Origin of the sequence: Paraburkholderia sp. BR14320, assembly GCF_040948665.1 — a bacterium.
Lineage (GTDB): Bacteria > Pseudomonadota > Gammaproteobacteria > Burkholderiales > Burkholderiaceae > Paraburkholderia > Paraburkholderia youngii.
In genome coordinates this window covers 111,762-164,080 of record NZ_JBFPKG010000013.1, presented here as the reverse complement: position 1 = coordinate 164,080, position 52,319 = coordinate 111,762, and the positions used below count along the sequence as shown (strand labels likewise).

Sequence of the window (52,319 nt, the reverse complement as noted above, 5' to 3'; positions counted from 1 at the left end):
AAGGCGCAGGCCTTCGACAACCTCGACGCGCTCGTGAAGGCGGTAGTCCACGCCGCGCGTCCCGGCGACCAGATTCTGGTGATGAGCAATGGCGGCTTCGGCGGCGTACATCAGAAGCTGCTCGACGGTCTTTCGACGCGAGGCGCGTCGTGATTCTCTACCTGCACGGTTTCCGTTCGTCGCCGAATTCGTTCAAGGCGCGTCTGCTCGCGACGCGTCTGGCAGAACTCGGCCGCGCCGACGAGTGGTGTTGCCCGATGCTGCCGGTGTCGCCGTTCGAAACGGTGGCGCTTGCCGAATCGCTGGTCGCCGCCGCACGTGCGAACGGCGATGCACGGCAGGTGACGGTGATCGGCAGTTCGCTCGGCGGCTACTTCGCCACCCATCTGGCCGAGAAGCACGGCTGGCCGGCCGTGCTGCTGAACCCGGCGGTCGTGCCGCAGCGCGACCTGAGCGCGTATCTCGGCGAGCAGCCGTTGTGGCATGGCGGCGGCAGCATCGTCGTCAAGCCGCATCATCTGGATGAATTGCGCGCGCTCGGCGTGGCGTCGATCACGCGGCCCGAACGCTATTATTTGATGGCAGCCACCGGCGACGAAGTGCTCGACTATCGCGAAATGCTCGCGCACTATCCAGGCGCGCGCACCACGCTGATCGAAGGCAGCGACCACGCGATCAGCGAGTTCGCGCAGTATCTCGACGACGTGCTGGCCTTCTGCGACGGCGAACACGTCGAGCCGCCGGCGCCACGCGCGGCGGCCTGACGGCGCGCAAGGGCGGCGGCACCGATCCCCGCAAGGACATCGGCCGGAAAGACACACCGACCGCCACCGCAGGTCGCAAGATTCAACCCGCTGGCACGCGCAGTGCGCGCCGCGGATTCACTATCACGAACAGGTTGCCGTGCCGCTCATGCAGTGATCGATCGCCACAGGGCGTCGGGCGCGCCGGCAGATGCAAGTCAGAACGAGAGTATTGAGTGAACGTTTTCTTCGAGGAATCGGGCAGTTTCAAGGCCGGCAGCGTGCTGTCGCGTCAGGGGGACGCGTTTCAGGTCGAGTTGCCGGGCGGCCGGCGCGCGAAGGTGCGCGCGAAAGACGTGCTGATCGAGTTCGAAAAGCCCACCGCGGCCGAACTGATGCAGCAGGCCGACACGTTGGCGCAGGAGATCGATCTGGACTTCCTGTGGGAATGCGCGCCGGACGATGAATTCCCGTTCGCGACGCTGGGCGCCGAGTACTTCGGCGCGAGCTTCGGCGCGATCGAGCGCGCGGCGCTGGTGCTGCGCATGCACGGCTCGCCGGTGTACTTCCGCCGCAAGGGCCGCGGCATGTACCAGCGCGCGCCGCAAGAGCAGCTGAAGATGGCGCTCGCGGGCCTCGAGCGCAAGCGCCAGCAGGCGCTCGTGCAGGCGCAGTACGAGGAAGAACTGAAGGCAGGCCGTCTGCCGGAAGCGTTCGCGGGCGGCAAGGGCCTCGCGCTCCTGACTAAGCCCGACAAGAACACGATCGAGTACAAGGCGCTCGAGGGCGCCGCGGCCGCGCGCGGCATCTCGCAGGCGCGGCTGATGCTCGAATGCGGCGCGATAGCGTCGCCGCGCGCGCTGCACGAAGCGAAATTCCTGTCCGAGTACTTTCCGCACGGCACCGGCTTCCCGACCGTTGCGGCCGCGAACGTGCCCGACGATCTGCCGCAGGCCGACGTCGAAGCGTTCTCGATCGACGACATCACCACGACCGAAATCGACGACGCATTCTCGGTCGAGCATCTGGCCGACGGCCGCGTGCGGATCGGCGTGCACATCGCCGCGCCGGCGCTCGGCATTCAGCGCGGCGACGACGTCGATGCGATCGCGCGTGCGCGTTTGTCGACGGTCTACATGCCCGGCGACAAGATCACGATGCTGCCCGACAGCGTCGTCGACACCTTCACGCTCGCCGAGGGAGGGTATCGGCCGGCGCTGTCGCTGTATGTGATCGTCAATCGCGAGACGCAGGAGATCGTCGCGAGCGAAACGCGCGCCGAGCGCGTGTTCGTGAAGAACAACCTGCGTCACAACACGCTCGACGAAGTCGTCACCGAGCAGGCGCTCGCCGAGGGCACCGGCGAGTATCCGCACAAGGACGATATCGCCGTGCTGTGGCCGTTCGCGCAAGCACTGTTCGAAAAGCGCCAGACCGCGCGCGCCGGCTACGGCCTGCGCCGTGAAGTGCAGCGCAATACCGACTTCAATTTCTACGTCGACGGCGAGCACATCACGATCACGCCGCGCCGGCGCGGCTCGCCGCTCGACACGATCGTCGCCGAGCTGGCGATTCTCGCGAACTCGTCGTGGGGCGCGTTCCTGCATGATCACGGCGTGCCGGGCATCTATCGCACGCAGCGCGCGTTCGGCGCGCCAAGCGGCCCGAAGCGCACGCGCATGCAGACCAACGCGGCGCCGCACGAAGGGCTCGGGGTCTCGCAATACGCGTGGAGCACGTCGCCGCTGCGCCGCTACGTCGACCTCGTGAACCAGTGGCAGCTGATCGCGTGCGTGCAGCATGGCGTGACCGCGAAGCTCGCCGCGCCGTTCAAGCCGAAGGACGCCGATCTGTTCGCGGTCGTGCAGGGCTTCGACGACACCTACACCGCGTACGCCGACTACCAGCGCCGCATGGAGTACTTCTGGTGTCTGCGCTGGCTCACGCAGGAAAACCGCAAGCAGGTGGTCGCGTCGGTCGTGAAGGGCGATCTCGTGCGTCTCGAGGAAATTCCGCTGCTGCTGCACGTGCCGGGTCTCGGCGTGCATGCGCGCGGCACGCGTTTGCAGCTGGAAGTGATGTCGATCGATGAACTGACGATCGAAGCGTCGGTGCGTCTGTTGCACGTGCTCGATGCGCCGACTGTAACGAGCGGCGCCGAAGCCGAAGAAGGCGAGGACGAGGGCGACGAAGAGTTGCTCGACGCAGCGGACGACAGCGCCGAAAGCGAAGCGGAGGCGCAAGCCGAAGCCGACGGCGGCAATCCGAACGACAACCCCGGCGCCGACGAATCCGCGGCAAGCGGCAACGGCAACGACGACGCCGCATCGAACACCGCCGACAACGACCAACACATCACGGAGCCGGGACGATGAGCGGCAACCCAACGCGCGACCGCTACGCGGTCATCGGCAATCCGGTCGGACATAGCAAGTCGCCGTTCATCCACGGCCGCTTCGCCGCGCAAACCGGCGAGCCGGTCGAGTACGGTCATCTACTCGCGCCAGTCGACGCGTTCGTGCCGCATGTGCGCGCGTTCATCGAAGCGGGTGGGCGTGGCCTGAACGTGACGGTGCCGTTCAAGCTCGACGCGCATGCGTTCGCGAACACGCTGTCGCCTCGCGCCGCGGCGGCCGGCGCGGTAAACACGCTGAGGGTCGACGCCGGCGGCATCTACGGCGACAACACGGATGGCTTCGGCCTCGTGCGCGACATCGAGGTGAATCTCGGTGTGTCGCTGAAAGGCGCGCGCATCCTGCTGCTCGGCGCGGGCGGGGCCGCGCGCGGTGTGGTGCTGCCGATGCTCGACCGCGCGCCGCATACGCTGACGATCGTCAACCGCACGGCACAGAAGGCCGAGGCGCTGGTCGACCAGTTCGCTCAGGCTGCCGGCGACGCGCGCTGCCGTCTGAGCGGCGGCAGCGCCCGCGCGATCGAAGCGGGGCAGTACGACGTGATCGTCAACGCGACCGCGGGCAGCCTCGATGCGTCGCTGCCCGAGTGCGACGACCGCGCGTTCGGCAACGGCACGCTCGCTTACGACATGATGTACAGCGCGCATCCGACCGTCTTCATGCAGCACGCGGCGAAGCTCGGCGCGCGCGGCGCCGATGGCCTCGGCATGCTGGTCGAGCAGGCCGCCGAATCGTTCTATGTGTGGCGCGGTGTGCGCCCCGACGGCGCGCCGGTGCTCGCCGAGTTGCGCGCGCTGCTGACGGCGCCGTCGCCCGCATAACGTTAGCGCGCGGATAGCACGCACCATGACAGCGACGCGGCGCGCCAACGGTTCGCGCGGCCAGGCCGGCCCGCTGCGCTGGCTCGCCTGGCTGATCGCGGTCGTGGTCATCGCCTGGCTCGCGACGCAGGCGTACTACTTCGCGCAGATCGCGATCTGGAACGTCGTCAATCCGCGCTCGACCGCGTTCATGCGCTCGGACGCGTGGCGTCTGTCGCAGGACCGGCCGGATCTGTCGGTGCAGCGCACGTGGGTGCCGTACGAGCAGATTTCGCGCAACCTGAAGCGCGCGATCATCGCGTCCGAAGACGCGAACTTCGTCAACAACAAAGGCTACGAAACCGACGCGATGCTGCAGGCATGGGAGCGCAACAAGGCGCAAGGCCGGATCGTGCGCGGCGGCTCGACGATCTCGCAGCAGCTTGCGCGCAACCTGTTCCTGTCGCGCGAGAAAAGCTATATCCGCAAGGGCCAGGAGCTGATCATCACGTGGATGCTCGAAACGCTGATGGACAAGCAGCGCATCTTCGAGATCTATCTGAACTCGGTCGAATGGGGCAACGGCGTGTACGGCGCGGAGGCGGCCGCGCAGTACTACTTCAAGACCTCGGCGAGCAAGCTCACGGCCGCGCAGTCGGCGCGGCTCGCGGTGATGCTGCCGCGCCCCAAATATTTCGATGAACACAGGAATTCGGCGTATCTCACGCAACGCGCGCGAGTCATCGCGCGGCGGATGGGCGCGGCAGAATTGCCGGATTGAAAAGCGCTGTCGATCCCCTGGTTTTCAGTTCCGAAGCCCGCCTCGCGGGCTTTTTTGCGTCTTTTCGCGGAGGCGCTGCGTTCCGCTAAACAGCTGATTGCCAACTAAAATCTCACTATCTGGACTCAACATTCACATATTGGTGATTCTCAAAAGTCGCCCTACAATCCAAGCCAACATGCATCGCAAGTAGGCGCTCCAGCGCGCTGAAACAGCGAACCGCGACACAAAAAACCGGAGACGAGGCCAACATGTCTGGCAGCCAACCACAGCAGCCGCGCGAGCGCGGCGCCGCACGCGTTCCCGCCCTGTTCTCCGGCCCCGCGCGCTAAGCGCAGAAACCATCCGAAAGCGAATCGCCATGAACAAAGCGATGCCTACTCACGGGGCTAGCCCGACCGAGGCGGCGCCGGGGTCGAACGGCGCGCCGGACCGCGCCGCGAATCCCGCGCCGCGCGAGGCTTCAGCCGTCACCGCCAATGTCGCCGCCAGTGCGTCCGCAACCGCAAGGGCGTCGCGCCCGGTGCAGCGCGCGGCGACCGTCGACGGACTCGGGCTGCCGGTCACGCTGCTGGAAATCACGCCGCAGCAGGCCGGCACACAGACACTGTTGCGCGGCCTCGCGATTCTCGAGGCGGCGGCGGCCGGCGTGCGCGATCTGCGCAGCTTCGGCGCCGCGCTCGGCACCACCCGCAGCACCACGCATCGACTGGTCAGCAGCCTCGTGCAGGCGCGCTATCTGCGCCAGGTGCAGGGCGGCTATCTGCTCGGGCCGAAGCTGATCGAGCTCGGCACGATCGCGCTCGAACAGATGCCGCTGACGGCCGTCGCGCGTCCGCACTTGCAGTCGCTGGCCGAGCAGACGCTCGACACGATCCACCTCGGCGTGCGCGACGGCGACGACGTGCTGTACATCGACAAGATCCCCGGCACGCGCGGCCTCGAAATGCGCTCTCGGGTCGGCCATCGGATGCCGCTCGCGTCGACCGGCATCGGCAAGGCGATGATGCTCGACCTCGCGCCGGACGCATGGCAGTCGCTGTTCGAGGCGTCGCGCCGCGCGCTCGCGGGCGTCAGCTTCAAGCCCGACAACCGCCCCGACGCGCCGACCTTCCTGCAGCGCATGACGAACTACGCGGCCGGCGGCTACACGTTCGATCTCGAAGAGAACGAAGCGTCGATCCGTTGCGTCGCGGCGCCGGTGCGCGATGCGTCGGGCGCGATCGTCGCGGCGTTGTCGGTGGCGAGCACGATTCCGTATATGCCGCTCGAACGGATGGACGAACTGATTCCGGTCGTGCAGCGCGAGGCGCGCGCGATTTCGGAAGAACTCGGTTGGCGCGCACCGCAACCGGCCACGCGCAGGATCAAGCGATGAAACAAGCGGGCACCGCCACGCTGGCGAACCACCAGGCGCCCGCCGGGCCCACATCGGGCGTGCAGCCGGACGCGACCGATGGCACGGATACCGCCGCCGTCGATTTCACGCATGCCGCGCTGATCGCGCTCGACTGGGGCACGACGTCGCTGCGCGCGTATCTGTTCGACGTGCACGGTCGCGTGCTGGCGACGCGCGCATCGTCGGCCGGCATTATGAATCTGCCGCGCAGCGCGGCCGAGGGCGGCTTCGACGCGGCGTTCGACGACGCCTGCGGCGCGTGGCTCGAGCATGGGCGCGGCGTGCCGGTGATCGCGGCGGGGATGGTGGGCAGCGCGCAGGGCTGGCTCGAAGCGCCGTATGTCGAGACGCCCGCGAACGCCGATGCGCTGGTGGCCGGCATCGTCCGGGTGCAGACCGCGCGCGGCGCGACGCTGCATATCGTGCCGGGCGTGCTGCAACGCGGCGAATTGCCGAACGTGATGCGCGGCGAGGAGACGCAGATTTTCGGCGCGCTCAGCGCGGATGCGAACGGCGCGCAAGGCACAAGCGCCGTCGACAGCAGCGCTCGCTCACTGATCGGCCTGCCCGGCACGCACGCGAAATGGGCGGTCGTGCAGGCGGAGCGCATCGAGCGTTTTCACACCTTCATGACTGGCGAAGTATTCGCCGCGCTGCGCGAGCACACGATTCTCGGCCGTACGATGGTCACGCCCGATCGGCCGGATACCGAAGCATTTTTGCGCGGTGTGAACATCGCGCGCGAGAAAGGTCAGGCGGGCGTGCTCGCGACCGTATTCAGCACGCGCACGCTCGGCTTGACCGGCGCGCTGTCGAGCGACGCACAGCCCGACTATCTGTCGGGCCTGCTGATCGGACACGAACTCGCCGGCCTCGAAGCGGTGCTCGCTCAGCAAGGCAGCTCGCTCGCGCAGCAGAGTCTGCGGCTGATCGGCAACGACGCGCTATGCGAGCGCTACCGCCTCGCGCTCGCGCAATTCGGCTGTCTGCGCGCGGAACCGGTCAGACACGCGACCGAACGCGGCCTGTGGCGCGTTGCGGTAGCAGCGGGGCTCGTGCAGCCGTCCGCGCAAGCGGCGCGCGCGGGCTGACCGGCGGCAGAGCCTTTACGACGCTCACGAAACAAGGAACCGACATGCAACCACATATCAATCTGCCCGGACCCTACATGCCGCACGCGGGTCTGATCGCCGCGTTCGAAGTCTGTCCGCTGATCGCGATCATGCGTGGCGTCACGCCCGCCGACGCGGCCGATCACGGTCAAGCGCTGTACGAAGCGGGTTTTCGCATCGTCGAAGTACCGCTCAATTCGCCGCAGCCGTTCGACAGCATCTCCGCGATCCGCAAGGTGCTGCCGGCCGACGCGATCGTCGGCGCGGGCACGGTGCTGCATCCGCTGTACGTCGACGACGTGAAGTCGGCGGGCGGCGAGCTCATCGTGATGCCGCACAGCGATCCGGATGTCGTGATCGCCGCGAAGGCGCGCGGCCTCGCCTGCGCGCCTGGCGTCGCGACGCCGACCGAAGCGTTCATCGCGCTGAAGAACGGCGCGGACGTGCTGAAGATGTTCCCCGCCGAGCAGCTCGGCTGCCAGGTCGTCAAGGCATGGCGCGCGGTGATCGCCGCGCAGGTGCCGCTCGTGCCGGTCGGGGGCATCAACCCGGACAACATGGGGCCGTTCCTGAGCGCCGGTGCCAACGGTTTCGGCCTCGGCTCGGCGCTGTACAAGCCGGGCCAAAGCGCGGCGGTGACCGCGTCGCATGCGAAGGCGTTCATCAACGGTCTGCGGATCGCTCGCGCAGGAGCGAAGAAATGAACCGGCTCGCCGGCAAAGCCGCTCTCGTGACCGGCGCCGGGCGCGGCATCGGCGCGGCGATCGCGCTCGCATTCGCGCGCGAGGGCGCGGCGGTCGTGCTGGCGGAACTCGATCTCGACACGGCGCAGCGCACGGCGGCGCGGATCGAAGCGGAAGTCGGCGCGGGCGCGCGCGTGCTCGCGGTGCAGACCGACGTGACCCATCCCGCGTCGCTGCGGCATGCGGTGAGCGAAGGCGAGCGCGCGTTCGGTGCGCTCGACATCCTCGTCAACAACGCGGGCATCAACGTGTTTTGCGATCCGCTGACGATGACGGACGCCGACTGGCGGCGCTGCTTCGCGGTCGATCTCGACGGCGTGTGGAATGGCTGTCGCGCGGTGCTGCCGGGGATGGTCGAACGCGGCGCGGGCAGCATCGTGAACATCGCGTCGACCCACGCGTTCAAGATCATTCCGGGCTGCTTCCCTTATCCGGTCGCGAAGCATGGCGTGATCGGCCTCACGCGCGCGCTCGGCATCGAGTACGCGCCGTGCAACGTGCGCGTGAACGCGATCGCACCGGGCTACATCGAGACGCAGCTGACGCACGACTGGTGGAACGAGCAGCCCGATCCGGCCGCCGCGCAGCAGGCGACGCTCGATCTGCAGCCGATGAAGCGCATCGGGCGCCCGGAGGAAGTGGCGATGACCGCGGTGTTCCTCGCATCGGACGAGGCGCCGTTCATCAACGCGAGCTGCATCACCGTCGATGGCGGCCGCTCGGCGCTGTATCACGACTGAATTCGCATCGCGAAGAGACGCACAGAACACCGGACGACGCGCTGGCCGCGTGTGTCAGGACCGGTATTAGAAGACGCGGCCGATTACCTTCTCGTTATCAATTAGTCAGGAGACACGCATCATGAAACGCAGAATTTTCCTCACGCTGGCAGCGGCGGCGACGGGTGTGCTCTTCAACGCGCCGGTCGTACAGGCTGCCGATACGGTCAAGATCGGCTTCCTCGTGAAGCAGCCGGAAGAGCCGTGGTTCCAGGACGAATGGAAGTTCGCCGAGATCGCCGCCAAGGAGAAGGGCTTCACGCTCGTGAAGATCGGCGCGCCGTCGGGCGAGAAGGTGATGAGCGCAATCGATAACCTCGCCGCGCAGAAGGCGCAGGGCTTCGTGATCTGCACGCCCGACGTCAAGCTCGGGCCGGGCATCGTCGCGAAGGCGAAAGCCGACGGCCTGAAGATGATGACGGTCGACGACCGCCTCGTCGACGGCGCGGGCAAGCCGATCGAAGCGGTGCCGCATATGGGCATCTCGGCGTATAACATCGGCAAGCAGGTCGGCGACGGCATCGCGGCTGAAATCAAGAAGCGCGGCTGGGACATGAAGGACGTCGGCGCGATCGACGTGACCTATGAACAGCTGCCGACCGCGCATGACCGCACCACCGGCGCGACCGACGCGCTGGTCGCCGCGGGCTTCCCGAAAGCGAACGTGATCACCGCGCCGCAAGCGAAGACCGACACGGAAAACGCTTTCAACGCCGCCAACATCGCGCTGACCAAGAACCCGCAGTTCAAGCACTGGGTCGCTTACGCGCTGAACGACGAAGGCGTGCTCGGCGCGGTGCGCGCGGCGGAAGGCCGTGGCTTCAAGGCCGACAACATGATCGGTATCGGCATCGGCGGCTCGGAATCCGCGCTGAACGAGTTCAAGAAGCCGCAGCCGACGGGCTTCTTCGGCACCGTGATCATCAGCCCGAAGCGCCACGGCGAGGAAACCTCGGAACTGATGTACTCGTGGATCACCCAGGGCAAGGAGCCGCCGCTGCTCACGCTGACGACCGGCATGCTGGCGACGCGCGACAACGTCGGCGAAGTGCGCGAGAAGATGGGCCTCGCGTCGAAGTAATCGCGGGTCTTGCGGTGACATGAAGTACACCGCCGGCGCGCCGCTTTCTCCGCCTGTTGCGGAGGGCGGCGCGCGTACGGTCTACATGAGGGATGAGGAGGCGAAGTGTCAGCGACGCTACGTTTTGACAATATCGGCAAGGTTTTTCCAGGCGTGCGTGCGCTCGACGGTGTTTCCTTCGACGTCAACGTCGGCCAGGTGCACGGCCTGATGGGCGAAAACGGCGCGGGAAAATCGACGCTGCTGAAAATTCTCGGCGGCGAGTATCAGCCCGATTCGGGCCGCATGATGATCGACGACAAGGAGGTGCGCTTTCCGAGCGCGGCCGCGTCGATCGGTGCCGGCATCGCGGTGATTCACCAGGAACTGCAGTACGTACCGGACCTCACGGTCGCGGAAAATCTGCTGCTCGGCCAGCTGCCCAATGCGCTCGGCTGGGTCAACAAGCGCGAGGCGAAGCGCTTCGTGCGCGAGCGGCTCGAAGCGATGGGCGTCGCGCTCGATCCGAACGCGAAACTGCGCAAGCTGTCGATCGCGCAGCGGCAGATGGTCGAAATCTGCAAGGCGCTGATGCGCAATGCGCGGGTGATCGCGCTCGACGAGCCGACCAGTTCGCTGTCGCATCGCGAGACCGAGGTGCTGTTCAAGCTGGTGCGCGATCTGCGCGCCGACAACCGCGCGATGATCTACATCTCGCATCGGATGGACGAGATCTACGAGCTGTGCGACGCGTGCACGATCTTCCGCGACGGCCGCAAGGTCGCGTCGCATCCGACGCTCGAAGGCGTATCGCGCGACACGATCGTGAGCGAGATGGTCGGGCGCGAAATTTCGGACATCTATAGCTATACGGCGCGGCCGCTCGGCGAAGTGCGCTTCGCGGCGAAGGCGATCGAAGGTCATCCGCTCGCGCAGCCGGCCAGCTTCGAGGTGCGGCGCGGCGAAATCGTCGGCTTCTTCGGACTCGTCGGCGCGGGCCGCAGCGAGCTGATGCATCTGGTGTACGGCGCCGAGCATCGCAAGGGCGGCGAACTCGTGCTCGACGGCAAGCCGATCAAGGTGCGCAGCGCGGGCGAGGCGATCAAACACGGCATCGTGCTGTGCCCCGAGGATCGCAAGGAAGAAGGCATCGTCGCGATGGCGAGCGTCGCGGAGAACATCAACATCAGCTGCCGCCGTCACTATCTGCGCGCGGGCGTGTTTCTCGATCGCAAGAAAGAGGCGCAGACGGCGGACCGTTTCATCAAGCTGCTGAAGATCAAGACGCCGCATCGCCGGCAGAAGATCCGCTTCCTGTCGGGCGGCAACCAGCAGAAGGCGATTCTGTCGCGCTGGCTCGCCGAGCCAGATCTGAAGGTCGTGATTCTCGACGAACCGACGCGCGGCATCGACGTCGGCGCGAAGCACGAGATCTATAACGTGATCTATCAGCTCGCGGAGCGCGGCTGCGCGATCGTGATGATTTCGTCGGAGTTGCCCGAAGTGCTCGGCGTGTCCGACCGGATCGTCGTGATGCGCCAGGGCCGCATTTCCGGCGAGCTCGCGCGCAAGGATGCGACCGAGCAGTCGGTGCTGAGCCTCGCGCTGCCGCAAAGCTCGACCGCGCTACCTGGTGACTCGAACACGAACGCCAACGCAGCCAACCAGAGCGGCTCGCGCGCGGCCTGAACCTTATCCGGACGAGAGTCCGCAACCCGTGGGGAACGGGGAGGAGTATTGAACATGCAAGCCAGAGAAAACCTCGCGCAGCAGGCCGCCAAGAGCGCGGCCGACGCGCTGATTCCGCAGACCAGCGACAAGGCCAAGTGGTGGCAGCAGATCACCGAGTACAGCCTGATCGTGATTTTCATCGTGATGTTCGTCACGATGTCGCTGACCGTCGATCATTTCTTCTCGATCGAGAACATGCTCGGCCTCGCTCTGTCGATCTCGCAGATCGGCATGGTCGCGTGCACGATGATGTTCTGCCTCGCGTCGCGCGACTTCGACCTGTCGGTCGGCTCGACCGTCGCATTCGCCGGCGTGCTGTGCGCGATGGTGCTCAACGCGACCAACAGCACGGTCATCGCGATCATCGCGGCGGTCGCGGCGGGCGCGGTGATCGGTTTCGTCAACGGCGCGGTGATCGCTTATCTGCGCATCAACGCGCTGATTACCACGCTCGCGACGATGGAAATCGTCCGCGGCCTCGGTTTCATCGTGTCGCATGGTCAGGCGGTCGGCGTGTCGTCGGATACCTTCATCGCATTGGGCGGCCTGACGTTCTTCGGCGTCTCGCTGCCGATCTGGGTCACGCTGATCTGCTTCATCGTGTTCGGCGTGATGCTGAACCAGACCGTGTACGGCCGCAATACGCTCGCGATCGGCGGTAATCCGGAAGCGTCGCGGCTCGCCGGTATCAACGTCGAGCGCACGCGCGTCTACATCTTCCTGATCCAGGGCGCCGTCACCGCGCTCGCCGGCGTGATTCTCGCGTCGCGTATCACGTCGGGTCAGCCGAATGCCGCCGAAGGCTTCGAGCTGAACGTGATCTCCGCGTGCGTGCTCGGCGGCGTGTCGCTGCTGGGCGGCCGCGCGACGATCTCGGGCGTCGTGATCGGCGTGCTGATCATGGGCACGGTCGAGAACGTGATGAACCTGTTGAACATCGACGCGTTCTACCAGTACCTGGTGCGCGGCGCGATCCTGCTCGCGGCCGTGTTGCTCGACCAGTTGAAGAACCGCGGCTCGCGCGACTGAGTCGCTTTCACCCCATCCCAAGCTCATAAAGGAATCGAACGATGTCGTCTCCGGCCAATGCAAACGTCAGTCTCGCTGACACCGCGTACGCGCGCTATCCGAGCCTCGTCGACCGTACGGTGCTGATCACGGGCGGCGCGACCGGCATCGGCGCATCGTTCGTCGAGCACTTCGCGGCGCAGGGCGCGCGCGTCGCGTTCTTCGATATCGACGCGAGCGCCGGCGAAGCCCTCGCCGACCAGCTCGGCGATTCGAAGCACAAGCCGCTGTTTCTCCCCTGCGACCTGACCGATGTCGACGCGCTGCAAAAAGCGATCGCCGATGTGAAGGCGGCGCTGGGTCCGATCCAGGTGCTGATCAACAACGCGGCGAACGACAAGCGCCATCAGATTGCCGACGTCACGCGCGAGTCGTTCGACGCGGGCATCGCCGTCAATATCCGCCACCAGTTCTTCGCGGCGCAGGCCGTGATGGAGGACATGAAGGCCGCGCGCAGCGGCTCGATCATCAACCTCGGCTCGATCAGCTGGATGCTGAAGAACGGCGGCTATCCGGTGTACGTGATGTCGAAGTCGGCGGTGCAGGGGCTCACGCGCGGGCTCGCGCGCGACCTCGGCCACTTCAATATCCGCGTCAACACGCTGGTGCCGGGCTGGGTGATGACCGAGAAGCAGCTGCGCCTGTGGCTCGACGACAACGGCCGCCGGCAGATCAAGGAAGGCCAGTGCATCGACGCCGAGCTGATGCCGGCCGACCTCGCGCGCATGGCGCTGTTCCTCGCTGCCGACGACAGTCGCATGATCACCGCGCAGGACATCGTCGTGGACGGAGGCTGGGCGTGAGCGGCAACCCGCGCGTGCAGCGGGCCACGCTGCTGCTCGACGCGCAGTGCGAACTCGGCGAAGGCGCGACCTGGTGCGCCCGCAGCGGCCGTTTCTACTGGACCGATATCGAGGGCGCGCGGCTGTGGCGCTACGATCCGGCCGACGGCAGCAGCGATTCGTTCGACATGCCCGAGCGGCTCGCCACCTTCGCGTTGTGCGAAAACCCGCGCTACGTGCTGCTCGGGCTCGCATCGCATCTCGCGTTTTTCGATCTGCAGACCGGCACTACGCAGCGGATCGTCGACGTCGAACCCGGCATGAACACGCGCGTGAACGATGGCCGCTGTGATCGGCAAGGGCGCTTCGTGTTCGGCACCAAGGACGAAAGCGGGCAACGGCAGAGGGTCGCCGGCTTTTATCGGTTGAATCACGATCTATCGCTCGAACGCTTACCGTTGCCAGCGCCGGCAATTTCGAACAGCATCGCATTCAGTCCCGACGGCGCGACGATGTACTACTGCGATTCGCCGACGCGTGAAATCCGCGCGTGCGACTATCGCGCGGACGGCAGCATCGCGAACGATCGCGTGTTCACGCGTCTAACCGATGCGAACGGCATCCCCGACGGCTCGACCGTCGACAGCGACGGCGGCCTGTGGAACGCGCAGTGGGGCGGCGCGCGCGTGGTGCGCTACGGTCGCGATGGTGTGGAAACCGAGCGCATCGACGTGCCGACCACGCAGCCGAGCTGCGTCGCGATCGGCGGTGCCGCGCTCGGCGAGGCCGCGGGCAGCACCCAGGGCGAGAGGGCGCTCGACACGCTGTACATCACGAGCGCCTACGCCGAACTCGATGCGACGGCGCGCGCGGCCGATACGCTCGCGGGCGACCTGTTCGTCGCGACGCTCGCACGGCGCGGTGTTGCGGAACCGCTGTTCCAGGGCGCGCCGATCTAGCGCAGAATGACGCAGCCCCGGCCGCGAGCCGGGGCCGCGATCCTGAAGGTGAAGCAGAAGTCGATGTAGCAGTTTCGGTCTGCTAGCGATACGCCCGCGACCGGCCGGCAACGAATCGGCAGCATGCAGTTCGGACTCGAGGCGAATTGCTCATAAAAAATCGCCCGCAACTCCCGTCAACCCTGACGGCAACGTCCCACGCCTCTCGATGGAGCCAGATATGACTGTTGCGAATCTCGTTTCAGCCTCATCCCCAACCTCTCAAACGCGACGCTCGCGACTTGCCGCGGCGGCCAATCCGGTGCTGGCGGGCCCGAGCACGTCGGCGGTCGCGCTCGGCGAAGGCAGTGCCGGCGATGTCGCGTGCATCACGCTCGCCAACTCGCAATTGCGTCTCGATGTCGCGCCGACGCTCGGCGGCGGCGTGACCCGCTTCGACTGGCGCGACGACGGCGCGCTGACGCCGATCTTCCGGCGCTGCAGTGAAGTCGGTGTCGATACGGAACCGAACCAGCTTGCCTGCTATCCGCTGTTGCCGTACTCGAACCGCATCGGCGGCGGTCATTTCAGCGTGGGCGGGCGGCGCGTCGAGGTGCCGCGCAACCGCGCCGATGAACCGCTGCCGATTCACGGCGACGGCTGGCTCGCGCAATGGCAGGTGCTCGACACGGGCCGCGAGCACGTGCGCCTCGCGCTCGACCGCAGCGACGGCAAGCCGTACGCGTTCCGCGCGACGCAAACCTATACGCTTGACGGCCCGACGCTCGTCGTCGCGCTCGAAATCGAAAACACCGGCCGCGAGACGCTGCCGTTCGGGCTCGGCGTGCATCCGTTCTTCGTGCGCGATGAGGACACCGAGTTGTCGGCGGCGGCCGGCGGCTTGTGGCTGTCGGGCGACGACTGGCTGCCGGTGCGTCACGTGCCGGCGCCGCCCGCGTGGCAGTTCGGCGTCGCGTATCCGCTGCCGGAGACGATCGTCAATCACGCGTTCACCGGCTGGAGCGGCCAGGCGGCGGTGGTGTGGCCGAAGCGCCGGCTGTCGCTGAACATCGCCGCCGATACCGACTACTACGTGCTGTACACACCGCCCGGGGAAGACTTCTTCTGCTTCGAGCCGGTCGATCATCCGATCAATGCGATGAACCTGGCCGGCGGCGCGAGCGAAAACGGCATGACGCTGCTCAAGCGCGGCGAGCGGTTGACGCGCACGTTCCGCTTCACGGTCGAGCGGACTGGCCTGCGCTCGATGCCGGGTGCACGTGGCGCGCGGCGCAGGCAGTAGCCACAGTCAATGAGGTGCGGGCCGCGCGCTGACCGCCATCGACGGATGGCGATCGTCGGACGGGTAAAATACGCGCCTCCTCCGATTACCGGCTCGCCGCGAGACTCACCATGTCCAATTTCATCCAGACACTCAACGACGCCTGGCAGCGCACGAACTCGCTGCTGTGCGTTGGGCTTGATCCCGAGCCCAGCAAATTTCCGGGCGCGCTCGCGGGCCGCGCCGACGCGATCTTCGAGTTCTGCCGCACGATCGTCGATGCAACCGCGTCGTATGCGTCGTCGTTCAAGCCGCAGATCGCTTACTTTGCCGCGCATCGCGCGGAAGACCAGCTCGAGCAGCTGATCGCTCACATTCACGCGAACCATCCGGGCCTGCCGGTGATTCTCGACGCCAAGCGCGGCGATATCGGCAGCACCGCCGAGCAGTACGCGCGCGAGGCGTTCGAGCGCTACCAGGCCGACGCGGTGACGGTCAATCCGTACATGGGTTTCGATTCGATCGAGCCGTATCTCGAGCACGCCGGCAAGGGCGTGATCGTGCTGTGCCGCACGTCGAACGCGGGCGGCTCGGACTTGCAGTTTCTCGAGACGGGCGGCCGGCCGCTGTACCAGGTTGTCGCGCAACTGGCCGCGCAGAAGTGGAATGCGAGCGGCCAACTGGGGCTCGTGGTCGGCGCGACGTTTCCGAAGGAAATCGAAGTGGTGCGCGGGATCGTCGGCGACATGCCGCTGCTGATTCCGGGCATTGGTGCGCAAGGCGGCGACGTGCAGGCCACCGTGAGCGCCGGACGTACCGCGAACGGCACCGGCATGCTGATCAACTCTTCGCGCGCGATCATCTACGCGGGCAAGGGCGACGACTTCGCGCAAGCGGCCGCGCAGGCAGCGAAGGACACCCGCGACCGGATCAACGCGTTTCGTTGAATCGAGGAGCGGCGCGTCAGCGCGCCGGTCCCAGTCGCCCGATCAACTCCGCATGGCGCGGATGCCGCGCCTTCAGCGCATCGACCTCCGCGAGTTCGAACTCGCTGAATTCGAAACCCGGCGCGACCGTGCAGCCGACCAGCGCGAACGACGCCGGATCGGCGCACTCGGCCGCGAACCACATACCGGCGGGCACGACGGCCTGATACACCGTATCGGGATGCGTGAGCGGATTGCCGAGCCGGTGCGTGACGAGCGCACCGTCGGCCTCGCCTTCATCGAGCACATGGACCAGCAGCGGCTCGCCGGCGTAGAAATGCCAGACTTCGTCGGATCGGATCCGATGCCACGCCGAATGCGCGCCGTCGCACAGCATGTAATAGATCGCGGTCGATGCCGCACGGGTGTTCTCAGTCTCGCTTGCGTCGCCGGCGCGCAGCACGCGCGCGGCGGAGCGATAGGTCTCCGCGAAAAAGCCGCCTTCGGGATGGGGCTTCAGGTCGAAGCGGCGGATCAGTTCATCTGCGATCGCGCGCGAATCCGGCATTGTCCGCCTCCTCAGTGACAGTTAGACGCCGCTCAATGCTCGCGTTCGTCGAGTAGCGCCAGCAGGCCGCGCAGCGCGTGTGCGGCCGCCTGCACGCGGATCTGCTCGCGATCGCCCTTGAAAATCTTCGTTTCCACCGACGTATGCAGCCGATTGGTCCAGCCGAACGACACCATGCCGACCGGCTTGGTTTCGGTGCCGCCACCGGGCCCAGCGACGCCCGTGATCGACAGCGACACCTGCGCGCGGCTGTTGCGCAGCGCGCCTTCAGCCATCGCCCGGGCGACCGGTTCGCTGACCGCGCCGTGCTTTTCGATCAGGTCGGCCGGCACGCCGATCATTTCACTCTTCGCCTGGTTCGAATACGTGACGAAGCCGCGTTCGAACCAGCCGCTGCTGCCGGAGATGTCGGTGATCGCGGTCGCGACCATGCCGCCCGTGCAGGACTCGGCGGTCACGAGCATCAGGCGCTCGTCGCGCAGACGGTTGCTCACGCGGATCGCAAGCTGGTGAACGACGGAATCGGTAGGCATGGCGTCAGTCAATCCGGAAAACGAAGCCGGCCGTGAGGCGCGGCGAACGGCAGGGGCCGGGTGGCGACCAGAAGAGCCGAACGGTGCTCAGGTAGCATTCGGGCAGCGCTCAAACCGACATCCGCCACAGTGCAATCACGAGCAACGTAAAGAACGCGGCGATCAGGTCGTCGAACATGATGCCAAAGCCGCCTTTCAGCCGACGGTCGAAGTAGCCGATCGGCGGCGGCTTCACCATGTCGAAGAAGCGGAAGATCACGAATGCCCAAACCTGAGCGGCGAGCGTGGCAGGCGTGACCATCAGCAGCACGAGCCAGAACGCGACGATTTCATCCCACACGACCGCCGACGGATCCTCGACGCCAAGCCGCTTCGCGGTAAAGCCGCACAGCGCGATGCCGGCGAGAAAGCCGACGCCGATCAGCACGCCCCATTCGATAACGGTCAGATAGCGGCTCAGTACCGCGAAGGACGCCCATCCGAACAGCGTGCCGATCGTCCCCGGCGCGACGGGCGACAGCCCGCTGCCGAAGCCGAGCGACAGGATGTGGACTGGATGCGACAGCATGAAGCGCGCGGTCGCGCGGCGTGGCTGAGCGGGCTTCGGCGCGCGCGGTTCTGGTGCTTGCGGCGGCTCGCTGCCGAGGAAGTCGTCGGCGGGGCCGAGCGGGGGGTCATTCTGCATGAAAGTGATCGAAACCTTGCAGCGTCAGAGTGAGCGGCGCGCCGGCGGCGTTGCGCCACGCGATGGCCGGGCGGTCGGTGGCCGCCTCCAGTGCGCTTATTGTACCGATGCGAGTGACCGGCACAGCGGCCTTGTGCGCGGCGGCCTCGACCGCGGCGCGCGCGGCAGCGGGCGCGGTGAAGCACAGCTCGTAGTCGTCGCCACCGGCTAGCATGCAGCGCTGCTGGACGTCGGGTGGCAGTCGGCGCAACGCGGCCGAGCGCGGCACCGCGTCGACGTCGACGCTTGCACTCACCGACGAGCGCTCCAGGATATGCAGCAGATCGCCGGCGAGTCCGTCCGACAGGTCGAGCGCCGCGTGTGCGATGCCGCGCAGCGCGAGGCCGAGCGCAATGCGCGGCTCGGGGCGTTCGAGTGCCAGGCGGAACGTCGCGGCGTCGTTCGGATCGGCGGACCATTCGCCCCGCTGCACGCCGAGGCCGGCGCGCGCGTCGCCGAGCGTGCCGGAAATCCAGATGTCGTCACCGGGTTGCGCGGCATCACGGCGCAATGCTGTTTGCGGCGGCACGCTGCCGAACACGGTAATGCACAGATTGAGCGGCCCGCCGGTCGTATCGCCGCCGATCAGCTCGCAGCCGTAGCGCTCGGCCAGCGCGAACAGGCCTTCGCTGAATCCGGATAGCCACGCTTCGTCGGCCTGCGGCAGCGCGAAGGCGAGCGTGAATGCCTGCGGCTGCGCGCCCATCGCCGCGAGGTCTGACAGGTTGACCGCGAGCGCCTTGTGACCGAGCGCTTCGGCATCGATATCGGCGAAGAAGTGACGGCCTTCCACCAGCATGTCCGTCGAGATCGCCAGCATTTCGCCGGCAGGCGGTGCCAGCAACGCGCAGTCGTCGCCGATGCCGAGCGTGCCGCCTTCGGTAGTGGAGGGCCGCGCTTGGGCGGCGCGGCGGGCGAAGAAGCGGTCGATCAGCGAAAACTCGGAAAGCATGATGGCGGGCGATGAGCGGAGAACGAGTGGAGAAATAGCGCAGGTCAGGAGATTCGAGCGTAATGCCCGGTCGCAAGCAACGGGCGAGCGGTGCAACGGGCAACGCGCTTTCACGCTGTTTCAGTCGCGGCAGTTGTACCCGTATTGAAGGAATTGCGTGGGCAATTGGGGCTACAATGCCGTCGAACGTCTATTCTAATCTGCCCTCCGAAGCCCGCCTTATGTCGAATCCCGTCAATACCAAACTCCGCGAAGCAGCCCTCGATTACCACGAGTTTCCGACTCCCGGCAAGATCGCGATCGCCCCGACCAAGCAGATGATCAACCAGCGCGACCTCGCGTTGGCATATTCGCCTGGAGTCGCATTTGCGTGCGAGGAAATCGTCGAGAGCCCGCTGAACGCCGCGCGCTTCACCGCGCGCAGCAACCTCGTCGGCGTCGTCACGAACGGTACCGCGGTGCTGGGTCTCGGCAACATCGGCCCGCTCGCGTCGAAGCCGGTCATGGAAGGCAAGGCCGTCCTGTTCAAGAAGTTCGCCGGCATCGACGTGTTCGATATCGAGATCAACGAGACCGATCCGCACAAGCTGGTCGACGTGATCGCCGCGCTCGAGCCGACCTTCGGCGGCATCAACCTCGAAGACATCAAGGCGCCGGACTGCTTCATCGTCGAACGCGAATGCCGCAAGCGCATGAAGATTCCGGTCTTCCATGACGACCAGCACGGCACCGCGATCGTCGTCGCGGCGGCGGTCACCAACGGCCTGAAGGTCGTCGGCAAGGACATCAAGGAAGTGAAGCTGGTCTCGTCCGGCGCTGGCGCGGCGGCGCTCGCCTGTCTGGACCTGCTGGTCGACCTCGGCCTGCCGCTCGAAAACATCACCGTGACCGACCTCGCGGGCGTCGTCTACAAGGGCCGCACCGAACTGATGGACCCGGACAAGGAGCGTTTCGCGCGTGAAACCAGCGCGCGCTCGCTCGCCGAGGTGATCGACGGCGCGGACGTGTTCCTCGGCCTGTCGGCTGGCGGCGTGCTCAAGCAGGACATGGTCAAGAAGATGGCCGCCAAGCCGCTGATCCTCGCGCTCGCGAACCCGACGCCGGAAATCCTGCCGGAACTCGCGCTCGAAGTGCGCCCGGACGCGGTGCTGTGCACGGGCCGCACCGACTACCCGAACCAGGTCAACAACGTGCTGGTGTTCCCGTTCCTGTTCCGCGGCGCGCTCGACGCCGGCGCGACGACGGTCACGCGCGAAATGGAAATCGCCGCCGTCAACGCGATCGCCGAACTGGCGCGCCAGGAACAGAGCGACATCGTCGCGACCGCGTACGGCATCCAGGATCTGTCGTTCGGACCGGAATACCTGATTCCGAAGCCCTTCGATCCGCGTCTGATAGTGAAGGTCGCCCCTGCAGTGGCGAAGGCCGCGATGGACTGTGGCGTCGCCGAGCGTCCGATCGAGGATATGGACGCGTACGCGCAGCATCTGCAGCAATTCGTCTACCACAGCGGCACGACGATGAAGCCGATCTTCCAGCTCGCGCGCAGCGTCGAGCCGGAGAAGAAGCGCATCGTGTTCGCGGAAGGCGAAGAGGAACGTGTACTTCGCGCGATTCAGATCGTCGTCGACGAAAAGCTCGCCAAGCCGATTTTGATCGGCCGGCCGGCCGTAATCGAACAGCGGATCGCTCGTTACGGCCTGCGGCTCGTCGCCGGGCAGGATTACACGGTCGTCAACACCGATCATGACGAACGTTACCGTGAGTTCTGGCAGGAATACGCGAAGATGATGTCGCGCAAGGGCATCACCACGCAGATGGCCAAGCTTGAGATGCGCCGCCGCACCACGCTGATCGGTTCGATGATGGTCAGGAAAGGCGAGGCGGACGGCATGATCTGCGGCACGGTCAGCACGACGCACCGCCATATCCACTTCATCGACCAGGTGATCGGCAAGAAGCCGGGCGCGAAGGTGTATGCGGCGATGAATGGGCTGGTGTTGCCGAACCGGCAGATTTTCCTCGTCGATACGCACGTGAATGTCGATCCGACGCCGGAGGAACTGGCCGAGATCACGATCATGGCGGCCGAGGAAGTGCGTCGCTTTGGTATCGAGCCGAAGGTCGCGCTGGTGTCGCATTCGAACTTCGGTTCGAGCAACGCGCCGAGCGCGCAGAAGATGCGCGATACGCTCGGGATCCTGCGTGAACGCGCGCCGGAGATGCAGATTGACGGCGAAATGCACGGCGATGTCGCGCTCGACTCCAACCTGCGCCGCGAAGTGCTGCCCGATTCGACGCTCGAAGGCGACGCGAACCTGCTGGTGCTGCCGAACATCGATGCGGCCAACATTGCGTACAACCTGCTGAAGACGGCGGCCGGCAACAACATCGCGATTGGCCCGATCCTGCTCGGCGCGGCCAAGCCGGTGCACGTGCTGACGCCGTCGGCGACGGTGCGCCGGATCGTCAACATGGCGGCGCTGCTGGTTGCGGACGTCAGCGCAACCCGCTAAGCGCACATCGTGACCGGGCCGCGACAGGCCCGGCGCCGGTTCTCCAACCGGCGCGCCCTGAAAAAAACGGCGTGCCCGCAATGGGCACGCCTTCAGGGCAAGCTGGGGATCGCCACCCCGAAAAATGGCAATGACACAGCCTTTCGGCTGAGTGGTTCCAGGCTCTAAAACCGCAATCGAGCGCCTCGGCCACCGGCCGCTTGCACCGCTTGCGCCGCGTTCGATCACGGTTGAGCTCAGTTTAGCCTGAACGCGCTAAACATTCTGTCAAAAGTCGTCAAAGCCCCGACGGCCGGCTTTCCGCGCCGCGAGGCGGGGTGTCGTCGGGCCGTCGAACGTTGATTCCAAAGGCTATTAGCGATACCCTTACGACTTTCATGGTCGTCAAACTCGTGGTCTGACAGCGGGGAAACCTGATACATGGCACGCAACTGGTTGCGCATGAAAGGCGTGCTGATCGGTGCTGCCGCGCTCTGCGCGTTGTCAAGTTCGGCGCCCGAGGCGCTGGCGCGAGACTATTCGGCGCCAGCTGTGGCGGAAGCGCAGGTAGGCACCATCGCGCTGGCGCAATTGCCGCGCGAGGCGGTCGATACGTTGAACCTCATTGCTGCCGGCGGGCCTTACCCGTATCAGAAGGACGGCATCGTATTCGGCAACTACGAACGGGTGCTGCCCGCTCATCGGCGCGGCTATTACCACGAATACACCGTCCCCACGCCTCACGCGCGTAATCGCGGGGCGCGCCGCATCGTCTGCGGAGGTCCGCTACAGCGAACCGACAATTGTTATTACTCGGACGACCATTACACCAGTTTTAACCGTATTGTTGAATGACATTGGGATGAACGGCATGAGCGACAACATCTACGCGCACGATTCCGGAGTCGCGACGGATCTTTTCGCGGCCGGCGACGGCAATTTGTTCCAACGCGTCATGAAGATGCGCGCCGACGAGCAGGGTCGCGACAACCAAAGCGAGGCTGGCACGGTGGTTTCATCGAACGAAGAGCCCATGAGCCTTTTCAGGACGGTGCGGCCGAACATCGTGCAGTCGATCCGCGCGTTCCGCGTGCAGGATCTCGCCGACGAGGCCAACCACCTTGGCCAGCACTTTCTGTATGCGTATTGCGCGAACGCCGCCTCGAAGCAGGAAGTGCTCGAGACGATCGCGACGTCGTTTCTGTTTCCCAAGCATTTCGGCAAGAACTACGACGCGCTCTACGATTGCCTGACCGACCTCGTGCACAAGGCCGGCGCGCAGCCTGGCTTCGTGATCGTGCTCGAACACCTGCCGATCGCGCAGAAATTCGACAAGGAAGGGCGCGAAACGCTGCTCGACGTGTTCCGTGAAGCGGCCGAATTCTGGGCCGAGCGCAAGGTCGCGTTCCGGGTGTTTTACTCGTTCGCCTGAGGCTCATAGAATGTTCGCCTGTTCAGGCGTTTCTGCTTAGATCTGGCAGTGAACGTCGCGGTTAAACGGCAAAGGCCCGCTAATTAGCGGGCCGTTGTTTTTTGCGGCGCTGCTTGTGGAAGCTCCCGCTTACCAACCACCCCAGCGCGCCGCAAGCGCGGCAAGCACCGCGATCCCCGCGGTTTCGGTGCGCAGCACACGCGGGCCCAAGCCGACTGCGGTAAAGCCCTGTTCAATGGCGGCAGTTTCCTCGTCGGCGGAAAGGCCGCCTTCGGGGCCGATCAGCAGCGTCACGCCACCCGGCGGCGGCGCGTCCGGCAGCGCCGCAAAGCCGATGCTCGCGCGCGGCGACAGCAGCAGGCGCAACTCGTCGGGCGCCGGCTCGCGCGCGAGGGTATCGAGCCACGCGCCAATCTCACGCACCGGCATCACGTCTGGCAGCCGATTACGCCCGCACTGTTCGCACGACGCCCGCACCACACCTTGCCAGTGCTGCTGCCGCCGCTGTGCCCGCTCGCCGGTCAGGCGCACGACGCTGCGCGCGGTCGCCAGCGGCACGAAGCCAGAGGCGCCGAGTTCGACCGCCTTCTCGATCAGCCAGTCCATCTTGTCGCCGCCTGCAATGCCTTGGGCGAGCGTCAGCCGATACGGCGGCTCGACCTCCACCGCACGAAATTCGCCAATTTTCACGCGAGCCGAACGGCGCTCGACCTCGACGAGTTCGGCGCCGTATTCGCCACCCTGGCCGTTGAACAGCACCAGCGAATCGCCAGGCTGCAGACGCAGCACGGCCACGTGGCGCACGACGTCGTCGGGCAGTGCGATCACGTCGTCGGGGTAAAGCAGCGCATCAACAAAAAAACGGGGCATCGACGAAAGACTCTCGGATTCAGGAAAGGTGGCGGGCGAGCGCCCAGCGATAGCCGTCGATATCTTCGACCTGCGCGAAGCGGTCGCCCCAGAACTGGTCCTGCGGCTCGCTCAGCGACTTGGCGCCGGCCGCGAGCGCGCGAGCATACACGGCATCGACGTCCTCGACATAGACATAGAACGATTGCGGCGCGATCGTGCCCGCGCTCTTCGGCGTCTTCGCGGTCGAGCCGAACGCGCCTTCGGGCGCGAACATCACGATCAATTGGCCTTGATAGGTCATCTCGACGTGCATGACGACGCCATCGTCCTGCACGCTGTCGCGCACGTCGAAGCCGAACGCCGCCGAAAAAAACGCCGTCGACGCGCGCGCGTCGCGCACCGTCAGATAGGGGGTCAGCCAGGGCACACCGGCGGGGCGAGGGGCGGTCATGGAGTTCTCCGGATCTCGTGGGGCAGCGTTGCCACTGTTGCGGGTTTCGCTCCGGCGCGGCATGCCGGCTTCGCTCGAACCGGTTCGCTCCAGGTGTCCACGCTTCAAATGGATGGTTTCGTCGTCGGACTCAGTTTATCGCGCGCCGTTCGCGCTGCCGAGAGTTGCCCCGCGTGCACCGCTGGTTCGTCATGACGCAGCGAATCGATGCGGTATGCGGCGGGACGTTCGGCGAGCGTGCGAATCGGTCGGGCCGTAGCGGAGCTCGCTAGACATCCGGGCATCGAGCGGACCGAGCCGCGCATGAGGAAATCCGTAGACGGCGCCGGCACAAGGCTGGAACAATAACGGGGCGTCCACGGCGGACGGGCTCGATCGGCAGCGTGGGCAAAACAGCTGCTCGGATCGTGAATGCCGCCGCCGGGCGGAGTGCGTTGAACCGCGCGGCCGGGCGGGTTTCCGGCCGGGTAGGGGTTAACCTTCTGCTAGAATGTGACGCTTTCAGCCTTGTCCGCTTGCTCTGCCCGTTTCGCGTCTCCTGGCGCCGCATCGTGCGCCGTAGCGAACTGGCCGCCGAGCTTCCGGGCCTCAAGCGCGCTCCGCTTTCTGACTCTGTCTCCGGACTCGACATGACGACCCCGTCTCCCGCACCCACTTCCCTGATGGCTAACGCGATCCGCGCGTTGTCCATGGACGCCGTTCAAAAGGCGAACTCCGGCCACCCGGGCATGCCGATGGGCATGGCCGAAATCGGCGTTGCCCTGTGGTCGCGTCACCTGCGCCATAACCCGAAGAACCCGCAATGGGCCGATCGCGACCGCTTCGTGCTGTCGAACGGTCACGGCTCGATGCTGCTGTACTCGCTGCTGCATCTGACCGGCTACGACCTGCCGATGGAAGAGCTGAAGAACTTCCGCCAGCTCCATTCGAAGACGCCGGGTCACCCGGAATACGGCATCACGCCGGGCGTTGAGACGACCACCGGCCCGCTCGGCCAGGGTCTCGCGAACGCGGTCGGCATGGCGCTCGCCGAGTCGCTGCTCGCCACCGAATTCAACAAGCCCGACGCGAAGATCGTCGATCACCACACGTACGTGTTCGTCGGCGACGGCTGCCTGATGGAAGGCATCTCGCACGAAGCCTGCTCGCTCGCGGGCGTGCTGAAGCTGAACAAGCTGATCGCGTTTTACGACGACAACGGCATCTCGATCGACGGCGAAGTGGTGCACTGGTTCCACGACGACACGCCGAAGCGCTTCGAAGCGTACGGCTGGAACGTGATCCCGAACGTGGTCGGCCACGACGTCGACGCGGTCGACGCGGCGATCAGGCAAGCGAAGCAGTCGGACAAGCCGACGCTGATCTGCTGCAAGACCGTGATCGGTGAAGGCGCGCCGACCAAGGCGGGCTCGCACGACTCGCACGGCGCGCCGCTCGGCGACAAGGAAATCGCGGCAACGCGCGAAGCGATCGGCTGGAAGTGGGAGCCGTTCGTGATTCCGGAGGAAGTCTACGCAGCGTGGGATGCGAAGGACGCGGGCGCGCGCCTTGAATTCGAGTGGGACAAGGCGTTCGCCGCCTACGCGGCCAAGTATCCGCAGGAAGCCGCCGAGTTCAAGCGCCGCAGCGCGAAGCAGCTGCCGGCCGACTGGAAAGACAAGGCGAAAGCGATCATCGCGGGCGCGAACGAACGCGCTGAGACCGTCGCGACGCGTAAGGCGTCGCAGCAGGCCATCGAAGGTCTGTCGGCCGTGCTGCCCGAACTGCTCGGCGGTTCCGCCGACCTGACCGGCTCGAACCTGACCAACTGGAAAGCCGCGAAGCCGGTGCGCGTGAATGCCGAAGGCCGTGCCGCCGGCAACTACGTGAACTACGGCGTGCGCGAATTCGGCATGAGCGCCGCGATCAACGGCGTCGCGCTGCATGGCGGCTACAAGGCATTCGGCGGCACCTTCCTGACGTTCTCGGACTACAGCCGCAACGCGCTGCGCGTCGCCGCGCTGATGAAGTCGCAGTCGATCTTCGTGTTCACGCACGACTCGATCGGTCTCGGCGAAGACGGCCCGACCCACCAGTCGATCGAACACGTCGCGAGCCTGCGCCTGATTCCGAATCTGCAAACGTGGCGCCCGGCCGATACGGTCGAAACCGCGGTGGCCTGGACCCATGCGATCGAGCATGAAGGTCCGTCGTGCCTGATCTTCAGCCGTCAGAACCTGCAGTTCAACGAACGCACCGACGCGCAGATCGCCAACATCGAGAAGGGCGGCTACGTGCTGCGCGACTGGGACGAAGAGATCGTCGCGCGTAAGATCATCCTGATCGCGACGGGCTCGGAAGTCGAACTGGCGATGAAGGCCGTCGAGCCGCTCGCGCGCGAAGGCATCGCCGCACGCGTCGTGTCGATGCCGTCGACAACGGTGTTCGACAAGCAGGACGCCGAGTACCGCGAACGCGTGCTGCCGCATGGCGTGCGCCGCGTCGCGATCGAAGCTGGCGTGTCGGATTTCTGGCGCAAGTACGTGGGTCTGGAAGGCGGCGTGGTCGGTATCGACACGTTCGGCGAGTCGGCCCCGGCAGGTGTGCTGTTCAAGCATTTCGGTTTCACCGTCGAGCACGTCGTGGCGACGGTCAAGGCCGCTCTCGGCTGATGGTTGCGTCGCGTTGCCGTCGCGCCCCTCGCGGTTGCGCGGGGCAACGCACCGAACCGGATGTCCGACCAGGCGAACATAAACGGATTTTTTAGCCATCAGGAGATACATCATGACGATTCGCGTCGCAATCAACGGCTACGGCCGGATCGGCCGCAATACCCTGCGCGCCTTCTATGAAAACGGCAAGAAGCACGATATCGAAATCGTCGCCATCAACGATCTGGGCGATGCGAAGACCAACGCCCACCTGACGCAGTACGACACCGCGCACGGCAAGTTCCCGGGCCAGGTGTCGGTGGACGGCGACTACCTCGTCGTGAACGGCGACAAGATCCGCGTGCTGGCGAACCGCAACCCGGCCGAACTGCCGTGGGGCGAGCTGGGCGTCGACGTCGTGATGGAGTGCACGGGCTTTTTCACGACCAAGGAAAAGGCCAGCGCGCACATCAAGGGCGGAGCGAAGAAGGTCATCATCTCGGCGCCGGGCGGCAAGGACGTCGACGCGACCGTCGTCTACGGCGTGAACCACAACGTGCTGAAGGCATCGGACACGGTCATCTCGAACGCATCGTGCACGACCAACTGCCTCGCGCCGCTGGTCAAGCCGCTAAACGACAAGATCGGTCTCGTGAACGGCCTGATGACGACGATCCACGCGTACACGAACGACCAGGTTCTGACCGACGTGTACCACGAAGACCTGCGCCGCGCGCGTTCGGCTACGCATAGCCAGATCCCGACCAAGACCGGTGCGGCATCGGCGGTCGGCCTCGTGCTGCCGGAACTGAACGGCAAGCTGGACGGCTACGCAATCCGCGTCCCGACGATCAACGTGTCGGTCGTCGACTTGTCGTTCATCGCCGCGCGCGACACGACGGTCGAGGAAGTCAACGCGATCATGAAGGAAGCATCGGAAGGCTCGCTGAAGGGCGTTCTCGGTTACAACGACGCACCGCTCGTGTCGATCGACTACAACCACAACCCGGCTTCGTCGACGTTCGACTCGACGCTGACCAAGGTGTCGGGCCGTCTCGTGAAGGTGTCGAGCTGGTACGACAATGAGTGGGGCTTCTCGAACCGCATGCTGGACACGGCTGTGGCGCTCGCGAACGCGAAGTAAGCTGCCGGTTTCACGCTGCATGAGAAAGCCGCTCCTCGGAGCGGCTTTTTTTCGTCCGCGGTATCGGCGCGGCGGCTACGGCGTCGGGAAATAGACGCCCGCGCGCTGCGCGGCGTTCGCGATGTGCGTCTCGATCGCCTTGCCGGCCGCGAGCGAATCGCGGGCCTTCAGCGCGTCGAGTATCGCGCGATGCTCGGTGTAGGTGGACAGCACCCGCTCGCGCCGGTAGAACGGCATGCGCTGGCTTTCCTTCATGATCTCGGCGCTGCTGCGCAGGATCGACTCGATCGCCGCATTGCCCGCGATACTGACGATGCGCATATGGAACGCGTAGTCGAGCCGCGCCGCTTCGTCGAGTTCCTCGCAGGCGAGCGCGCTTTGCATCGCGGTGACGTTTTCCTCGAGCCACGCGAGGTCGTCGTTGGTGACCGCGAGCACCGCCATGCGCGCAACGAAGCCTTCGAGCGCGTAGCGCATCTGATACGTGTCGGGCAGCGACGACTGCTCGGCGAAACGCCACGCCTGAGCGGTTTTCGCCTGCGCGCTCTCCACGTACACGCCCTTGCCGGGGCGGATCACCAGCAGGCCGAGCGCTTCGAGCGTGGAGAGCGCTTCGCGCAATGACGCTCGGCTGATCGACAGTTCATCGGATAGCTGGCGCTGCGCCGGCAGCAGGCTGCCCACCGGATAGACGCCCGCTTCGATGCGCTCGCGGATGGTCGCGATGGCCGCGTCAGTGACGGTGTGCGGGACGTTTTTCATAAAAGCTCACTTGGTGGCGTGGTCTGACCGCAATTCTAATACGCGGTCGGAAACGGCGCGCCGCACGGCGTAGCGCATCCTGAATCCGACCCGAAATCGCCGAAAAAATAACGGGTAAACACTGCTCGATCAGTCCTTGACGGGACTATATCGGCTTCCTACTATTCGCCATAACAGTACTGGTCCGACCAGTCTGAACAGAAGTGACCGAGACAACCATCCGCAGGAGGAAGCCGTGTTGAAATTCTTCAATTCGCTATTTGGCCGGGTCGTGATAGCGCTCGTGGTCGGCATCGTGCTCGGTGCCGTGTTTCCGCATTTCGCGCAGTCCTTGCGGCCGCTCGGCGACGGCTTTCTGAAGCTGATCAAGATGGTGATCGGACCGATCGTGTTCTGCGTGGTGGTGAGCGGCATGGCGCACGCGGGCGATTTACGCAAGGTCGGCCGCGTCGGCTTAAAGTCGGTGATCTACTTTGAGGCGATGACGACGATCGCGCTCGTGATCGGCGCGGTGCTCGCTTACGTGACGCGTCCGGGCGCCGGCATGAACGTGAACCTGAGTTCGCTCGATGCGGCGTCGCTCACGACCTATACCGAGCACGCGAAGAGCCTGAAGGACACTGCAGGCTTCCTGCTGAAGATCATCCCCGACACCGCGATCAACGCGTTCGCGACCGGCGACATCCTGCAGATCCTAGTGTTCTCGGTGCTGTTCGGCTCGGCGCTGTCGCTGCTCGGCAAGCGCGCGCAACGCGTGAGCGGGTTGATCGATGAACTGTCGCAGGTGTTCTTCCGCTTGATGGGCTTCATCATCAAGCTCGCGCCGCTCGGCGTGCTCGGCGCGATCGCGTTCACGACCGGCACCTACGGCGTCGAGTCGCTCAAGCAGCTCGGCATGCTCGTGCTGGTGTTCTACGCGAGCTGCGTGGTGTTCGTCGTGCTCGTGCTCGGCGCGGTGATGCGGCTCGCCGGCTTCAGCATCTTCAAGCTGATCCGCTATCTGCGCGAAGAACTGTCGATCGTGCTCGGCACCGCGTCGTCCGACGCCGTGCTGCCGCAGATCATGCGCAAGCTCGAATGGATGGGCGTCAAGGATTCGACGGTCGGTCTCGTGATTCCGACCGGCTACTCGTTCAACCTCGACGGCTTCTCGATCTATCTGACGCTCGCGGTGCTGTTCATCGCGCAGGCGACCAATACCCCGCTGTCCGTCCACGACCTGATCGTCGTCGTGCTGGTGTCGCTGGTGACGTCGAAGGGCGCGCACGGCATTCCGGGCTCGGCGATCGTGATTCTCGCGGCGACGCTGTCCGCGATTCCCGCGATTCCGGTGCTCGGTCTCGTGCTGATTCTGCCGGTCGACTGGTTCGTCGGCATCGCCCGTGCGCTGACCAATCTGATCGGCAACTGCGTCGCGACGGTGGTGGTCGCCGTATGGGAAAACGATATCGACAAGGCGCGCGCACACCGCGTGCTGAATCGCGACGCGGCACTGCGCTACGTGCCGGCCGTCGACGACACACTCGCCGAGCCGGGCGCTGGCGAACACGCGGCGGCACTCTGACGGCGGCGCGTCGGCCTTGGTCTGACCAGACCGACCGGAACCGTACCTGGACAGTTTTTTCGCAAACCGGCGGCCCCGTGGCGCCGCCGGCCGTTTCTGACCTCTTCGACACTGACCGACATCATGGCCAACCCCATCCTCGACCCGAACGCTCCCGCCTTCACGCGCCGCTATATGAACCTCGCCGATCCGCGCCTCGGCGCGAAGGCGCTGTTCGCCAGCGACGAATTCTTCGCACCGAAAGAGCGCATGCTCGAGCCGCAGCCGGCGGTGTTCATCCCCGGCAAATACGACGACCACGGCAAGTGGATGGACGGCTGGGAGACGCGCCGCAAGCGCACGAACGGCCACGACCATTGCGTGATCCGTCTCGCGCGGCCGGGCGTCGTGCATGGCGTCGATCTCGACACGAGCCACTTCACCGGCAATTTCCCGCCGGCGGCGTCGATCGATGCCTGCCACAGCGACGCTGACGTGCCGCCAGAGCACGCCGACTGGCAGCCGCTCGTGCCGGCGACGACGCTACAGGGCAACCAGCATCACTACGTCGAAGTGAAAGACGCGCGCCCGGTCACCCATCTGCGCGTGAATCTATACCCGGACGGCGGGCTCGCGCGACTGCGCGTGTACGGGCAGCCGCAGCGGGACTGGAGCCGCGTCGAGCGCGGCACGCTGCTCGATCTCGCCGCGATCGAGAACGGCGCGTACCTCGTCGCCGCGAACAACCAGCATTTCGGGCCGGCCTCGCAGATGCTGATGCCGGGCCGTGGCGTGAACATGGGCGACGGCTGGGAAACCCGGCGCCGTCGCGAGCCGGGCAACGACTGGGCGATCGTCGCGCTCGCACGGCCAGGCGTGATTCGCAGGATCGAAGTGGACACGGCGCACTTCAAGGGCAACTTCCCGGACCGCTGCTCGCTGCAGGCGGCATCGGTGACGGGCGGCACCGACGATTCCCTCGTCACGCAGGCGATGTTCTGGCCGGTGCTGCTCGGCGAACAGAAACTGCAAATGGATCACGTGCACACGTTCACGGACGACCTCGCCGCGCTCGGGCCGGTCACGCACGTGCGCTTCAACATCTTCCCGGACGGCGGCGTGTCACGCCTGCGTCTGTGGGGCGAGATCGCTTAACGCACGCAACATCAGGGAGCGGCACGCATGAAGATCCTGCAGATGGAACGCCTCACGCGCGCGGCCTTCGCGCTGTTCGGCGATGTGATCGAACTCGACGGCGCGCGTCATTTTCCGATCAATGGCGGTACGACCGAGCGCTATCACGACCTCGCGCGCGTCGACGTGGCGGAGCAGGGCGGCCGGCCGCTCGTCAATCTGTTTCGCGCGCAGCCGCGCGCGCTGCCCGTCGAGATCACGATGATGGAGCGGCATCCGCTCGGCAGCCAGGCTTTCATTCCCTTACGCGCGGGCCGCTATCTGGTGGTGGTCGCGCCGGCCGGCGAGTTCGACGCCACGCGGATGCGCGCGTTCTGGACCGACGCGTGGCAGGGCGTCAATTACGCGAAAGGGGTTTGGCACCATCCGCTGCTCGCGTTGGATCAGGTCAGCGAGTTCATCGTCGTCGATCGTGGCGGCGACGCGCCGAATTGCGACGAATTGCAGTTGGCCGAGCCGTGGCGGCTCGCCTTCGAGCCGAGCGTGGAACTAGCCGGATAGCCGTATTTGCCGCCGCTGAACAAAAAAGACCCGACCGATTCTCATCGGCCGGGTCTTTCTTCTGACTTGCCAGGCCGCGTACTCGCACGCGGCCCGCCACGCATCAGTGCTTACGATGCGGGCAATTTTCCTTCGTGCACGCCCCATACAGTGCGAGCGCGTGCTCCTGCAGCTTGAAGCCGCGTGCCTTGGCGATGGACTGCTGACGACTTTCGATTTCGGGGTCGAAAAACTCTTCCACGAGCCCGCAATCGAGGCACACGAGGTGATCGTGGTGCGTCCCCTCGTTCAGCTCGAACACCGCCTTGCCCGATTCGAAATTGCTGCGCGAGAGCAGGCCGGCCTGCTCGAATTGCGTCAGCACGCGATACACGGTGGCGAGACCGATATCGAGTTCCTCGTGCAGGAGATTGCGGTACACGTCTTCGGCGGTTAGATGTCGTACCGGGCTGTGTTGGAAAATCTCAAGGATTTTGAGGCGCGGAAGGGTCGCCTTGAGCCCGATATTCTTGAGATCGGTTGGATTGGTCATGACAAGGGATCCCTAGAGTACAATGCTGGGCTCTCATAGTAATGTGTTTTGCCGTTCTGGTCATTTTCGATGGAATGAGCGCGGCCCGCAAGCGGGCCCGCACGGTGAGTGAAATGATTTCTAAATCTCAATTGATTTACCGGGGGAGCCGCATGCGGGGTACCTTGATCGCTGTCGCGACTGTCGCGGTTCTTGCCGGATGTTCCACGTACGACAGCCTGACCCAGCGCGTTGCCCAAAGCATTACGCCGTATCGGATTACGGTCGTGCAAGGTAACTTCGTGTCGCAGGAAATGGCCGGCCAGATGAAGGTCGGCATGACGCGCGCACAGGTGCGTCAAGTGCTCGGCACACCGCTGTTGACCGACATGTTCCACGCGGATCGCTGGGATTACACGTTCTATTTCAAGCGCGGCAACACCTCGATCGTTCAGCAACGCGACTTCGTCGTGTTCTTCTCGGGCGACACCGTGACCCACTGGACGGGTGGCGAGGATCTGCCGACCAAGCTCGAATTGCTGGCCGAAATCGACGGCGACCGCGGTGGCCGTCGCTCGACCGCGTCGCCGCCGGCCGCTGCGAGCGCGGCCGTGGCCGCCAGCGATGCAGCCGCCGCAAGCGCGGCCGCTGCCGCCGCGGCGCCGGCCACGGTGGATACGACGCGCTCGCCGTCGGTCGCAGGCGCCCAGCAGGCCGCCACGCCGTCCATGGACGCCAACGCGGAAGCCGCCCAGGCGGCCAATCGCGCGACCAGCGCGGTGTCGACGCCGAGCCGCACGCCGTCCGTCCGTTCGGCCGTGCCGAGAGCTGGCGCCGGCGGGATCCCGACGCAAGGCCCGACGGCCGGCGGCCAGCCGCAGTTCCAGTTCAAACGTCCGCCGCCGCCGGCGCCGGAAAACGAGAGCAACCCGGTCGGCCCGACGGGCTCGCAAAGCGGCGACAGCTCGACGCCGAACGGTTCGCCGTCGACGTCCGGAACGAGCAACTGATCCGCTTGTCGGTGTTGTGAGGCGGGCTGCGCGCCACATGTGCAGCGCCCGCCAGGTGTGTGTTTGTCCGGCGTCAGGCGAGGCCGGAAATGCGCCGCTTGGGCCGCATGACCTTGTTGCCGCAGTGCGCCGCGGCAGCGGGTCGCCGCGGCGGGCCAGTCACCTGAGCGAGCCATCGCGGTTTGCCGCGCGCGTTGGCTTCAGCAGCGAGCCGACCGACCTCGCCGCAAGATCGTGCCGCCTGTCGCCGCTTGTCCCTATATCGACCGGGCGCATTCCCCGGCACACTGGTCGGTGCATTCGCCGGGCGCCATCCCGGTTGACTCTTTCCGAATCCTCATCGTCATGAAAATTGCCATTGCAGGCGCATCGGGCCGTATGGGCCGCATGCTGATCGAAACCGTCCTCAACGATGCCGACGCGACGCTCTCCGGCGCGCTGTGCCGCACGGGCGCGGCGCAGCTTGGCCAGGACGCCGGCGCGTTTCTCGGCAAACAGACCGGCGTGCTGCTGTCCGACGATATCGAGCGCGTCTTTGCCGAATCCGACTACCTGATCGACTTCACGCGCCCGGACGCGACGCTCGCGCATCTCGAAGCCGCGCAGCGCCACGGCGTGAAAATGGTGATCGGCACGACCGGCTTCGACAACGCGCAAAAAGCGCAGCTGCGCGCGGCGGCGGAACAGATCGGCGTCGTGTTCGCGTCGAACATGAGCGTCGGTGTGAACGTCACGCTGAAGCTGCTCGAATACGCGGCGCGGCACTTCTCGACCGGCTACGACATCGAGATCATCGAGGCGCATCATCGTCACAAGGTCGATGCGCCGTCCGGCACCGCTCTGACGATGGGCGAAGTGATCGCGGGCGCGCTCGGCCGCAATCTCGACGACTGCGCGGTCTACGGCCGCGAAGGCGTGACCGGCGAGCGCGATCCGTCGACGATCGGCTTCTCGGCGATTCGCGGCGGCGATATCGTCGGCGATCATACGGTGCTGTTCGCGGGCATCGGCGAGCGCATCGAGATCACGCACAAATCGGCGAGCCGCCTGTCGTATGCACAAGGCGCGCTTCGTGCTGTACGCTTCCTCGAAGGCCACGACAACGGCTTCTTCGACATGCAGGACGTGCTCGGCCTGCGTTGAGCGAAGTTCGTTGCGCATAGGCGGGGCAGCGCATCCCGAGCGCGCCCTCCCGAAGTCACTTTCCGAAGGCGAGGTCAGATGGCAGCCAGCAGCGGCATCATTCATTACCTGCAAACGAGCGACGCGATCACGCTTGCGGTCGCTTACGTACTGCTGGCCATGTCGATTGCGAGCTGGTGTTTTCTGATCGTCAAGAGCTGGATTCTGACGCGCGCGAAACGCCAGTCCTCGCGGGCGATCGCGCGCTTCTGGCACGCGCCGACGCTCGCCGAGGGCGTCGCCATCCTGCGTCGCGCCGACCGCGAGCGCGTGTTCGCGCCGCTCGCCGAAGCGGCGCTCCATGCGGCCGAGGTCGACATTCCGGGCGCATTGCTCGCGCGCGTCGAGCGCAGCGAACGGGTGCTGCGCGCGCTGCGCCAGGCGCTCAACGCGTCGCAGCGGCGGCTCGAGTTCGGTCAGGTGCTGCTGGCGTCGGTCGGTAGCACCGCGCCGTTCGTCGGTCTGCTCGGCACCGTGTGGGGCATCTATCACGCGCTCGGCAGCATCGCGGCGAGCGGGCAGGCGCAGATCGAGAACGTCGCGGGACCGGTCGGCGAGGCGCTGATCATGACCGCTTTCGGTCTCGTGGTCGCGATTCCGGCAGTGCTCGGCTACAACGTGCTGGGCCGCCTCGTGCGGCAATTGACCGAGGAACTGGACGGATTCGCGCACGATTTGCACGCGTACGTGTGCTCGCCCGAGCACGCGCCGACGCCGCCGCGCGCACAGCAGGCGGCGCACGAGGCACACCGCTGACGCCTGGCGTGCGGCGGGCCCCGATAAATCGCGACCTACCCCACACGACACACCGCCCATCGCAGGACCAAACTCAGACGCAAGGAGGCGACATGGCATTCGGCGGACTCGAGAAGAAGCAGACGGCCGCGCCGATGGCCGAGATCAACATGACGCCGCTGATCGACGTGATGCTGGTGCTGCTGGTGATTTTCATCATTACCGCGCCGCTGTTCTCGCACGCGATCCGGCTCGATCTGCCGAAGGTCGCGGCGGCGCCCGCGCGCCAGACCCCGCAGACCATCTCGCTGTCGATCGACGGCGCCGGCAAGCTCTACTGGAACGGCAAGCCGATCACGCTCGCGCAGATGCGCATGCAGTTCGCCGAGGCCGGCAAGCAGGCGGACCAGCCGGACATCCAGCTGCGCGCGGAGCGCTCGACGCGCTACGAAGTGATCGCGCAGGTGATGGGCGCCGCGCAGCAAGCGGGGCTCGAGCGGATCGGCTTCGTGACGGACCCGCCGCCGCCCGCCGCGCAGCACTGAGCATCACCGAGCGCCGCCGGGCGCGCACCGCGTCGACGAATCCGGCGTACCCCGCCCCGCACCATGCCGCGCGTAGCGGCGCACCCGTCCGCGAACGGTATAATCAGCCCTTTCCCCGCCAAAGGGGAAACGACGCAACGACATTCTGCAGAGCACCGGGCCGGTGCGAAAGCACCGAACCTAGCGATCCCATCACACCATGCACGAAAAATACGTTCCCTCCGACGTCGAAGCCGCCGCGCAAGGGCAATGGCGCGCCATCGACGCCTACAAGACGACGGAAACCACCGACAAGCCCAAGTTCTACTGCGTCTCGATGCTGCCGTATCCGTCGGGCAAGCTGCACATGGGGCACGTGCGCAATTACACGATCAACGATGTGATGTACCGCTATCTGCGGATGAACGGCTACAACGTGCTGATGCCGATGGGTTGGGACGCGTTCGGCATGCCGGCGGAAAACGCCGCGATGGCCAACAACGTGCCTCCCGCGCAGTGGACCTACGACAACATCGCTTACATGAAGAAGCAGATGCAGTCGATGGGTCTCGCGATCGACTGGTCGCGCGAAGTCGCGACCTGCAGCCCCGACTACTACAAATGGAACCAGTGGCTGTTCCTGAAGATGCTGGAAAAGGGCATCGCGTACAAGAAAACCGGCACGGTGAACTGGGACCCGGTCGACCAGACCGTGCTCGCGAACGAGCAGGTGATCGACGGGCGCGGCTGGCGCTCGGGCGCGCTCGTCGAAAAGCGCGAAATCCCGATGTATTACATGCGCATCACGCAGTACGCGGATGAGCTGCTGAACGATCTCGACGGCCTCGGCTGGCCCGAGCGCGTGAAGATCATGCAGCAGAACTGGATCGGCAAGAGCTTCGGCGTGAACTTCGGCTTCCCGTACGAAATCGACGGTGAGCAGAAGCTGCTGCGCGTGTTCACGACGCGCGCCGACACGATCATGGGCGTGACGTTCTGCGCGATCGCCGCCGAGCATCCGCTCGCCACGCGCCTTGCGCAAGACAAGCCCGAACTGCAGGCGTTCATCGACGAATGCAAGCGCGGCGGCGTCGCCGAAGCCGACGTCGCGACGATGGAAAAGAAGGGCATGGCTACCGGCTTCTACGTCACGCATCCGCTGACGCACGAGCAGGTCGAGGTGTGGATCGGCAACTACGTGCTGATGACCTATGGCGAAGGCGCGGTGATGGGCGTGCCGGCGCACGACGAGCGCGACTTCGCGTTCGTGAAGAAGTACGGTCTGCCGGTCAAACAGGTAGTGGCGGTCGAAGGCAAGGAGTTCTCGACCGAAGCGTGGCAGGAATGGTACGGCGAGAAGACCGGCACGCTGGTGAACAGCGGCAAGTACGACGGCCTCGCGTACGACGAAGCGGTGGACCGCATCGCCGCCGATCTGAAGGAGCTCGGCCTCGGCGACAAGCAGATCACGTGGCGTCTGCGTGACTGGGGCGTGTCGCGCCAGCGTTACTGGGGCACGCCGATTCCGATCATCCACTGCCCGAAGTGCGGCGACGTGCCGGTGCCGGAAAAAGACCTGCCGGTCGTGCTGCCGGAAGACCTCGTGCCGGACGGCACGGGCAATCCGCTCGCGAAGTCCGAAGCGTTCCTGAACTGCACGTGCCCGAGCTGCGGCGGTGCGGCGAAGCGCGAAACCGACACGATGGACACCTTCGTCGATTCGTCGTGGTACTTCTACCGCTACGCGTCGCCGGATGCGAAGACGATGGTCGACGAGCGCACCGACTACTGGGCGCCGATGGATCAGTACATCGGCGGTATCGAGCACGCGATCCTGCACCTGCTGTACTCGCGTTTCTGGGCGAAGGTGATGCGCGACCTCGGTCTCGTGAAATTCGGCGAACCGGCGAAGAACCTGCTCACGCAGGGCATGGTACTCAACGAAACCTATTACCGCGAAAACGACGCGGGCAAGAAGACCTGGTACAACCCGGCGGACGTGACCGTGTCGTTCGACGACAAGGGCCGCCCGGTCGGCGCGGTGCTGAACGCGGACGGCCAGCCGGTCGTGCTCGGCGGTGTCGAGAAGATGTCGAAGTCGAAGAACAACGGCGTCGACCCGCAGATGCTGATCGATCAGCACGGCGCGGACACCGCGCGCCTGTTCGTGATGTTCGCGGCTCCGCCCGAGCAGCAACTCGAGTGGTCGGGTTCGGGCGTCGAAGGCGCGAGCCGCTTCCTGCGCCGCGTTTGGAACTTCGGCTACACGAACGAAGCCGCGCTGCGCACGGGTGGCCAGTTGGACACCGCGCAACTTAACGATGCCGACAAGGTGCTGCGTCGTGAGATCTACAGCGTGCTGAAGCAGGCCGATTTCGACTATCAGCGTCTGCAGTACAACACGGTGGTATCGGCCGCGATGAAGATGCTCAACGCGCTCGACGGCGCGAAGGGCGCGCAGACGGCCGTGCTGCGTGAGACCTACGGCGTGATGCTGCGCGTGCTGTACCCGGTCGTGCCGCACCTGACGTTCCAGCTGTGGCAGGAGCTCGGCTACGCCGACGAATTCGGCCCTCTGCTCGACGCACCGTGGCCGAAGGTCGACGAGAAGGCGCTCGAACAGGCCGAGATCGAACTCGTGCTGCAGGTGAACGGCAAGGTGCGCGGCGCGATCACGGTCGCGAAGGATGCATCGCGCGACGCGATCGAGCAGCAAGCGGCCGCGCACGAAATGGTCGCGAAGTTCAGCGAAGGCAAGGCGCCGAAGAAGATCATCGTGGTGCCGGGCCGTCTCGTGAACGTGGTCGTTTGACGTTCCAGGCCCTCATCCGGCAGATGGGGCGCCGCCCGCACGGTGGCGTTCCTCGGCACCGCGAATCCACTGCGAACCGGGAGCGAATGTGACTCGCAGATCGTTTTTGACGCTCGCTTGCAGCGTAATGATGTTGTCGGCCTGCGGCTTCAAGCTGCGCGGCCAGCAGGACTTCGCGTTCAAGCGCCTCTATGTGTCGGGCGGCTCGCCCGCGGCCATGGCGCGCTTCACCCGCATCGTGCAGGGCGGCAGCGACACCGTGGTGGTCAACTCGGTCGCCAATGCCGACGCGATCCTGCAGATCACGCAGAACCGCAACCTCAGCACGCTGACGCTGAATTCGCTGGGCGTCGTCGCCGAGTATCAGCTGAATCTGCAGATGACCTACACGCTGACCGGCAAGGACGGCACCGTGCTGATTCCGGGCAGCGTGATCGCGCTGAACCGCGCGATGACCTATAGCGACCAGTTCTCTCAGGCGAAGGCCGCCGAGTCGGACATCCTGTTCGCCGACATGGAGAACGACGCGGTCGATCAGCTGATCCGCCGTCTCGGCGTGGTGCGCTCGCTGCATCCGACGCCGTCCGAGGCCGTGCCGGCCATCGCGCCGCGCGCGCCGCTGCCGCCGCCGCCGCTGTGAGCATCGCGCCGTTAGCGATGCGTCGAATCTCATCCACCCCGTCAACCGCCAGCCATGCAACTGCGACCTGACGCGCTCGAAGCGCATCTCGCCCGCGGCCTCGCCGGACTGTACGTCGTGTACGGCGACGAGCACCTGCTCGCGCAGGAAGCGTGCGACCGCATCCGGGCGGCCGCGCGCGCGGCAGGCTTCACTGACCGCTCGGTGTTCACGGCCGAGCGCTATTTCGACTGGAGCTCGCTGCTCGGCGCGAGCCAGTCGATGTCGCTGTTCGGCGACCGTCAACTGGTCGAGTTGCGCATTCCGTCGGGCAAGCCGGGCAAGGAAGGCGCGGATGCGCTGAAGGCGCTAGCATCCACCGTCAACGACGACGTGCTGACCATGATCACGCTGCCCCGTCTCGATGCGGCCACGCAGAAGTCAGCATGGTTCACCGCGCTCGCCGACGTGGGCGTCGCGCTGAAGATCGATCCGGTCGAGCGCGCGCAGCTGCCGAACTGGGTCGGGCAGCGGCTCGCGGCTCAAGGCCAGCGCGTCGCAGCCGGCGAAGAAGGGCGGCGCGCGCTCGCTTTCATCGCCGAGCGCGTCGAGGGCAATCTGCTTGCCGCGCATCAGGAAATCCAGAAGCTCGGGCTGCTGTATCCGAGCGGCTCGCTGAGCTTCGATCAGGTGCAGGACGCGGTGCTCAACGTCGCGCGCTACGACGTCTTCAAGCTCAACGAGGCGATGCTCGCGGGCGACGTCGGCCGTCTCGCGCGCATGCTCGACGGCCTGCGCGGTGAAGGAGAGGCGGCGGTGCTCGTGCTGTGGGCCGTCGTCGAGGAAGTGCGCGCACTGTTGCGGATCAAGCGCGGCGTCGCAGCCGGCAAGCCTCTCGCGGTGCTCACGCGCGAGAACCGCGTGTGGGGTCCGCGCGAACGGCTGATCGGGCCGGCGCTGTCGCGTGTCAGCGAAGCGGCGCTCGAGAAGGCGCTCGCGCTGGCGGCGCGGCTCGACCGGCAGGTCAAGGGCTTGTCGGGCGGCACGCCGGGCAATCATCGCAACGATCCGCCGCCCGATCCGTGGGACGGCCTGTTCGAACTCGCGATGACGGTGGCCGCGCCAAAACCGTCGGCGGTGCCGCCAGTGACGCCGCCGCGACCTCGGGCGCCGACTGCGGCGCCAGCGCGGCGGCCAGGCTGAGCAACTGGGCGCGGGCGAGCTTCGGCGGCGATTGCAATCGCACAGCAACCGTCAATCGCGTCACATGCAGAGCACCGTGTTTCCCATGCCACGGGCTCAACACAACGCAACGGCAAACCCGCGACCGCACAGCGCACCCGCTGCCCCTCGCGAGCAAAGCCCAGGCACCCGACTTACAATCGTTTGATCTTTCGCTAATCTTGCCCGACCACCGCACGTCACCGTGCGGGGCATCACGAGAATGACCATGGATATCGACCAGTACATGACCGACCTCGGCCAACGCGCTCGCCAGGCTTCGCGCGCGATGGCGCGGGCGTCGACCGCCGCGAAGAATGCGGCGCTTGCGGCCGTTGCCGAGGCGATCGAGCGCGATGCCGATCTGCTGAAGGCCGCCAACGCCCGCGACCTCGAACGCGCCCGCGGCAAGGGGCACGACGCCGCGTTCATCGACCGTCTGACGCTGTCCGACAAGGCGCTGAAGACGATGGTCGAAGGACTGCGCCAGGTCGCGGGGCTGGCCGATCCGATCGGTGAAATCAGCAATCTTAAGTATCGGCCGAGCGGCATCCAGGTCGGCCAGATGCGTGTGCCGCTCGGGGTGATCGGCATCATCTACGAATCGCGCCCGAACGTGACGATCGACGCGGCCGCGCTGTGCCTGAAGTCCGGCAACGCGACCATCCTGCGCGGCGGCTCCGAAGCGCTCGAATGCAATACCGCGCTCGCGAAGCTGATCGGCGAAGGGCTCGAAGCTGCCGGTTTGCCGCAAGACGCGGTGCAGGTGGTCGCGACGTCGGACCGCGCGGCGGTCGGCAAGCTGATTACGATGACCGAATACGTCGACGTGATCGTGCCGCGCGGCGGCAAGAGCCTGATCGAGCGTCTGATGAACGAAGCGCGCGTGCCGATGATCAAGCACCTCGACGGCATCTGCCACGTCTATGTCGACGATCGCGCGGACCTGGCGAAGGCGCTCAACGTCTGCGACAACGCGAAGACGCACCGCTACGGCACCTGCAACACGATGGAAACGCTGCTGGTCGCGCGCGGCATCGCGGCCGAAGTGCTGCCGCCGCTGGGCAAGCTGTATCGCGGCAAGGACGTCGAGCTGCGCGTCGACGCGGCGGCGCGCGCTGTGCTGGCCGATGCGGGCGTCGGCCCGCTCGTCGACGCGACCGAGGAAGACTGGCGCACCGAATATCTGGCGCCGGTGCTCGCGATCAAGGTGGTCGACGGCATCGACGCGGCGATCGATCACATCAATACCTACAGCTCGCAGCACACCGACGCGATCGTTACCGAAGACCACGACCGCGCGATGCGCTTTCTGCGCGAAGTCGATTCGGCGAGCGTGATGGTCAACGCGTCGACGCGTTTCGCGGACGGCTTCGAGTTCGGTCTCGGCGCCGAGATCGGCATCTCGAACGACAAGCTGCACGCGCGCGGCCCGGTCGGACTGGAAGGGCTGACGTCGCTGAAGTACGTCGTGCTCGGGCACGGCGAAGGTCGTCAATAAGCACGAATCGAAGCACCGCCACAACGAACACAACAACAAGGACCACAAGGACCCCCGCCGATGCTTTGGGTAAAGACGTTTCACATCGTGTTGATTGCCTCCTGGTTTGCCGGCCTGTTCTATCTGCCGCGCATCTTCGTCAATCTGGCGATGGAAACGGAACCCGCCGCGACCGCGCGTCTTCTGCTGATGGCGCGCAAGCTGTTCCGCTTCATGAGCTTTATCGCGGTGCCCGCGATCGCGTGCGGCTTGTGGTTGTGGCTCGTGATCGGCATCGGCAGCGGGCAGGGCTGGATTCACGCGAAGGTCGGCGTAGTCGTGCTGCTCGTCATCTATCACGCCTATTGTGGCGTGCTGCTCCGCACGTTCGAACGCGGCCAGAATCGCCGCTCGGACAAGTGGTATCGGATGTTCAACGAGCTGCCGGTGCTCGGTATGCTTGCGGCGGTCGCGCTGGTGGTGATCAAGCCGTTCTGAGCGGCTGACGGCGTTAAGCAGGGCGCTGGAAAAGACAAAGGGCGGTGTGCCGGTCGAATGGCACATCGCCCTTTTGCGTTTCTTATCGGAGCGGATTACCCCTGTGGGTCCACCCGCCGCCGGTGTATCACTTCCTTCGTCTGCGCGAGTTTTTCCACCAGTTCGGGCCCGCGGCTCAGCGCGACACCGACCGCCAGAATGTCGCCGATCGCCAGATGCGACACGCGCGAGGTCATCGGCGAAAAGATGTCGGTGTCTTCGTCGACGTTCGCGAAGAGTCCCACGGTCGCGAGCCGGGCGAGCGGCGAGTTGCCGTGCGTGATCGCGATCACCTTCGCGCCCGCGTTAAGCGCGGCCCTCGCGGCATCGATGATGTCGCGCGTGCGGCCCGTGTTGGAAATCGCGACGACCACGTCACCCGGCCCGAGCAGCGCGGCTGACATCAGAAACGTATGCGGGTCCGAATACGCGACGCTCGGCATGCCGAGCCGGAAAAACTTGTGCTGCACGTCGAGCGCGGCGATGCCGGAGCCGCCCGCGCCATAGAACTCGATGCGCTTCGCCTGCGCGAGCATGTCGATCGCCGCCGCGACGCTATCCGACGACAGATTGTTGCGCACCTGAATCAGCGCACCGATGGTCCGGTCGAGCACCTTCGCGGCGACGCCCGGTGTCGGCTCGTCGGGCCGCACGTCGCGATATACGGCCGGCACTTCGCTCGCGATGCCCTGCGCGAGCCGGATCTTGAATTCGCGAAAGCCGGAAAAACCGAGCGCGTGACAGAAGCGCGCGATCGTCGGCTGACTCACGCCCGCGCGCGCGGCGACCTCGGTCATCGACAGATCGAGCACCTCGCGCGGCGCCTCGATCACATAATCGGCCAGCTTGCGCTCGGACGGGCGCAGCTGATCACGCATCTGTTCCACTTGGGACAGCATCATCGGAAAACTCGCACTATGCTGAAGAACGTGTGGACTATATCCGATTGGTCGTTGGCGCACAAAAGCTAGGTACAAAAACTACATATTGGTGAGTAAGTGTATTCCCTGGGTTTCGGCTGTAAAGCGCTAAGGCGCCGCCAATAGGGCGACTTGGCGAGTCGTTCGATGCGGCACCGCAACAGCGTTCTTAATTGCGATCGTGTAGTTTTTCTACTAATATGGCGTGGTTCGATATCACAACCCCGCGATACCGCCTGGTGTCATGCGTGCGCCTGCCGCCAGCGACGAAGGAGCTCCGATGGTTTCCCCGCATTCGCAATTGTTGAAGGTCACGCAACGCGTGATCGAGCGCAGCAAGCCCACGCGTGAAGCGTATTTGGCCCGCATCCAGCATGCGCAGGGGCGCTTCCCGGCACGCGGCGCGTTGTCGTGCGCGAACCTCGCCCACGGTTTCGCCGGTCTCGAAGGCAACGACAAGCTCGTGATCAAGCAGATCCGCGAGCCGAACATCGGCATCGTGTCGTCCTACAACGAGATGTTGTCGGCGCACGCGCCGTACAAAAACTACCCGGACATCATCAAACAGGCAGCGCGCGAAAACGGCGGCGTCGCGCAATTCGCGGGCGGCGTGCCGGCGATGTGCGACGGCATCACGCAGGGCAACGCGGGCATGGAGCTGTCGCTGTTCTCGCGCGAAGTGATCGCGATGAGCACGGCGGTCGCGCTCACCCACAACATGTTCGACGCGGCGCTATGCCTCGGCATCTGCGACAAGATCGTGCCGGGCCTGCTGATCGGCGCGCTGCAATTCGGCCATTTGCCGACCATCTTCGTGCCGGCCGGTCCGATGACGAGCGGCCTGTCCAACGACGACAAAGCCAAGACGCGCCAGCAGTTCGCGACCGGCCAGTGCGGCCGCGACGCGCTGCTCGAAGCGGAAGCGGCCGCGTATCACAGCCACGGCACCTGCACGTTCTACGGCACCGCGAACAGCAACCAGATGCTGATGGAAGTGATGGGCCTGCATCTGCCGGGCTCGGCCTTCGTGCATCCGCACACGCCGCTGCGCGACGCGCTGACCGCGCAGGCCGCGCGCCGCGTGCTCGATCTGACGGTCGAGCGCGGCCACTACATGCCGATCGGCCATGTGATCGACGAGAAGGCGATCGTCAACGGCATCGTCGCGCTGCTGGCAACCGGCGGCTCGACCAATCACACGCTGCACCTCGTCGCGATCGCGCGTGCGGCCGGCATCGTGATCGACTGGGACGACTTCGACACGCTGTCGCAGGCGGTGCCGCTGCTCGCGAAGATCTATCCGAACGGCAAGGCCGACGTGAACCACTTCCACGCGGCGGGCGGCGTGGCGTTCCTCGTGCGCAATCTGCTCGAAGGGGGGCTGCTGCATGAAGATGTGAACACGGTCGCGGGCAAGGGCCTGAAGCGCTACACGGAGGAGCCCAAGCTGCTCGACGGCAAGCTGCAATGGGTCGCGGGCGTCGAGGCGAGCGCGGATACCGCGGTGCTGCGCGGCATCCAGGAGCCGTTCCAGCCTGACGGCGGCCTGCGTCTTATGCAGGGCAAGCTCGGCCGCGGCGTGATCAAGATCTCGGCGGTCGCGGCGCAGCATCGCAAGGTGAAGGCGCCGGCAATCGTGTTCGATTCGCAGGAAGCGGTGCAGGAAGCGTTCGACAAGGGCGAGCTCAAGCGCGACTTCATCGCGGTGGTGCGCTTCCAGGGCGCCCGCGCAAACGGCATGCCCGAATTGCATCGTTTGACGCCGCTGCTCGGTGTGTTGCAGGATCAGGGTTTCCATGTCGCGCTAGTGACCGACGGCCGTATGTCGGGCGCGTCGGGCAAAGTGCCGGCGGTCATTCATGTGTCGCCGGAAGCGTTGCTGCAAGGCCCGCTCGGCAAGGTCCGCACGGGCGACACGCTGGTCATCGACGCGGAAGCGGGCGTGCTCGACATCGAGATCGACGCAGCCGAATGGGCCGCGCGTCCGAACGCCGAGCCGCTGCATCAGGCGGACAACGAAGCCGGCTTCGGCCGAGAGCTGTTCGGCGTGTTCCGTGCGGCGGCGGCGCCGGCGGAGCAGGGCGCGTCGGTGTTCGGCAAGCTGATCGGCGAGGGCGGCGCGCGCGACGGCCAGCACGGTCACGGCAGCCACCACAAGCACGGCGACAAGCACGCCCATCAACCCGGCGACCATCACACGAGCACCGCGCAAGCCGGCGCGGCGCTGCAGAAACAAGGAGTCTGACTATGACGTCGAAAACAGTAAGCGATATCGTGCGCCTCGGCCCGGTGATTCCGGTGCTCGCGTTCGACACGGTCGAACAGGGCGAACACGTGTCGCGCGCGTTGCACGCGGGCGGCGTGAAGGTGCTCGAAATCACGCTGCGCACGCCGGCGGGCCTCGGCGCGATCGAGCGTGCGTCCGAGCTCGCCGACGACATCGTGGTCGGTGTCGGCACGATCACGAAGCCCGAGCATTGCGCGCAAGCGAAGAAGGCCGGCGCGCAGTTCGGCGTGTCGCCGGGTCTGACCAAGGACATGCACCAGGCCGCGCAGGATGTGGGTCTGCCGTTGCTGCCCGGCGTGATGACGCCGTCGGACATCATCCTCGCGCTCGAGCTCGGCTACGAGATCGTCAAGTTCTTCCCCGCGCAGCAGGCCGGCGGCGTGCCGATGCTGCAGGCGTTCCACGGTCCGTTCCCGGCGCTGAAGTTCTGCCCGACTGGCGGCATCACGCCGGAAAGCGCACCGCACTTCCTGTCGCTGCCGAACGTGGTCTGCGTCGGCGGTTCGTGGCTCACGCCGAAGGCCGCACTCGCCGCGCAGAACTGGGATGAGGTGACGCGCCTCGCGCGCGCCGCGAGCCAATTGGCGGCGCCCGCGCACTAAGCCCGCAAAACGACAGCGCATCGGTTAGCTAAACCGGGCACAGGAGTCTCGTCGATACAGCCGCATCAGGCTGTCGCGCCGAGACTCTTTTTTTGCTTGATATGCGTGCTGGATTTGCGCGCGTTTTTGAAACAAACAGTAAAATTCAGCGTCCGCGCGGCCAGCCGGGTTTTCAGGCATCGCGCAGGTTGCCGTGAGACGAAGTGCCGGCCGCATCCGCACTCTGAAACCAATAAACCAAAGGAGGGGCTTCATGGAATCTGCCCACGGAAGCATGTTGCTGGTCTACGCGTTAATCGCGATCGCGTTGCTGATCTTCATGATCACGCGCCTGAAGGTCTATCCGTTTCTCGTTCTGATCATCGTGTCGTTGCTGCTGGGCCTCGTGGCCGGCATGCCGATGCAGACCATCGTCAAATCGTTCGAAACGGGTAACGGCAACACGCTCGGGCACATAGCCATCGTTGTCGGTCTCGGCACGATGCTCGGCAAGATGATGGCCGAATCGGGCGGCGCCGAGCGCGTCGCGACCACGCTGATCAACTGGTTCGGTGAGAAACACATTCACTGGGCGATGATGGTCGTCGCGATCATCGTCGGCTTGCCGGTGTTCTTCGAAGTCGGTTTCGTGCTGCTGATTCCGATCGCGTTCAACGTCGCCAAGCGCACCAACAAATCGCTGCTGCTGGTCGGCCTGCCGATGGTCGCGGGTCTGTCCGTGGTGCACGGGCTGATCCCGCCGCACCCGGCCGCGCTGCTCGCCGTGCAGGCTTATCACGCGGATATCGGCAAGACGATCGCCTATGGTCTGATCGTCGGCATCCCCTGCGCGATCGTCGCCGGTCCGCTGTTCGCGCTGCTGGTGAGCCGCCATATCCAGTTGCCGAAGGAAAATCCGCTTGCCGCGCAGTTTCTCAGTCACGACGCGAATAACGGCAACGGCGTGGCAACCAACGCACCGAAGCGCGAACTGCCAGGCTTCGGCATCACGCTGGCCACGATCCTGTTGCCGGTGGTTCTGATGCTGGTCGGCAGCTGGGCCGACCTGGTGTTCGAACCGAAGACGCTGCCGAACGATCTGCTGCGCTTCTTCGGCAACACCGACGTCGCGCTGCTGACGGCCGTGCTGGTCAGCTTCTGGACCTTCGGCGCGAGTCGCGGCTTTAACCGCGAGCAGATCCAGAAGTTCTGCGGCGAGTGTCTGGCGCCGATCGCGGGTATTACACTGATCGTCGGCGCAGGCGGTGGTTTTGGCCGCGTGCTGATGGATAGCGGCATTTCGAAGGAAATCACCAACGTCGCGACCGCGGTGCATCTGTCGCCGCTGCTGTTCGGCTGGATCGTCGCGGCGATGATCCGTCTCGCGACCGGTTCGGCCACCGTTGCGATGACGACCGCCTGCGGCATCGTCGCGCCGATCGCGGCGGCCGGTGCGGTGCAGGTGAAACCGGAACTGATGGTGCTCGCAACCGGCTCGGGCTCGCTGATCTTCTCGCACGTGAACGACGGCGGCTTTTGGCTGATCAAGGAATATTTCGGCATGACGGTGGTGCAGACCTTCAAGACGTGGTCGCTCCTGGAAACCATCATTTCGGTGATGGGGCTGGCCCTGACCTTCGCACTCGCGGCGGTCCTGTAAGGAGTTTCAAATGATTCTGATCGCAATGGGCGTGTCGGGCGCGGGTAAGTCTCTGATTGGCGAAATGCTGGCCGCGCGTCTGCATTGCACGTTCACCGACGGCGACGCGTTCCATAGCGCGGCGAACAAGGAGAAGATGCACCACGGCATTCCGCTCACCGACGAAGACCGCTGGCCGTGGCTGAAGACGATCCGCGCGGCGATCGAGGAAAAGCAGAAGGCGGGCGAGACGGCGGTGTTCACGTGTTCGTCGCTGAAGCGCTCGTATCGCGACATTCTGCGCGCCGGCGACAAGGACGTGTGCTTCGTCTACCTGAAGGGTTCGCGCGAGGTGCTCGCGGAGCGTCTCGGGCATCGCACCGGGCATTTCTTCGATCCGTCGCTGCTGCAAAGCCAGCTCGATACGCTCGAGGAGCCGGGTGACGATGAAGCGATCACGGTCAGCATCGATCTGACGCCGGAACAGATCGTCGACGAGGCGCTCAGGCAGGTCGAAGCGCGCTGAGTCTTTGATTCCCCCGCGTTCCGGCTTCGAGCGCGGGACGAAAAAAAGCCGCTCCTCGGAGCGGCTTTTTTATGCGCCGAAGCTGGGCCAGCCGATCAGCCGATCCGCTTCGCCAGTTCGACGGCCTTGCCAATGTACGAGCCGGGCGTCATTTCGAGCAGACGGTCCTTCGCGTCCTGCGGAATCGCCAGGCCGCCGATGAAGCTCTGCAGCGCCTCGCGCGTGATGCCCTTGCCGCGCGTGAGCTCCTTCAGCTGCTCGTACGGGTTCTCGATGCCGTAACGGCGCATCACGGTTTGCACTGGCTCGGCTAGCACTTCCCAGCAGTTGTCGAGGTCTTCGTTCAGACGCTGCGCGTTCACTTCGAGCTTGTCGAGGCCGCGGATCAGCGAGTCGTACGCGAGCAGCGAGTAGCCGAACGCGACGCCGATGTTGCGCAGCACCGTCGAGTCGGTCAGGTCGCGCTGCCAGCGCGATACCGGCAGCTTGTCGGCGAGGTGACGCAGCGTCGCGTTCGCGAGGCCGAGGTTGCCTTCGGAGTTTTCGAAGTCGATCGGGTTGACCTTGTGCGGCATCGTCGATGAGCCGATTTCGCCGGCCTTCGTGCGCTGTTTGAAGTAGCCGACCGAGATGTAGCCCCACACGTCGCGATCGAGATCCAGCAGGATCGTGTTCGCGCGCGAGATCGCGTCGAACAGCTCGGCCATGTAGTCGTGCGGTTCGATCTGGATCGTGTACGGATTGAACGTGAGCTTCAGACGGTTCTCGACGACGTCCTTCGAGAACGCTTCCCAGTCGAACTCCGGATACGCGGACAGGTGCGCGTTGAAGTTGCCGACCGCGCCGTTCATCTTGCCGAGCAGTTCGACCTTCGCGATGCGCTCGATCGCGCGCGCGAGACGCGCGGCGACGTTGGCGATTTCCTTGCCGAGCGTGGTCGGGCTGGCCGGCTGGCCGTGCGTGCGCGACAGCATCGGCTGGGCGGCTTGCGCATGCGCGAGCGCGACGAGGCGTTGATGCACCGAGCGCAGCGCCGGCAGGATCACGTGTTCGCGCGCGCCGGCGAGCATCAGACCGTGCGACGTGTTGTTGATGTCTTCGGACGTGCACGCGAAGTGGATGAACTCGCTCGCGCGTTCCAGTTCTTCCTGACCCTTCACCGACTCCTTCAGCCAGTATTCGACGGCCTTCACGTCGTGGTTCGTCACGCGCTCGATTTCCTTGATGCGCGCGGCGTCGTGCGCGGTGAAGCGCTCAGCCAGTTGCAGCAGGAACTGCTCGGATGCGTCGGAGAAGCGCGGCACTTCGGCGAAGCCGGCGCGCGACAGCGCGATCAGCCAGTGGATTTCGACCGTCACGCGATTGCGCATGAAAGCGGCTTCCGAGAGCCAGTCGCGCAGGGCTTCGGTTTTGGCGGCATAGCGGCCGTCGAGCGGGGAGAGCGCGTTCAGCGCGAACAGGGTGTCGGGGCGGGTGTCGGACATGATGAGGACCGGGTTGAGGCGCAGGTTGAGGCGCGGGTTAAGGCACTGAGCGCTCAGCGAGCGGATCGGGAACGGAGGGAACCGTGGATTTTACCACTGCGATGCGCCCGTCCGGATGCGTCGGCCGCACCTCGCGCCGCTAGAATGCAGACTTCTTCCCTCTCGCCGGCAAACGCACTCGCATGGAACTGAAATGGCTCGAAGACTTCATTTCGCTCGCGGAAACGCGTAGTTTCAGCCGCTCGGCCGAACTGCGCCACGTCACGCAGCCGGCTTTCTCGCGCCGCATCCAGGCGCTCGAAGCGTGGCTCGGCACGGAACTGATCGACCGTTCTGTTTATCCAACGCGGCTCACGGCGGCCGGGCAGGTGTTCAACGAGCAGGCGCTCGCGATGCTGTCGCAATTCCATGAGGCGCGCGCGCTGTTGCGCGGCCATACGGCGACGCCGCAGGCGACGATCGAATTCGCGGTCCCGCACACGCTGTCGCTGACTTACTTTCCGCGCTGGCTGCAGCGCATCGAAGCGCAGATGGGCCCGATCCACACGCGGCTGCGCGCGCTGAACGTGCACGACGCGGCGCTGTCCTTGGTGGAAGGCGGCTGCGATCTGATGATGGGCTATCACCATCCGAGCCACCCGGTCGCGCTCGATCCGGCGCGCTACGACATGCTGACGCTCGGCCACGAGCCGATCAGCCCGTTCTCGGCGCCCGCCCGCGCGGGCCGTCCGCGTCACACGCTGCCGGGCTCGGCCGACGCGCCCGCGCCGTATCTGTCGTACACGCCGAACGCATACCTCGGGCGCATGACCGAGGTGATTCTCGCGAACGCGCCGGAGCGCCTGTACCTCGACCGGCTCTACGAAACCGACATGGCCGAGGGGCTCAAGGCGATGGCGCTCGCTGGTCACGGCATCGCGTTTCTGCCGCATAGCGCGGTCGAAGATGCGGTGGCCGAAGGCCGGCTGATCCGCCTCGATCGCGCGATGCGCGGCACGCCCGAAGGGCAGTTGACGCTCAGCATGGAGATTCGCCTGTACCGCGACAAGCTCGCCGCGAAAAGCGACGACGCGCGCCAGATCCTCGTGCGTCAGTTGTGGGACGTGGTGTCGGAGGAGCTCAGGCGGAGCGCCGCCTGAAACGCGGCATAAAACTCGAGCTCGAACCTGCGTCGCGGCGACACGAACTTGCGGCTTTCCGAACGTTATGCAAGAAAGACATAACCGGATAAGGAAACGGCATTGGATTTCAATACGGCGTTTTTCCACAATGCCCGTACTCGATCAAACGCCGGAGCGTTCATGTCATCCCAGCAACAAGCCGCAGAATCGGCACAAGCCGCCTCAACGTTGCAGTCCGTTCCCTCCTACCTCAACAAAGAAGACCTCGGCCCTTGGGGCAACTACTTGCGCCAGGTCGACCGCGTCGCGCCGTACCTCGGTTCGCTGTCCCGCTGGCTGGAAACCCTGAAGCGCCCGAAGCGCATTCTCGTCGTTGATGTGCCCATCGAACTCGACAACGGCACGGTCGCGCACTTCGAGGGCTATCGCGTGCAGCACAACGTGTCGCGCGGTCCGGGCAAGGGCGGCGTGCGCTATCACCAGGACGTTACGCTCTCCGAAGTGATGGCGCTGTCCGCGTGGATGTCGGTGAAGAACGCGGCGGTGAACGTGCCGTACGGCGGCGCGAAAGGCGGTATCCGTGTCGATCCGCGCACGCTGTCGCGGGGCGAGCTCGAGCGCGTGACGCGCCGCTACACGAGCGAGATCGGCATCATCATCGGACCGAATACCGACATCCCCGCGCCGGACGTGAACACGAACGAGCAGATCATGGCGTGGATGATGGACACGTACTCGATGAATCAGGGGCAGACGGCCACCGGCGTCGTGACCGGCAAGCCGATCACGCT

At 65.5% G+C, this 52,319-nt stretch carries 48 protein-coding genes and 1 pseudogene (1 of these 49 only partly in view); 39 read left to right on the top strand and 10 right to left on the bottom strand.

Translation table 11 applies throughout. The annotated features are described in order from the left end of the window. From AB3X89_RS15495 to pyrF, 16 genes and pseudogenes are all read left to right on the top strand, one after another. A pseudogene (locus tag AB3X89_RS15495) lies at positions 1-153 on the top strand (UDP-N-acetylmuramate:L-alanyl-gamma-D-glutamyl-meso-diaminopimelate ligase); the annotation flags it as partial. Then, positions 150-764, top strand: a complete 615-nt coding sequence (locus AB3X89_RS15490) for a YqiA/YcfP family alpha/beta fold hydrolase (RefSeq protein ID WP_368584070.1) — start codon at positions 150-152, stop codon at positions 762-764. The pseudogene AB3X89_RS15495 and the gene AB3X89_RS15490, both read left to right, overlap by 4 nt. 215 nt (positions 765-979) lie before the next feature. Next, positions 980-3,118, top strand: coding sequence for a ribonuclease catalytic domain-containing protein (locus AB3X89_RS15485; protein ID WP_368584069.1), 2,139 nt, complete (start codon positions 980-982; stop codon positions 3,116-3,118). Then, positions 3,115-3,978, top strand: coding sequence for a shikimate dehydrogenase (gene aroE / locus AB3X89_RS15480; RefSeq protein WP_368584068.1), 864 nt, complete (start codon positions 3,115-3,117; stop codon positions 3,976-3,978). The genes AB3X89_RS15485 and aroE overlap by 4 nt, the downstream gene beginning before the upstream one ends. A gap of 25 nt (positions 3,979-4,003) precedes the next feature. Then, positions 4,004-4,738, top strand: coding sequence for a monofunctional biosynthetic peptidoglycan transglycosylase (gene mtgA, locus AB3X89_RS15475; protein WP_368584067.1), 735 nt, complete (start codon positions 4,004-4,006; stop codon positions 4,736-4,738). A gap of 361 nt (positions 4,739-5,099) precedes the next feature. Then, entirely contained in the window at positions 5,100-6,116 is a 1,017-nt protein-coding gene (locus AB3X89_RS15470; protein WP_368584066.1) for an IclR family transcriptional regulator, read from the top strand. Continuing rightward, positions 6,113-7,228, top strand: a complete 1,116-nt coding sequence (locus tag AB3X89_RS15465) for a 2-dehydro-3-deoxygalactonokinase (RefSeq protein WP_368584065.1) — start codon at positions 6,113-6,115, stop codon at positions 7,226-7,228. Before AB3X89_RS15470 ends, AB3X89_RS15465 begins: the two co-directional genes overlap by 4 nt. Before the next feature lie 44 nt (positions 7,229-7,272). Beyond that, a complete protein-coding gene (locus tag AB3X89_RS15460) occupies positions 7,273-7,953 on the top strand; it encodes a 2-dehydro-3-deoxy-6-phosphogalactonate aldolase (protein ID WP_368584064.1) in 681 nt (226 codons plus the stop codon). Next, positions 7,950-8,732 carry an SDR family oxidoreductase gene (locus AB3X89_RS15455; protein WP_368584063.1) on the top strand — a complete coding sequence of 261 codons (783 nt, stop codon included), beginning with the start codon at positions 7,950-7,952 and terminating at the stop codon, positions 8,730-8,732. The genes AB3X89_RS15460 and AB3X89_RS15455 overlap by 4 nt, the downstream gene beginning before the upstream one ends. A gap of 121 nt (positions 8,733-8,853) precedes the next feature. Next, positions 8,854-9,852 carry an arabinose ABC transporter substrate-binding protein gene (locus AB3X89_RS15450; protein WP_368584062.1) on the top strand — a complete coding sequence of 333 codons (999 nt, stop codon included), beginning with the start codon at positions 8,854-8,856 and terminating at the stop codon, positions 9,850-9,852. A gap of 105 nt (positions 9,853-9,957) precedes the next feature. After that, on the top strand, positions 9,958-11,520 hold the full coding sequence (gene araG / locus AB3X89_RS15445) for an L-arabinose ABC transporter ATP-binding protein AraG (protein WP_368584061.1): 1,563 nt from the start codon (positions 9,958-9,960) through the stop codon (positions 11,518-11,520). A 54-nt stretch (positions 11,521-11,574) separates the two neighbouring features. Beyond that, positions 11,575-12,591 carry an L-arabinose ABC transporter permease AraH gene (gene araH / locus AB3X89_RS15440; RefSeq protein WP_368584060.1) on the top strand — a complete coding sequence of 339 codons (1,017 nt, stop codon included), beginning with the start codon at positions 11,575-11,577 and terminating at the stop codon, positions 12,589-12,591. Positions 12,592-12,632: 41 nt separating this feature from the next. Continuing rightward, a complete protein-coding gene (locus AB3X89_RS15435) occupies positions 12,633-13,433 on the top strand; it encodes an SDR family NAD(P)-dependent oxidoreductase (protein WP_368584059.1) in 801 nt (266 codons plus the stop codon). After that, positions 13,430-14,371, top strand: coding sequence for an SMP-30/gluconolactonase/LRE family protein (locus AB3X89_RS15430; RefSeq protein ID WP_368584058.1), 942 nt, complete (start codon positions 13,430-13,432; stop codon positions 14,369-14,371). Before AB3X89_RS15435 ends, AB3X89_RS15430 begins: the two co-directional genes overlap by 4 nt. Before the next feature lie 220 nt (positions 14,372-14,591). Then, on the top strand, positions 14,592-15,653 hold the full coding sequence (locus AB3X89_RS15425) for an aldose 1-epimerase (RefSeq protein ID WP_368584057.1): 1,062 nt from the start codon (positions 14,592-14,594) through the stop codon (positions 15,651-15,653). Positions 15,654-15,763: 110 nt separating this feature from the next. Beyond that, complete coding sequence (gene pyrF, locus AB3X89_RS15420; RefSeq protein WP_368584056.1) at positions 15,764-16,579, top strand: orotidine-5'-phosphate decarboxylase; 816 nt, start codon at positions 15,764-15,766, stop codon at positions 16,577-16,579. A 16-nt stretch (positions 16,580-16,595) separates the two neighbouring features. On the opposite strand, the gene AB3X89_RS15415 is transcribed toward pyrF, so the two are convergent. The 4 genes from AB3X89_RS15415 to thiL form a co-directional block, all read right to left on the bottom strand. Then, positions 16,596-17,126, bottom strand: coding sequence for a cupin domain-containing protein (locus AB3X89_RS15415; protein WP_368584055.1), 531 nt, complete (start codon positions 17,124-17,126; stop codon positions 16,596-16,598). A gap of 32 nt (positions 17,127-17,158) precedes the next feature. Next, on the bottom strand, positions 17,159-17,659 hold the full coding sequence (locus AB3X89_RS15410; RefSeq protein ID WP_013090547.1) for a CinA family protein: 501 nt from the start codon (positions 17,657-17,659) through the stop codon (positions 17,159-17,161). A gap of 109 nt (positions 17,660-17,768) precedes the next feature. Further along, the gene (locus tag AB3X89_RS15405) at positions 17,769-18,344 is read right to left on the bottom strand and encodes a phosphatidylglycerophosphatase A (RefSeq protein WP_368584054.1); all 576 of its coding nucleotides are present in this window, start codon (positions 18,342-18,344) and stop codon (positions 17,769-17,771) included. Continuing rightward, positions 18,334-19,335, bottom strand: a complete 1,002-nt coding sequence (gene thiL / locus AB3X89_RS15400; protein ID WP_368584053.1) for a thiamine-phosphate kinase — start codon at positions 19,333-19,335, stop codon at positions 18,334-18,336. The genes AB3X89_RS15405 and thiL overlap by 11 nt, the downstream gene beginning before the upstream one ends. A 176-nt stretch (positions 19,336-19,511) precedes the next feature. On the opposite strand from thiL, the gene AB3X89_RS15395 reads away from it, so the two are divergent. From AB3X89_RS15395 to AB3X89_RS15385, 3 genes are all read left to right on the top strand, one after another. Then, positions 19,512-21,851 (top strand): NADP-dependent malic enzyme, encoded by a 2,340-nt coding sequence (locus AB3X89_RS15395; protein WP_368584052.1) that lies wholly within the window; start codon positions 19,512-19,514, stop codon positions 21,849-21,851. Positions 21,852-22,271: 420 nt separating this feature from the next. Further along, entirely contained in the window at positions 22,272-22,685 is a 414-nt protein-coding gene (locus AB3X89_RS15390; RefSeq protein WP_368584051.1) for a ribonuclease, read from the top strand. Positions 22,686-22,701: 16 nt separating this feature from the next. Next, entirely contained in the window at positions 22,702-23,262 is a 561-nt protein-coding gene (locus AB3X89_RS15385; RefSeq protein WP_013090542.1) for a barstar family protein, read from the top strand. 129 nt (positions 23,263-23,391) lie between these two features. Here AB3X89_RS15385 and AB3X89_RS15380 read toward each other — a convergent pair whose 3' ends face one another. Both AB3X89_RS15380 and AB3X89_RS15375 read right to left on the bottom strand, forming a co-directional pair. Beyond that, positions 23,392-24,132 carry a 16S rRNA (uracil(1498)-N(3))-methyltransferase gene (locus tag AB3X89_RS15380; RefSeq protein ID WP_368584050.1) on the bottom strand — a complete coding sequence of 247 codons (741 nt, stop codon included), beginning with the start codon at positions 24,130-24,132 and terminating at the stop codon, positions 23,392-23,394. Positions 24,133-24,151: 19 nt separating this feature from the next. Beyond that, on the bottom strand, positions 24,152-24,565 hold the full coding sequence (locus AB3X89_RS15375) for a glyoxalase/bleomycin resistance/extradiol dioxygenase family protein (protein ID WP_008923880.1): 414 nt from the start codon (positions 24,563-24,565) through the stop codon (positions 24,152-24,154). Positions 24,566-25,194: 629 nt separating this feature from the next. On the opposite strand from AB3X89_RS15375, the gene tkt reads away from it, so the two are divergent. Next, positions 25,195-27,216 (top strand): transketolase, encoded by a 2,022-nt coding sequence (gene tkt / locus AB3X89_RS15370; RefSeq protein WP_368584049.1) that lies wholly within the window; start codon positions 25,195-25,197, stop codon positions 27,214-27,216. A gap of 112 nt (positions 27,217-27,328) precedes the next feature. Continuing rightward, a complete protein-coding gene (gap, locus tag AB3X89_RS15365) occupies positions 27,329-28,339 on the top strand; it encodes a type I glyceraldehyde-3-phosphate dehydrogenase (protein WP_013090539.1) in 1,011 nt (336 codons plus the stop codon). A gap of 75 nt (positions 28,340-28,414) precedes the next feature. Here the strand turns inward: gap and AB3X89_RS15360 are convergent, their stop codons facing one another. Then, positions 28,415-29,101, bottom strand: coding sequence for a FadR/GntR family transcriptional regulator (locus tag AB3X89_RS15360; RefSeq protein ID WP_176380908.1), 687 nt, complete (start codon positions 29,099-29,101; stop codon positions 28,415-28,417). Between the two features lie 235 nt (positions 29,102-29,336). Here AB3X89_RS15360 and AB3X89_RS15355 point away from each other — a divergent pair, with 235 nt between their 5' ends. From AB3X89_RS15355 to AB3X89_RS15345, 3 genes are all read left to right on the top strand, one after another. Further along, positions 29,337-30,665: a C4-dicarboxylate transporter DctA gene (locus AB3X89_RS15355; protein WP_368584048.1), complete on the top strand. Its 1,329-nt coding sequence runs from the start codon at positions 29,337-29,339 to the stop codon at positions 30,663-30,665. A 123-nt stretch (positions 30,666-30,788) separates the two neighbouring features. Next, on the top strand, positions 30,789-31,799 hold the full coding sequence (gene alc, locus AB3X89_RS15350; RefSeq protein ID WP_368584047.1) for an allantoicase: 1,011 nt from the start codon (positions 30,789-30,791) through the stop codon (positions 31,797-31,799). A 27-nt stretch (positions 31,800-31,826) separates the two neighbouring features. Then, positions 31,827-32,339: an ureidoglycolate lyase gene (locus tag AB3X89_RS15345; RefSeq protein ID WP_368584046.1), complete on the top strand. Its 513-nt coding sequence runs from the start codon at positions 31,827-31,829 to the stop codon at positions 32,337-32,339. 103 nt (positions 32,340-32,442) lie between these two features. Here AB3X89_RS15345 and fur read toward each other — a convergent pair whose 3' ends face one another. Continuing rightward, the gene (fur, locus tag AB3X89_RS15340; RefSeq protein WP_027198845.1) at positions 32,443-32,871 is read right to left on the bottom strand and encodes a ferric iron uptake transcriptional regulator; all 429 of its coding nucleotides are present in this window, start codon (positions 32,869-32,871) and stop codon (positions 32,443-32,445) included. A gap of 152 nt (positions 32,872-33,023) precedes the next feature. Between fur and AB3X89_RS15335 the strand changes: the two genes are divergently transcribed. The 9 genes from AB3X89_RS15335 to AB3X89_RS15295 all read left to right on the top strand — a co-directional run bounded on the left by AB3X89_RS15335 (position 33,024) and on the right by AB3X89_RS15295 (position 42,931). Further along, positions 33,024-33,860 (top strand): outer membrane protein assembly factor BamE, encoded by an 837-nt coding sequence (locus tag AB3X89_RS15335; protein ID WP_368584045.1) that lies wholly within the window; start codon positions 33,024-33,026, stop codon positions 33,858-33,860. Positions 33,861-34,205: 345 nt separating this feature from the next. Beyond that, on the top strand, positions 34,206-35,003 hold the full coding sequence (gene dapB, locus AB3X89_RS15330; RefSeq protein WP_368584044.1) for a 4-hydroxy-tetrahydrodipicolinate reductase: 798 nt from the start codon (positions 34,206-34,208) through the stop codon (positions 35,001-35,003). Between the two features lie 78 nt (positions 35,004-35,081). After that, positions 35,082-35,798: a MotA/TolQ/ExbB proton channel family protein gene (locus AB3X89_RS15325; protein ID WP_368584043.1), complete on the top strand. Its 717-nt coding sequence runs from the start codon at positions 35,082-35,084 to the stop codon at positions 35,796-35,798. Positions 35,799-35,890: 92 nt separating this feature from the next. Further along, positions 35,891-36,322, top strand: coding sequence for an ExbD/TolR family protein (locus tag AB3X89_RS15320; protein WP_368584042.1), 432 nt, complete (start codon positions 35,891-35,893; stop codon positions 36,320-36,322). A 199-nt stretch (positions 36,323-36,521) separates the two neighbouring features. Next, positions 36,522-39,113 carry a leucine--tRNA ligase gene (gene leuS / locus AB3X89_RS15315; protein ID WP_368584041.1) on the top strand — a complete coding sequence of 864 codons (2,592 nt, stop codon included), beginning with the start codon at positions 36,522-36,524 and terminating at the stop codon, positions 39,111-39,113. An 88-nt stretch (positions 39,114-39,201) separates the two neighbouring features. After that, positions 39,202-39,753, top strand: coding sequence for an LPS assembly lipoprotein LptE (lptE, locus tag AB3X89_RS15310; protein ID WP_368584040.1), 552 nt, complete (start codon positions 39,202-39,204; stop codon positions 39,751-39,753). Positions 39,754-39,807: 54 nt separating this feature from the next. Further along, positions 39,808-40,935 (top strand): DNA polymerase III subunit delta, encoded by a 1,128-nt coding sequence (holA, locus tag AB3X89_RS15305; RefSeq protein WP_368584039.1) that lies wholly within the window; start codon positions 39,808-39,810, stop codon positions 40,933-40,935. A 247-nt stretch (positions 40,936-41,182) separates the two neighbouring features. After that, positions 41,183-42,454 carry a glutamate-5-semialdehyde dehydrogenase gene (locus AB3X89_RS15300; RefSeq protein ID WP_368584038.1) on the top strand — a complete coding sequence of 424 codons (1,272 nt, stop codon included), beginning with the start codon at positions 41,183-41,185 and terminating at the stop codon, positions 42,452-42,454. Positions 42,455-42,514: 60 nt separating this feature from the next. Then, positions 42,515-42,931 carry a CopD family protein gene (locus AB3X89_RS15295; protein ID WP_368584037.1) on the top strand — a complete coding sequence of 139 codons (417 nt, stop codon included), beginning with the start codon at positions 42,515-42,517 and terminating at the stop codon, positions 42,929-42,931. 95 nt (positions 42,932-43,026) lie between these two features. On the opposite strand, the gene AB3X89_RS15290 is transcribed toward AB3X89_RS15295, so the two are convergent. Further along, a complete protein-coding gene (locus AB3X89_RS15290; RefSeq protein ID WP_368584036.1) occupies positions 43,027-43,872 on the bottom strand; it encodes a MurR/RpiR family transcriptional regulator in 846 nt (281 codons plus the stop codon). A gap of 298 nt (positions 43,873-44,170) precedes the next feature. Here AB3X89_RS15290 and edd point away from each other — a divergent pair, with 298 nt between their 5' ends. The 4 genes from edd (at position 44,171) to AB3X89_RS15270 (ending at position 48,923) form a co-directional block, all read left to right on the top strand. Beyond that, entirely contained in the window at positions 44,171-46,135 is a 1,965-nt protein-coding gene (gene edd / locus AB3X89_RS15285) for a phosphogluconate dehydratase (protein WP_368584035.1), read from the top strand. A 2-nt stretch (positions 46,136-46,137) separates the two neighbouring features. Beyond that, a complete protein-coding gene (gene eda / locus AB3X89_RS15280; RefSeq protein WP_368584034.1) occupies positions 46,138-46,779 on the top strand; it encodes a bifunctional 4-hydroxy-2-oxoglutarate aldolase/2-dehydro-3-deoxy-phosphogluconate aldolase in 642 nt (213 codons plus the stop codon). Positions 46,780-47,032: 253 nt separating this feature from the next. Beyond that, complete coding sequence (locus AB3X89_RS15275; RefSeq protein ID WP_368584033.1) at positions 47,033-48,418, top strand: GntP family permease; 1,386 nt, start codon at positions 47,033-47,035, stop codon at positions 48,416-48,418. A gap of 10 nt (positions 48,419-48,428) precedes the next feature. Next, positions 48,429-48,923, top strand: a complete 495-nt coding sequence (locus AB3X89_RS15270) for a gluconokinase (protein WP_368584032.1) — start codon at positions 48,429-48,431, stop codon at positions 48,921-48,923. 95 nt (positions 48,924-49,018) lie between these two features. Here AB3X89_RS15270 and purB read toward each other — a convergent pair whose 3' ends face one another. Next, complete coding sequence (purB, locus tag AB3X89_RS15265) at positions 49,019-50,407, bottom strand: adenylosuccinate lyase (protein ID WP_368584031.1); 1,389 nt, start codon at positions 50,405-50,407, stop codon at positions 49,019-49,021. A gap of 182 nt (positions 50,408-50,589) precedes the next feature. Between purB and AB3X89_RS15260 the strand changes: the two genes are divergently transcribed. Together AB3X89_RS15260 and AB3X89_RS15255 are read left to right on the top strand one after the other, a co-directional pair. Next, on the top strand, positions 50,590-51,546 hold the full coding sequence (locus AB3X89_RS15260; protein WP_368584030.1) for a LysR family transcriptional regulator: 957 nt from the start codon (positions 50,590-50,592) through the stop codon (positions 51,544-51,546). Between the two features lie 162 nt (positions 51,547-51,708). Next, positions 51,709-52,319: the 5' end (the start) of a Glu/Leu/Phe/Val dehydrogenase gene (locus AB3X89_RS15255; protein ID WP_176121823.1), read on the top strand. Its footprint extends 712 nt past the window's final position; 611 of the gene's 1,323 nt are visible here — the first part of the coding sequence; it begins with the start codon at positions 51,709-51,711; the stop codon falls past the right edge of the window.

Bases quoted from the DNA above. Each gene is read 5' to 3' on its own strand.
- edd (WP_368584035.1), top strand. From the start codon at position 44,171: ATGGTTTCCCCGCATTCGCAATTGTTGAAGGTCACGCAACGCGTGATC.
- AB3X89_RS15390 (WP_368584051.1), top strand. From the start codon at position 22,272: ATGGCACGCAACTGGTTGCGCATGAAAGGCGTGCTGATCGGTGCTGCC.
- fur (WP_027198845.1), bottom strand. From the start codon at position 32,871: ATGACCAATCCAACCGATCTCAAGAATATCGGGCTCAAGGCGACCCTT.
- AB3X89_RS15460 (WP_368584064.1), top strand. From the start codon at position 7,273: ATGCAACCACATATCAATCTGCCCGGACCCTACATGCCGCACGCGGGT.
- mtgA (WP_368584067.1), top strand. From the start codon at position 4,004: ATGACAGCGACGCGGCGCGCCAACGGTTCGCGCGGCCAGGCCGGCCCG.
- AB3X89_RS15360 (WP_176380908.1), bottom strand. From the start codon at position 29,101: ATGAAAAACGTCCCGCACACCGTCACTGACGCGGCCATCGCGACCATC.
- AB3X89_RS15300 (WP_368584038.1), top strand. From the start codon at position 41,183: ATGGATATCGACCAGTACATGACCGACCTCGGCCAACGCGCTCGCCAG.
- AB3X89_RS15410 (WP_013090547.1), bottom strand. From the start codon at position 17,659: ATGCCTACCGATTCCGTCGTTCACCAGCTTGCGATCCGCGTGAGCAAC.
- AB3X89_RS15425 (WP_368584057.1), top strand. From the start codon at position 14,592: ATGACTGTTGCGAATCTCGTTTCAGCCTCATCCCCAACCTCTCAAACG.
- pyrF (WP_368584056.1), top strand. From the start codon at position 15,764: ATGTCCAATTTCATCCAGACACTCAACGACGCCTGGCAGCGCACGAAC.
- AB3X89_RS15375 (WP_008923880.1), bottom strand. From the start codon at position 24,565: ATGACCGCCCCTCGCCCCGCCGGTGTGCCCTGGCTGACCCCCTATCTG.
- AB3X89_RS15385 (WP_013090542.1), top strand. From the start codon at position 22,702: ATGAGCGACAACATCTACGCGCACGATTCCGGAGTCGCGACGGATCTT.
- AB3X89_RS15335 (WP_368584045.1), top strand. From the start codon at position 33,024: ATGCGGGGTACCTTGATCGCTGTCGCGACTGTCGCGGTTCTTGCCGGA.
- AB3X89_RS15395 (WP_368584052.1), top strand. From the start codon at position 19,512: ATGCCGTCGAACGTCTATTCTAATCTGCCCTCCGAAGCCCGCCTTATG.
- AB3X89_RS15435 (WP_368584059.1), top strand. From the start codon at position 12,633: ATGTCGTCTCCGGCCAATGCAAACGTCAGTCTCGCTGACACCGCGTAC.
- AB3X89_RS15470 (WP_368584066.1), top strand. From the start codon at position 5,100: ATGAACAAAGCGATGCCTACTCACGGGGCTAGCCCGACCGAGGCGGCG.
- araH (WP_368584060.1), top strand. From the start codon at position 11,575: ATGCAAGCCAGAGAAAACCTCGCGCAGCAGGCCGCCAAGAGCGCGGCC.
- thiL (WP_368584053.1), bottom strand. From the start codon at position 19,335: ATGCTTTCCGAGTTTTCGCTGATCGACCGCTTCTTCGCCCGCCGCGCC.
- alc (WP_368584047.1), top strand. From the start codon at position 30,789: ATGGCCAACCCCATCCTCGACCCGAACGCTCCCGCCTTCACGCGCCGC.
- holA (WP_368584039.1), top strand. From the start codon at position 39,808: ATGCAACTGCGACCTGACGCGCTCGAAGCGCATCTCGCCCGCGGCCTC.
- AB3X89_RS15295 (WP_368584037.1), top strand. From the start codon at position 42,515: ATGCTTTGGGTAAAGACGTTTCACATCGTGTTGATTGCCTCCTGGTTT.
- AB3X89_RS15270 (WP_368584032.1), top strand. From the start codon at position 48,429: ATGATTCTGATCGCAATGGGCGTGTCGGGCGCGGGTAAGTCTCTGATT.
- gap (WP_013090539.1), top strand. From the start codon at position 27,329: ATGACGATTCGCGTCGCAATCAACGGCTACGGCCGGATCGGCCGCAAT.
- AB3X89_RS15455 (WP_368584063.1), top strand. From the start codon at position 7,950: ATGAACCGGCTCGCCGGCAAAGCCGCTCTCGTGACCGGCGCCGGGCGC.
- AB3X89_RS15465 (WP_368584065.1), top strand. From the start codon at position 6,113: ATGAAACAAGCGGGCACCGCCACGCTGGCGAACCACCAGGCGCCCGCC.
- AB3X89_RS15275 (WP_368584033.1), top strand. From the start codon at position 47,033: ATGGAATCTGCCCACGGAAGCATGTTGCTGGTCTACGCGTTAATCGCG.
- AB3X89_RS15380 (WP_368584050.1), bottom strand. From the start codon at position 24,132: ATGCCCCGTTTTTTTGTTGATGCGCTGCTTTACCCCGACGACGTGATC.
- AB3X89_RS15290 (WP_368584036.1), bottom strand. From the start codon at position 43,872: ATGATGCTGTCCCAAGTGGAACAGATGCGTGATCAGCTGCGCCCGTCC.
- AB3X89_RS15405 (WP_368584054.1), bottom strand. From the start codon at position 18,344: ATGCAGAATGACCCCCCGCTCGGCCCCGCCGACGACTTCCTCGGCAGC.
- AB3X89_RS15450 (WP_368584062.1), top strand. From the start codon at position 8,854: ATGAAACGCAGAATTTTCCTCACGCTGGCAGCGGCGGCGACGGGTGTG.
- aroE (WP_368584068.1), top strand. From the start codon at position 3,115: ATGAGCGGCAACCCAACGCGCGACCGCTACGCGGTCATCGGCAATCCG.
- AB3X89_RS15345 (WP_368584046.1), top strand. From the start codon at position 31,827: ATGAAGATCCTGCAGATGGAACGCCTCACGCGCGCGGCCTTCGCGCTG.
- AB3X89_RS15325 (WP_368584043.1), top strand. From the start codon at position 35,082: ATGGCAGCCAGCAGCGGCATCATTCATTACCTGCAAACGAGCGACGCG.
- AB3X89_RS15415 (WP_368584055.1), bottom strand. From the start codon at position 17,126: ATGCCGGATTCGCGCGCGATCGCAGATGAACTGATCCGCCGCTTCGAC.
- tkt (WP_368584049.1), top strand. From the start codon at position 25,195: ATGACGACCCCGTCTCCCGCACCCACTTCCCTGATGGCTAACGCGATC.
- eda (WP_368584034.1), top strand. From the start codon at position 46,138: ATGACGTCGAAAACAGTAAGCGATATCGTGCGCCTCGGCCCGGTGATT.
- AB3X89_RS15260 (WP_368584030.1), top strand. From the start codon at position 50,590: ATGGAACTGAAATGGCTCGAAGACTTCATTTCGCTCGCGGAAACGCGT.
- AB3X89_RS15320 (WP_368584042.1), top strand. From the start codon at position 35,891: ATGGCATTCGGCGGACTCGAGAAGAAGCAGACGGCCGCGCCGATGGCC.
- purB (WP_368584031.1), bottom strand. From the start codon at position 50,407: ATGTCCGACACCCGCCCCGACACCCTGTTCGCGCTGAACGCGCTCTCC.
- dapB (WP_368584044.1), top strand. From the start codon at position 34,206: ATGAAAATTGCCATTGCAGGCGCATCGGGCCGTATGGGCCGCATGCTG.
- leuS (WP_368584041.1), top strand. From the start codon at position 36,522: ATGCACGAAAAATACGTTCCCTCCGACGTCGAAGCCGCCGCGCAAGGG.